This window comes from Ferrovibrio sp. (assembly GCF_041906005.1).
Classification (GTDB): domain Bacteria; phylum Pseudomonadota; class Alphaproteobacteria; order Ferrovibrionales; family Ferrovibrionaceae; genus Ferrovibrio.
The window spans coordinates 3,287,336-3,342,659 of the sequence record NZ_JAYRJY010000001.1; the positions used below are offsets into that span (position 1 = coordinate 3,287,336).

General features: G+C 64.2%; 54 protein-coding genes (2 of these 54 cut by a window edge). 26 read left to right on the forward strand and 28 right to left on the reverse strand.

Annotated elements, in window-relative coordinates:
- Window positions 1–87, forward strand: the 3' portion of a protein-coding gene (locus ACE3OO_RS16160) for a hypothetical protein (protein ID WP_374304466.1). The gene continues 261 nt to the left of window position 1, outside the view; the window shows 87 of its 348 coding nt (coding positions 262–348); its start codon lies beyond the left edge, outside the window; the stop codon is at window positions 85–87.
- A gap of 78 nt (window positions 88–165) precedes the next feature.
- On the opposite strand, the gene ACE3OO_RS16165 is transcribed toward ACE3OO_RS16160, so the two are convergent.
- From ACE3OO_RS16165 to purM, 3 genes are all read right to left on the reverse strand, one after another.
- Window positions 166–531, reverse strand: coding sequence for a hypothetical protein (locus tag ACE3OO_RS16165; RefSeq protein WP_374304467.1), 366 nt, complete (start codon window positions 529–531; stop codon window positions 166–168).
- 203 nt (window positions 532–734) lie between these two features.
- Complete coding sequence (gene purN / locus ACE3OO_RS16170) at window positions 735–1,343, reverse strand: phosphoribosylglycinamide formyltransferase (protein WP_374304468.1); 609 nt, start codon at window positions 1,341–1,343, stop codon at window positions 735–737.
- Between the two features lie 6 nt (window positions 1,344–1,349).
- Window positions 1,350–2,429 (reverse strand): phosphoribosylformylglycinamidine cyclo-ligase, encoded by a 1,080-nt coding sequence (gene purM / locus ACE3OO_RS16175; protein WP_374304469.1) that lies wholly within the window; start codon window positions 2,427–2,429, stop codon window positions 1,350–1,352.
- 168 nt (window positions 2,430–2,597) lie between these two features.
- Between purM and ACE3OO_RS16180 the strand changes: the two genes are divergently transcribed.
- From ACE3OO_RS16180 to ACE3OO_RS16190, 3 genes are read left to right on the forward strand one after another with little or no spacing between them, the layout of a single operon-like run.
- Complete coding sequence (locus ACE3OO_RS16180; protein ID WP_374304470.1) at window positions 2,598–3,620, forward strand: DUF2066 domain-containing protein; 1,023 nt, start codon at window positions 2,598–2,600, stop codon at window positions 3,618–3,620.
- Window positions 3,617–4,693, forward strand: coding sequence for an AI-2E family transporter (locus tag ACE3OO_RS16185; RefSeq protein WP_374304471.1), 1,077 nt, complete (start codon window positions 3,617–3,619; stop codon window positions 4,691–4,693). The genes ACE3OO_RS16180 and ACE3OO_RS16185 overlap by 4 nt, the downstream gene beginning before the upstream one ends.
- Window positions 4,694–4,699: 6 nt before the next feature.
- A complete protein-coding gene (locus ACE3OO_RS16190; protein WP_374304472.1) occupies window positions 4,700–5,368 on the forward strand; it encodes an AAA family ATPase in 669 nt (222 codons plus the stop codon).
- Between the two features lie 604 nt (window positions 5,369–5,972).
- Here ACE3OO_RS16190 and ACE3OO_RS16195 read toward each other — a convergent pair.
- Window positions 5,973–6,146, reverse strand: coding sequence for a DUF4169 family protein (locus ACE3OO_RS16195; protein WP_374304473.1), 174 nt, complete (start codon window positions 6,144–6,146; stop codon window positions 5,973–5,975).
- A gap of 12 nt (window positions 6,147–6,158) precedes the next feature.
- The gene (locus ACE3OO_RS16200; protein WP_374304474.1) at window positions 6,159–6,689 is read right to left on the reverse strand and encodes a histidine phosphatase family protein; all 531 of its coding nucleotides are present in this window, start codon (window positions 6,687–6,689) and stop codon (window positions 6,159–6,161) included.
- 133 nt (window positions 6,690–6,822) lie between these two features.
- On the opposite strand from ACE3OO_RS16200, the gene ACE3OO_RS16205 reads away from it, so the two are divergent.
- Together ACE3OO_RS16205 and ACE3OO_RS16210 are read left to right on the forward strand one after the other, a co-directional pair.
- Window positions 6,823–9,063 carry an RNA degradosome polyphosphate kinase gene (locus ACE3OO_RS16205; RefSeq protein ID WP_374304475.1) on the forward strand — a complete coding sequence of 747 codons (2,241 nt, stop codon included), beginning with the start codon at window positions 6,823–6,825 and terminating at the stop codon, window positions 9,061–9,063.
- Window positions 9,038–10,552, forward strand: coding sequence for a hypothetical protein (locus ACE3OO_RS16210; RefSeq protein ID WP_374304476.1), 1,515 nt, complete (start codon window positions 9,038–9,040; stop codon window positions 10,550–10,552). Before ACE3OO_RS16205 ends, ACE3OO_RS16210 begins: the two co-directional genes overlap by 26 nt.
- A 3-nt stretch (window positions 10,553–10,555) precedes the next feature.
- Here ACE3OO_RS16210 and rnd read toward each other — a convergent pair whose 3' ends face one another.
- Window positions 10,556–11,734, reverse strand: coding sequence for a ribonuclease D (gene rnd / locus ACE3OO_RS16215; protein ID WP_374304477.1), 1,179 nt, complete (start codon window positions 11,732–11,734; stop codon window positions 10,556–10,558).
- A 148-nt stretch (window positions 11,735–11,882) separates the two neighbouring features.
- On the opposite strand from rnd, the gene aspS reads away from it, so the two are divergent.
- The 3 genes from aspS to ACE3OO_RS16230 are packed head-to-tail and all read left to right on the forward strand — an operon-like array spanning window position 11,883 to window position 15,326.
- Window positions 11,883–13,670: an aspartate--tRNA ligase gene (gene aspS, locus ACE3OO_RS16220; RefSeq protein ID WP_374304478.1), complete on the forward strand. Its 1,788-nt coding sequence runs from the start codon at window positions 11,883–11,885 to the stop codon at window positions 13,668–13,670.
- Between the two features lie 21 nt (window positions 13,671–13,691).
- The gene (locus ACE3OO_RS16225; RefSeq protein ID WP_374304479.1) at window positions 13,692–14,324 is read left to right on the forward strand and encodes a MarC family protein; all 633 of its coding nucleotides are present in this window, start codon (window positions 13,692–13,694) and stop codon (window positions 14,322–14,324) included.
- A 39-nt stretch (window positions 14,325–14,363) separates the two neighbouring features.
- Window positions 14,364–15,326, forward strand: a complete 963-nt coding sequence (locus ACE3OO_RS16230) for an alpha/beta hydrolase (RefSeq protein ID WP_374304480.1) — start codon at window positions 14,364–14,366, stop codon at window positions 15,324–15,326.
- A gap of 6 nt (window positions 15,327–15,332) precedes the next feature.
- Here ACE3OO_RS16230 and ACE3OO_RS16235 read toward each other — a convergent pair whose 3' ends face one another.
- The 4 genes from ACE3OO_RS16235 to ACE3OO_RS16250 all read right to left on the reverse strand — a co-directional run bounded on the left by ACE3OO_RS16235 (window position 15,333) and on the right by ACE3OO_RS16250 (window position 22,574).
- Window positions 15,333–16,460 (reverse strand): VIT1/CCC1 transporter family protein, encoded by a 1,128-nt coding sequence (locus ACE3OO_RS16235; protein ID WP_374304481.1) that lies wholly within the window; start codon window positions 16,458–16,460, stop codon window positions 15,333–15,335.
- 21 nt (window positions 16,461–16,481) lie between these two features.
- Window positions 16,482–16,949 (reverse strand): CAP domain-containing protein, encoded by a 468-nt coding sequence (locus ACE3OO_RS16240; protein WP_374304482.1) that lies wholly within the window; start codon window positions 16,947–16,949, stop codon window positions 16,482–16,484.
- Between the two features lie 441 nt (window positions 16,950–17,390).
- Window positions 17,391–18,650: a hypothetical protein gene (locus ACE3OO_RS16245; RefSeq protein WP_374304483.1), complete on the reverse strand. Its 1,260-nt coding sequence runs from the start codon at window positions 18,648–18,650 to the stop codon at window positions 17,391–17,393.
- 267 nt (window positions 18,651–18,917) lie between these two features.
- A complete protein-coding gene (locus ACE3OO_RS16250) occupies window positions 18,918–22,574 on the reverse strand; it encodes a vitamin B12-dependent ribonucleotide reductase (protein ID WP_374304484.1) in 3,657 nt (1,218 codons plus the stop codon).
- 253 nt (window positions 22,575–22,827) lie between these two features.
- On the opposite strand from ACE3OO_RS16250, the gene ACE3OO_RS16255 reads away from it, so the two are divergent.
- From ACE3OO_RS16255 to ACE3OO_RS16270, 4 genes are all read left to right on the forward strand, one after another.
- Complete coding sequence (locus ACE3OO_RS16255) at window positions 22,828–23,382, forward strand: hypothetical protein (RefSeq protein ID WP_374304485.1); 555 nt, start codon at window positions 22,828–22,830, stop codon at window positions 23,380–23,382.
- Between the two features lie 125 nt (window positions 23,383–23,507).
- Complete coding sequence (locus ACE3OO_RS16260) at window positions 23,508–23,852, forward strand: NADH:ubiquinone oxidoreductase subunit NDUFA12 (RefSeq protein ID WP_374304486.1); 345 nt, start codon at window positions 23,508–23,510, stop codon at window positions 23,850–23,852.
- An 18-nt stretch (window positions 23,853–23,870) separates the two neighbouring features.
- On the forward strand, window positions 23,871–24,386 hold the full coding sequence (gene mlaD / locus ACE3OO_RS16265) for an outer membrane lipid asymmetry maintenance protein MlaD (RefSeq protein ID WP_374304487.1): 516 nt from the start codon (window positions 23,871–23,873) through the stop codon (window positions 24,384–24,386).
- 14 nt (window positions 24,387–24,400) lie between these two features.
- Window positions 24,401–24,820: a DUF2155 domain-containing protein gene (locus tag ACE3OO_RS16270; protein ID WP_374304488.1), complete on the forward strand. Its 420-nt coding sequence runs from the start codon at window positions 24,401–24,403 to the stop codon at window positions 24,818–24,820.
- Here the strand turns inward: ACE3OO_RS16270 and aat are convergent.
- The 4 genes from aat to aroQ are packed head-to-tail and all read right to left on the reverse strand — an operon-like array spanning window position 24,757 to window position 27,787.
- Entirely contained in the window at window positions 24,757–25,428 is a 672-nt protein-coding gene (gene aat / locus ACE3OO_RS16275) for a leucyl/phenylalanyl-tRNA--protein transferase (protein ID WP_374304489.1), read from the reverse strand. The genes ACE3OO_RS16270 and aat overlap by 64 nt on opposite strands.
- A gap of 46 nt (window positions 25,429–25,474) precedes the next feature.
- On the reverse strand, window positions 25,475–26,818 hold the full coding sequence (gene accC / locus ACE3OO_RS16280; protein ID WP_374304490.1) for an acetyl-CoA carboxylase biotin carboxylase subunit: 1,344 nt from the start codon (window positions 26,816–26,818) through the stop codon (window positions 25,475–25,477).
- Window positions 26,819–26,833: 15 nt separating this feature from the next.
- The gene (gene accB, locus ACE3OO_RS16285) at window positions 26,834–27,325 is read right to left on the reverse strand and encodes an acetyl-CoA carboxylase biotin carboxyl carrier protein (protein ID WP_374304491.1); all 492 of its coding nucleotides are present in this window, start codon (window positions 27,323–27,325) and stop codon (window positions 26,834–26,836) included.
- Between the two features lie 36 nt (window positions 27,326–27,361).
- The gene (gene aroQ / locus ACE3OO_RS16290) at window positions 27,362–27,787 is read right to left on the reverse strand and encodes a type II 3-dehydroquinate dehydratase (protein WP_374304492.1); all 426 of its coding nucleotides are present in this window, start codon (window positions 27,785–27,787) and stop codon (window positions 27,362–27,364) included.
- 607 nt (window positions 27,788–28,394) lie between these two features.
- Here aroQ and ACE3OO_RS16295 point away from each other — a divergent pair.
- Together ACE3OO_RS16295 and ACE3OO_RS16300 are read left to right on the forward strand one after the other, a co-directional pair.
- On the forward strand, window positions 28,395–29,795 hold the full coding sequence (locus tag ACE3OO_RS16295) for a hypothetical protein (RefSeq protein WP_374304493.1): 1,401 nt from the start codon (window positions 28,395–28,397) through the stop codon (window positions 29,793–29,795).
- A gap of 65 nt (window positions 29,796–29,860) precedes the next feature.
- Entirely contained in the window at window positions 29,861–30,547 is a 687-nt protein-coding gene (locus ACE3OO_RS16300) for an MBL fold metallo-hydrolase (RefSeq protein ID WP_374304494.1), read from the forward strand.
- 9 nt (window positions 30,548–30,556) lie between these two features.
- Here the strand turns inward: ACE3OO_RS16300 and ACE3OO_RS16305 are convergent, their stop codons facing one another.
- The 5 genes from ACE3OO_RS16305 to hppD form a co-directional block, all read right to left on the reverse strand.
- Window positions 30,557–31,198, reverse strand: coding sequence for a glutathione S-transferase family protein (locus tag ACE3OO_RS16305; RefSeq protein ID WP_374304495.1), 642 nt, complete (start codon window positions 31,196–31,198; stop codon window positions 30,557–30,559).
- Window positions 31,199–31,273: 75 nt separating this feature from the next.
- Window positions 31,274–31,714, reverse strand: coding sequence for an SRPBCC family protein (locus ACE3OO_RS16310; RefSeq protein ID WP_374304496.1), 441 nt, complete (start codon window positions 31,712–31,714; stop codon window positions 31,274–31,276).
- 160 nt (window positions 31,715–31,874) lie between these two features.
- Window positions 31,875–32,861 carry a fumarylacetoacetate hydrolase family protein gene (locus tag ACE3OO_RS16315; protein WP_374304497.1) on the reverse strand — a complete coding sequence of 329 codons (987 nt, stop codon included), beginning with the start codon at window positions 32,859–32,861 and terminating at the stop codon, window positions 31,875–31,877.
- A gap of 133 nt (window positions 32,862–32,994) precedes the next feature.
- Window positions 32,995–34,161, reverse strand: coding sequence for a homogentisate 1,2-dioxygenase (locus tag ACE3OO_RS16320; protein ID WP_374304498.1), 1,167 nt, complete (start codon window positions 34,159–34,161; stop codon window positions 32,995–32,997).
- Between the two features lie 24 nt (window positions 34,162–34,185).
- Window positions 34,186–35,253 (reverse strand): 4-hydroxyphenylpyruvate dioxygenase, encoded by a 1,068-nt coding sequence (hppD, locus tag ACE3OO_RS16325; RefSeq protein WP_374304499.1) that lies wholly within the window; start codon window positions 35,251–35,253, stop codon window positions 34,186–34,188.
- Between the two features lie 100 nt (window positions 35,254–35,353).
- Between hppD and ACE3OO_RS16330 the strand changes: the two genes are divergently transcribed.
- On the forward strand, window positions 35,354–35,809 hold the full coding sequence (locus ACE3OO_RS16330) for a MarR family winged helix-turn-helix transcriptional regulator (RefSeq protein WP_374304500.1): 456 nt from the start codon (window positions 35,354–35,356) through the stop codon (window positions 35,807–35,809).
- A 6-nt stretch (window positions 35,810–35,815) separates the two neighbouring features.
- Here ACE3OO_RS16330 and ACE3OO_RS16335 read toward each other — a convergent pair whose 3' ends face one another.
- The gene (locus tag ACE3OO_RS16335; protein ID WP_374304501.1) at window positions 35,816–36,445 is read right to left on the reverse strand and encodes a DedA family protein; all 630 of its coding nucleotides are present in this window, start codon (window positions 36,443–36,445) and stop codon (window positions 35,816–35,818) included.
- Window positions 36,446–36,467: 22 nt separating this feature from the next.
- Window positions 36,468–37,457 carry a sulfur carrier protein ThiS gene (gene thiS, locus ACE3OO_RS16340; protein ID WP_374304502.1) on the reverse strand — a complete coding sequence of 330 codons (990 nt, stop codon included), beginning with the start codon at window positions 37,455–37,457 and terminating at the stop codon, window positions 36,468–36,470.
- Between the two features lie 186 nt (window positions 37,458–37,643).
- On the opposite strand from thiS, the gene maiA reads away from it, so the two are divergent.
- On the forward strand, window positions 37,644–38,282 hold the full coding sequence (gene maiA / locus ACE3OO_RS16345) for a maleylacetoacetate isomerase (RefSeq protein ID WP_374304503.1): 639 nt from the start codon (window positions 37,644–37,646) through the stop codon (window positions 38,280–38,282).
- A gap of 6 nt (window positions 38,283–38,288) precedes the next feature.
- Here the strand turns inward: maiA and gph are convergent, their stop codons facing one another.
- On the reverse strand, window positions 38,289–38,957 hold the full coding sequence (gene gph, locus ACE3OO_RS16350) for a phosphoglycolate phosphatase (RefSeq protein ID WP_374304504.1): 669 nt from the start codon (window positions 38,955–38,957) through the stop codon (window positions 38,289–38,291).
- A gap of 128 nt (window positions 38,958–39,085) precedes the next feature.
- Here gph and glmU point away from each other — a divergent pair, with 128 nt between their 5' ends.
- The 6 genes from glmU to ACE3OO_RS16380 are packed head-to-tail and all read left to right on the forward strand — an operon-like array spanning window position 39,086 to window position 46,278.
- Window positions 39,086–40,480: a bifunctional UDP-N-acetylglucosamine diphosphorylase/glucosamine-1-phosphate N-acetyltransferase GlmU gene (gene glmU, locus ACE3OO_RS16355; RefSeq protein ID WP_374304505.1), complete on the forward strand. Its 1,395-nt coding sequence runs from the start codon at window positions 39,086–39,088 to the stop codon at window positions 40,478–40,480.
- An 11-nt stretch (window positions 40,481–40,491) separates the two neighbouring features.
- Window positions 40,492–42,318 carry a glutamine--fructose-6-phosphate transaminase (isomerizing) gene (gene glmS / locus ACE3OO_RS16360; RefSeq protein WP_374304506.1) on the forward strand — a complete coding sequence of 609 codons (1,827 nt, stop codon included), beginning with the start codon at window positions 40,492–40,494 and terminating at the stop codon, window positions 42,316–42,318.
- Window positions 42,319–42,331: 13 nt separating this feature from the next.
- Window positions 42,332–42,940, forward strand: a complete 609-nt coding sequence (locus tag ACE3OO_RS16365) for a tyrosine phosphatase family protein (RefSeq protein ID WP_374304507.1) — start codon at window positions 42,332–42,334, stop codon at window positions 42,938–42,940.
- Window positions 42,927–44,282, forward strand: coding sequence for a glutathione-disulfide reductase (gene gor, locus ACE3OO_RS16370; RefSeq protein WP_374304508.1), 1,356 nt, complete (start codon window positions 42,927–42,929; stop codon window positions 44,280–44,282). The genes ACE3OO_RS16365 and gor overlap by 14 nt, the downstream gene beginning before the upstream one ends.
- Window positions 44,282–44,824: a bifunctional adenosylcobinamide kinase/adenosylcobinamide-phosphate guanylyltransferase gene (cobU, locus tag ACE3OO_RS16375; protein WP_374304509.1), complete on the forward strand. Its 543-nt coding sequence runs from the start codon at window positions 44,282–44,284 to the stop codon at window positions 44,822–44,824. Before gor ends, cobU begins: the two co-directional genes overlap by 1 nt.
- Window positions 44,821–46,278 (forward strand): cobyric acid synthase, encoded by a 1,458-nt coding sequence (locus tag ACE3OO_RS16380; protein WP_374304510.1) that lies wholly within the window; start codon window positions 44,821–44,823, stop codon window positions 46,276–46,278. Before cobU ends, ACE3OO_RS16380 begins: the two co-directional genes overlap by 4 nt.
- On the opposite strand, the gene cbiB is transcribed toward ACE3OO_RS16380, so the two are convergent.
- On the reverse strand, window positions 46,262–47,272 hold the full coding sequence (gene cbiB / locus ACE3OO_RS16385) for an adenosylcobinamide-phosphate synthase CbiB (protein WP_374304511.1): 1,011 nt from the start codon (window positions 47,270–47,272) through the stop codon (window positions 46,262–46,264). The two genes, ACE3OO_RS16380 and cbiB, sit on opposite strands and share 17 nt — an antisense overlap.
- Between cbiB and cobD the strand changes: the two genes are divergently transcribed.
- The gene (gene cobD, locus ACE3OO_RS16390; RefSeq protein ID WP_374304512.1) at window positions 47,253–48,305 is read left to right on the forward strand and encodes a threonine-phosphate decarboxylase CobD; all 1,053 of its coding nucleotides are present in this window, start codon (window positions 47,253–47,255) and stop codon (window positions 48,303–48,305) included. The genes cbiB and cobD overlap by 20 nt on opposite strands.
- A 13-nt stretch (window positions 48,306–48,318) precedes the next feature.
- Here the strand turns inward: cobD and ACE3OO_RS16395 are convergent, their stop codons facing one another.
- From ACE3OO_RS16395 to ACE3OO_RS16410, 4 genes are read right to left on the reverse strand one after another with little or no spacing between them, the layout of a single operon-like run.
- Entirely contained in the window at window positions 48,319–49,104 is a 786-nt protein-coding gene (locus tag ACE3OO_RS16395; protein ID WP_374304513.1) for an ABC transporter permease, read from the reverse strand.
- On the reverse strand, window positions 49,101–49,964 hold the full coding sequence (locus ACE3OO_RS16400; RefSeq protein WP_374304514.1) for an ABC transporter permease: 864 nt from the start codon (window positions 49,962–49,964) through the stop codon (window positions 49,101–49,103). Before ACE3OO_RS16400 ends, ACE3OO_RS16395 begins: the two co-directional genes overlap by 4 nt.
- A gap of 1 nt (window position 49,965) precedes the next feature.
- Window positions 49,966–51,042: an ABC transporter ATP-binding protein gene (locus tag ACE3OO_RS16405; protein ID WP_374304515.1), complete on the reverse strand. Its 1,077-nt coding sequence runs from the start codon at window positions 51,040–51,042 to the stop codon at window positions 49,966–49,968.
- A 4-nt stretch (window positions 51,043–51,046) separates the two neighbouring features.
- Window positions 51,047–52,153, reverse strand: coding sequence for a polyamine ABC transporter substrate-binding protein (locus ACE3OO_RS16410; protein ID WP_374304516.1), 1,107 nt, complete (start codon window positions 52,151–52,153; stop codon window positions 51,047–51,049).
- 245 nt (window positions 52,154–52,398) lie between these two features.
- Here ACE3OO_RS16410 and ACE3OO_RS16415 point away from each other — a divergent pair, with 245 nt between their 5' ends.
- Window positions 52,399–53,472 (forward strand): glycosyltransferase family 4 protein, encoded by a 1,074-nt coding sequence (locus ACE3OO_RS16415; RefSeq protein WP_374304517.1) that lies wholly within the window; start codon window positions 52,399–52,401, stop codon window positions 53,470–53,472.
- Between the two features lie 350 nt (window positions 53,473–53,822).
- The gene (locus ACE3OO_RS16420) at window positions 53,823–54,695 is read left to right on the forward strand and encodes a hypothetical protein (protein WP_374304518.1); all 873 of its coding nucleotides are present in this window, start codon (window positions 53,823–53,825) and stop codon (window positions 54,693–54,695) included.
- Window positions 54,696–54,773: 78 nt separating this feature from the next.
- On the opposite strand, the gene ACE3OO_RS16425 is transcribed toward ACE3OO_RS16420, so the two are convergent.
- On the reverse strand, window positions 54,774–55,324 hold the 3' portion of the coding sequence (locus ACE3OO_RS16425) for a MarR family winged helix-turn-helix transcriptional regulator (protein ID WP_374304519.1). The gene runs 19 nt beyond the window's last position; 551 of the gene's 570 nt are visible here — the last part of the coding sequence; the start codon falls outside the window, past its right edge; its stop codon occupies window positions 54,774–54,776.

A 55,324-nucleotide genomic window follows, 5' to 3' on the forward strand; every position in this document is an offset into this window, starting at 1 on the left:
GCCGCTATTGGCACGGTATTGGTGCTGGCGATGATGTTGTGGCGCCGGATTATGCCGCAGGCGAAGAGCGGCGGTGCCGAAAATTGAAAACGTGGATGCCCGGGCCAAGCCCGAGCAGGACAATTATATTTTAATGTCATGGCCGGGCTTGATCCGGCTATTCACTTAGCAGCCGTTTACACCACCCATGGTCACTCCGGTGCGGCGCTGCACCGTCACTGGCGGGAAGGTTTCGCTGCGACCATCGATGGTCAGTACAGGCATCGTGACAATGGCTATGTCGCCGGAGAAGTTCGGAACGATGAAGGGACTAAAATCTGGCGTGACTGGAATGTCGAAACGCTGGTTGGGTGGCCAGGTCACCATAACAGTACCGGAGAGTTGTACAGTCTTCTCGCGTACGCTGTTGGCCTTGGCAAAATCGACCCGAGCATGCCAGCGCTGGGTTGAGTCCGGCAAATGCGCTGCCGCACGCTCGCCAGCGCGATGAAGCGCAGAGAGGTCGTCTTCCACACGGAAATGCAGATGCATGCCGCCACTGGACAGCAGCAATGGGTAAAAGGTCAGGAGTGCCCATTCGACATTCGCCTAATTGAACTGCAGCTTGTAGCCGTCTCCACCGCAAACATAGCTCTGCCGGCCACCGGGCGCGCTGGACGAAAAGTAGGTCTCAGTTGCCGGCCAGCACCCGCCAAGCGATAGGGATAAGAGAATGATGGCGACTGTTTTTCGCATCACGTCACTCGCACCCTTTGCCCCTCAATCACCAGCTTACCTTCGGCCAGCAGTTTCAGCGCCTGCGGATAGAGCGCGTGTTCCTGCTCCAGCACCGCCGCCGCCACGCTCTGCGGCGTGGCATCCGGCGGCACCGGCACGGTGGCCTGCAAAATGATCGGGCCTTCGTCCATTTCCGGGCTGACGAAATGTACAGTACAGCCGGTGACGCGCACGCCGCTGGCCACCACACGTTCATGCACCTGCGTGCCCTTGAAGGCCGGCAGCAGCGAGGGATGGATGTTGATCATGCGGCCATACCAGGCCTGCACGAAGTCGGGCGTCAGCAGTCGCATGAAGCCGGCGAGGCAGATCAGCTCGATGCCTTGCGATTGCAGCAGGGCATGCATCTCGGCGTCAAAGGCCGCGCGCTCCTTGCCCCTGCTTTCGATCACCGCCGTTTCGATGCCGGCCGCTTTGGCGATGTCCAGCCCTTCGGCATCGGCCTTGTTGGAAAGTACCAGGGCGATGCGGGCGGGGTAATCAGCGGCCTGCGCAGCTTCGATCAGGGCGCGCAGGTTGCTGCCGCGCCCGGAGATCAGCACGGCGACAGGTTTACGCGCCGGCATCTCAGATCAGTTCCAGGCGGTGTCGCAGTTGCGCATGCTCACCATCGGCTCGGCGCCGCGGTCCTGCTGCGCCTCGATCACGCCGATGCGGTGCACCTGCTCGCCCGCATTCTTCAGCTTCTGCATCACGGTGTCGGCCTTTTCCTTCGCCACCACCACCACCAGGCCGATGCCGCAGTTGAAGGCGCGCGCCATCTCGGCGTCGTCGATCTTCCCGGCCGATTTCAGCCAACGGAACACCGGCGGCAGGGTCCAGCCATTGGCGTCGATGATGGCATCGGTGCCATCGGGCAGTACGCGCGGGATGTTGTCGACCAGGCCGCCGCCGGTGATATGCGCCATGGCCTTGATCAGGCCCTCGCGCACCAGCGGCATGCAACTTTTCACATAGATGCGCGTCGGCACCATCAGGATTTCGGCCAGCGGCTTCGACGCATCGAACGGCGCGGGCGATTCGAAGGTCAGGCCATTATCGGCGATCACCTTGCGCACCAGCGAAAAGCCGTTGGAATGCACACCCGAGGATTCGATCCCCAGCAGCACGTCGCCCGGCTTCACGTCATGGGGCAGCAGCTTGCCGCGTTCGGCGGCGCCCACGGCGAAGCCGGCGAGGTCGTAGTCCTTGGCGGCATACATGCCGGGCATCTCGGCGGTTTCGCCGCCGGTGAGCGCGCAGCCGGCCTGGCGGCAGCCCTCGGCGATGCCGGCCACCACGCGGCGGGCGACATCCACTTCGAGTTTGCCGGTGGCGTAGTAGTCGAGGAAGAACAGCGGCTCGGCGCCCTGCACCAGGATGTCGTTCACCACCATGGCGACGAGATCGATGCCCACGCCGTCATGCCGGCCGGTCTCGATGGCGATTTTCAGCTTGGTGCCGACGCCGTCGGTCGACGAGACGAGGATGGGGTCGGTGAAGCCCGCGGCCTTGAGGTCGAACAGCGCACCGAAGCCGCCGAGGCTGGCATCGGCGCCCTTGCGGCGGGTGGAGGCGGCCAGCGGCTTGATGGCATCGACCAGGGCCTCGCCAGCGTCGATATCGACTCCGGCGGCCTTATAAAGCGGCGACGTGTTGATGGTGGCCTCCACGATGGGCTATGGTGGGCGGTGTGCGCTAATCGTGGCAACATACTCATTCCCCCTGTCTTTGCAATGCTCCTTCGGCGACCGCTAACGGCTTGTTTTGCTTTCATATTTAGCGCCGCGCTGATCCTTGCCGCGTGGCCTGACGCCATGGCCCAGGCCGGGACTCAAGGCATGGCCCAGGCGGCCAGGCCGGCCGACCCCTTCAGCGTGGCCGGCGTGGCCGTGGATGCCAGCGCCGAGAGCGCGGCGGCCGCCCGTCCCGTGGCGCTTGCCGAGGGCCAGCGCCGGGCCTTCGCGCAACTGCTGCGCCGCCTGACCCTGCCCGACGATCATGGCCGCCTGCCGCGCCCCAGCGAGGCGATCCTGAACGACACGGTGGCCGGCTTCGGCATCGACGAGGAGCGCACCTCGGCCACGCGCTACATCGGAAAGATCACCGTGCAGTTCCGCGCCGACGCGATCCGCCGCCTGCTGCAGGAAGCGCGCATTCCGTATTCCGAGACTATGAGCCGGCCGGTGCTGGTCGTGCCGGTGTGGCAGACGGCGGACGGCGTGCATATCTGGGACGCGGCCAATCCCTGGCGCGATGCCTGGCTGCGCCGGCCCGATACCGACAGCCTGGTGCCGCTTTCCGTGGCGCCGGCTTCGCCCGATGGCGCGGGCCCGTCGCTGGACCGGCTGATGAACGCGCCCGACGATCTGCGCGCCATCATGCGCAAGGGCAATTACGACGACGTGCTGATCATGACGGCGACCCTGCAGCAGGCCGATCCCGGCCATGTGCGCATCGACCTCTATGCCCAGCACCAGGGGCCGGCCGTTTTCCTGAACAACCTCGACATGCTGACCGTCACCGGCGGCACGGTGGAGGAGACATTGCTGACCGCTGCGCTGGAGCTGACGCGGCGGATCGAGGCGCGCTGGAAATACGCCACCGTGATCGACCTGGAAAAGCAGGGCCAGCTCAGCGTGATGGCCGGCTTCGGCAGCCTGGCTGAATGGACGAAACTGCGCGCGGCGCTGGCCGCCGTGCCGATTGTGCGCAAGGTGGATGTGCTGCAGCTGTCGCATCGTGATGCGCAGCTTCGCCTGGACTTCTACGGCGAGCCGGCCCAGCTCGGCACCGCGCTGGCGCAGCGCGACATCGTGTTGACCGAGCGCGACGGCTATTGGGAAATGCGGGGCCGCAAGTGACCCAGCGCGAGCAGATGGCCGCCTGGACCGGCATCCTCATCGTCACCGTCGCGCTGCTGATCGTGCTGGGCGATATCCTGCTGCCCTTCGTGGCCGGCATGGCGGTGGCCTATTTCCTCGATCCGGCCGCTGACTGGCTGCAACGGCGCCGCGTGCCGCGCTGGCTCGCCACGCTGCTGATCCTGTCGGTGTTTTTCCTCGCCGTGGCTCTGGTGATCGTGTTGCTGGTGCCGCTGGTGCGCGACCAGTTCGACCGCTTCCTGGTGCATCTGCCCGAATATGCCGCGCTGTTCCAGGATCGCGTGCTGCCCTGGCTGCTGGGCTGGGCGCAGCGGCTGGGCCTCGATCTCAACATGGACCTGAAGGCGGCGCTGAACGGCAACCGCGACGAGATCATGAAGGTGCTGGGCGGCATTGTCACCGGCCTGCTGGGCGGCGGACAGGCGGTGTTCAACCTGCTGTCGCTGATGGTGATCACGCCGGTGGTCAGCTTCTACCTGCTGCGCGACTGGGATGTGCTGGTGGCCAAGATCGATTCCTTCCTGCCGCTGGATCATGCCGAGACGATCCGCGAACAGGCCGGCGAGATCGACAAGGTGCTGGCCGGTTTCGTGCGCGGCCAACTGCTGGTCTGCCTGTGCCTGGCGGCCTTCTACGGCATCGGGCTCACCGCGCTGGGCCTGCAATTCGGCCTGTTCATCGGCATTACCGCCGGGATGATCTCGTTCATTCCCTATGTCGGCACCACGCTGGGCTTCGTGGCCTCCGTGGGCGTGGCGGTGGCGCAGTACTGGGACGACCCGCTATGGATCGGGCTGGTGGCCGGGCTGTTCATCATCGGCCAGCTGATCGAGGGCAATTTCCTGCATCCGGTGCTGATCGGCGACCGCGTCGGCCTGCATCCGGTCTGGATCATGTTTGCCCTGCTGGCGGGCGGCAGCCTGTTCGGCTTCGTCGGCATCCTGCTGGCGGTGCCGATCTTCGCCGTGATCGGCGTGCTGGCGCGTTTCGCGCTGGAACGCTACCGCGAAAGCTGGCTCTACAAGCCCGGCGCGCCGAAGAAACCCGAGTAACATTTCATGGCGCCCAAGCAACTCAGCCTCGGCCTCAGCCTGCCGACGTCATGGGCGCGCGAGGATTTCCTCGTCGCCGACGGCAATGCCGACGCCCTGGGCTGGATCGACCGCTGGCCCGGCTGGCCGAACGGCATCCTCGTGCTCTACGGCCCACCCGGCAGCGGCAAGACCCATCTGGCGCATATCTGGGCGGCGCAGGCCGGCGCGCGGATCGTCGGCGCGGAGGCCGTCACGGCCGGCAATGTCGATGCATTGGCGCAGGGTCCGCTCTGCGTCGACGATGCGGATGGCATTGCCGATCCTGCCGCTTTGTTCCATCTGATCAACCTGATCCGCGAGCGCGGGCATTCCCTGCTGCTGACCGGCAGCGCGCCGCCGGCCCAATGGCCTTATGCACTGCCTGACCTGATGTCGCGCCTGAAGGCCATGCCGGCGCAGGGTATCGCCGAACCCGACGATGCGCTGCTGGGCGCCGTGCTGGTCAAGCTGTTTGCCGACCGCCAGCTCGCTGTTGGCGAAGAGGTGGTGAAATACCTGGTGCCGCGCATCGAACGCTCGTTCCATGCCGCGCGGCACTGGGTGGCGGCGCTGGATGCCGCAGCTTTGGCCGAAAGCCGCGCCGTCACCGTGGCGCTGGCGCGCAAACTGCTGGAGCAGCAGATAAGCGCATAACCAGATATGCAATTGATGCGGGATTTTGAATCCAGATCAGACTGGTATTGTAACTTCATGTGAAACAACTACCGTGAGGCGGTGCTTCATTCGCCACGCTGCTGGAGGGAACATGGCTTCGCGTTCTGTGTGGGTGTGCTTTATCAATTTTACGCCTTATACCCTAAGCTGGGAGCCCGGGAATCCTGATAGCGGTATATGGAATTCCAAGCCGCCTGCTATGGTATTGCCAAATTCGGCAGTCATATTTGAAAATGACTCAGATGGTTTTATGACCGGCGCAGCCGGATGCGCAAACTTCAACGTACTAAGCCCGCCGTCTGATCTCTCGTGCGATATTACTTGGAACAATCCTTTCGTGGGCGCCAATTCTTTTTCGACGAGTTGCACTCAGCCGGGTTTGGCTATTGGGTGGCAAGGTAAACTCACCGGCCGAAATATTTATATGGTTGTCTCATTGGTTTGCTCATCCGATTGATTCTGTCAGGCAGTCCGTCATCAAGCGAAAATTGACGCATATAGGTTGGTGCTGTCGCGTTCCATAGAGGATCACCGCTGGAATGCTGCGCTGGCGCGCAAGGTCCTGGGCAGGGGGCGGCGCCAGCTAGTCCAGCTTCTTGCCGTCGAGGTCTTTCGCGGCGCGCGCGGTTTCTTTTTCCTGCTGTTTCCGCTGGGCCTTGGGCTGGCCGAACCTGACGCGGTTCTCGGCCGCGCGCTCTTTCGCCTCGCCGCGTTCGCGCGCCTTGCGCATCTTGTTCAGGTTCACCACGTCGCCCATGCGGCGATCCTATCAGTCTTTCAGTTGTGCCGGCACCACGAAGCTGGCGAGGAAGCCGGCCTTGGGCGCAACCTGGGCCCAGGCTTTCACCGGGAAAGCGATCTCGGCCAGGCCGCCGGTGGGATATTTTTCGGTCAGGCGATCCAGTGCGTCGCCGGCAGCACTGCCCGACAGGCGCGCGGCGAATTCCTCCAGGCCGGGATTATGGCCGATCAGCATCAATTCGCGGCAATCCGTCGGCGCGGCGCGGGTCAGCGCCAGCAGCGTGGTGGGGTTGGCCAGATAGAGGCTGGGTTCGAAGCGCACGGGAATGGGGTCTGGGGCGCCGCCGGACAGGCGCTTGTCCAGCCGCTCCCAGGTCTGGCGGGTGCGGGTGGCGGGCGAGCAGAGCACCAGGCAGGGCTGCAGGTTGCGCTCGGCCATATGGCGGGCCAGCGCCCGACACGCCTTCTTGCCCCGGGGGCTTAAGGGGCGGGCGAAGTCATCCAGTCCCGGATCGTCCCAGGCGGATTTGGCATGGCGCAAAAGCCATAGACGCAACATGGACTTATCCTATTTCTCAGAGGTGCCGGCGGGTTGTCGCCGCTTTGACATAAACCCCCGTTAGACCTATACCCGAAGGCGTCGACCGGCAGAGGGCTCGGGCGTATGGCCGGTAACGACAGAGGCATCTGATATGCAGCAAGTGGCCGATATTCTCCAGACCCCGGTGACCAGCGGCGCGGCGATTCCGAGCCGACCGCCGATCACGGTCAGTCCGCGCGACCGGTTCATCAACCGCGAATTGTCGTGGCTGGCCTTCAACCTGCGCGTCATGGAAGAGGCCAACAATCGGCGCTACCCGCTGCTGGAACGCCTGCGCTTCCTCTCGATTTCGGCCAACAACCTGGACGAATTCTTCATGGTGCGCGTGGCCGGCCTGCACGGCCAGATCAAGGCCGGCATCGAGGAGCACAGCCAGGACGGCCTGACGCCGGCGCAGCAGCTTGCCCGGATCAACGAGGCGGCCGCCGACCTGATGAACCGCCAGCAGGCCTGCTGGCGTTCGCTGACCCTGGAACTGGCCGAGGCCGGCATCCAGGTGCTGGAACCCGAGCAGCTTACTGCCGACGACCGGCGCTGGCTGGAGGATTATTTCCTCGCCCATGTGTTTCCCGTTCTGACCCCGCTGGCCATCGATCCGGCCCATCCATTCCCGTTTATCCCGAATCTCGGTTTCGCAATGGTGATGCAAATGCGACGGGTTCGTGACGGTCGCAGCCTGAATGCGCTGCTGCCGTTGCCGAGCCAGGTCGATCGCTTCACCCGTCTGCCGGGCGACGGCATCCGCTTCCTGTCGCTGGAGAACCTGGTCGGCCTGTTCCTCAACAAGCTGTTCCCGGGTTACGAAATCCTCGGCTCGGGCCTGTTCCGCATCACGCGCGACAGCGATATCGAAATCGAGGAAGAAGCAGAGGATCTGGTGCGCCTGTTCGAGACGGCGCTGAAGCGCCGCCGGCGCGGCAATGTGATTCGCCTCAAGATCAATGCCGGCATGCCGGAAGACCTGCGGCGTTTCGTGTGCGAGGAACTGGAAGTCAATCCGCAGGCGCTGATCGTTGTGGACGGCATCCTGGGGCTGGCCGATACCAAGAGATTGATCGTTGATGATCTGCCGGACCTGAAATTCCCGCCTTTCAGCCCGCGCTTCCCCGAGCGTATCCGCGATTATGGCGGCGATTGTTTCGCCGCGATCCGCGCCAAGGACCTGGTTGTCCATCATCCCTATGAAAGTTTCGACGTGGTGGTGCAGTTCCTGCGCCAGGCCGCGGCCGATCCGCATGTGGTGGCGATCAAGCAGACACTGTACCGCACCTCGGACGACAGCCCCATCGTGCGCGCGCTGATCGAGGCGGCGGAAGCGGGCAAGTCGGTGACCGCGCTGGTCGAGTTGAAGGCCCGCTTCGACGAGGCCGCCAACATCAAATGGGCGCGCGACATGGAACGTGTCGGCGTGCAGGTGGTCTATGGCTTCATCGAGCTGAAGACCCACGCCAAGATCTCGCTGGTGGTGCGGCGCGAGAGCGGGCACCTGAATACGTATGTGCATTTCGGCACCGGCAACTATCACCCTTACACGGCGCGGGTTTACACTGACCTGAGCTTCTTCACCGACGATAACGACCTGGGCCACGACGCCACCTGCCTGTTCAACTTCCTGACCGGTTATGCCGCGCCGGAAAACCTGAAGAAGGTGGCGATTTCGCCCTACACGCTGCGACCGCGCCTGCTGGAACTGATCAACGAGGAAATCCGCCATGCCGAGGCCGGCCGCCCGGCGGCGATCTGGGCCAAGATGAACAGCTTGGTCGACCCGGTGGTGATCGACGCACTGTATCAGGCCAGCCAGGCCGGCGTGCAGATCGACCTGATCGTGCGCGGCATCTGCTGCCTGCGGCCGGGCGTGGCAGGGCTTTCCGAGAATATCCGGGTAAAGAGCCTGATCGGCCGTTTCCTCGAGCATTCGCGCATCGTCTGCTTTGGCGCCGGCAAGGGCCTGCCTTCGCCAGAGGCGAAAATCTTCATCTCGTCTGCCGACTGGATGCCGCGCAATTTCGACCGCCGCGTCGAGGTTCTGATCCCGATCGAGAATGCGACGGTGCATGAGCAGATCATGGACCAGATCATGGTGGCAAACCTGAAGGATCAGGCGCAGAGCTGGTGGCTGGGCGCCGACGATCAGTATGTACGCGCCTCGGAAGCGCCGGATGCCTTCAGCGCGCATACCTATTTCATGACCAATCCCAGCCTGTCGGGCCGCGGCAAGGCATTGAAGAAACCCGAGGCGATCCCACGCCTCAAACTGAAGGATGGGCTGGGCGAAGTGCCGGCCGAAACCCTGGTAGGCAAGAGTGGCCGTCGCGCAAACAATCAGTAAGGTTGCTCCGTCGCAGGCCGCGTCGCCGCTGCCGTTCGGCGTCATCGATGTCGGTTCCAATTCCGTGCGCCTCGTGGTGTTTGACGAACCACTGCGCCTGCCGACCGCCATGTTCAACGAAAAGGTGCTCTGCGGCATTGGCCGGGGCTTAAGCGAGACCGGTGCGCTGGATGCCGAAGGTGCCCGGCAGGCCCTGGCGGCAATCCGCCGTTTCGTGGTTCTGGCCCGTCACATGGATGTGCGCTCGCTGCAGATCGTGGCGACGGCCGCCGTGCGCGATGCCAGCAACGGCGCCGAATTCGTGGCCCAGATCGAACGTGATACCGGCGAAACCGTGCGTGTGCTGTCGGGCCAGGAAGAGGCGACCTATTCGGCTTACGGCGTGCTGTCCGGCATTCCCGATGCCTGCGGCGTGATGGGCGACCTGGGTGGTGGCAGCCTGGAACTGGTGTCGCTGGACGGAAACAAGCTGGGCGACAGCGTGACCCTGCCGCTGGGGCCGCTACGCATCGCCAACCTGGGCAATTACGGCGTGGTGAAAAGTTTCATCGACGAGAAGATCGCGGGCGTCGACTGGCTGAAGAAATGGAAGGGCCGTTCGCTGTATGCCGTGGGCGGCTCGTGGCGTGCCATCGCCCGTGTGCACATGGCACAGAAGCATAGTCCGCTGCATATCATTCACCAGTATACGCTGGGCCGCGCCGAGGCGAGCGACTTCACCCGCCTGATCGCCAAGCAGAGCAAGGAATCGCTGTTGCGCGTCGAAGGCGTGCCGCGCCGGCGCCAGGATGCGCTGCCATTGGCCGCGCTGGTGATGCGGCGTGTGATCAAGGCGCTGGAGCCCAAGGATATCGTGTTCTCGGCCAACGGCCTGCGCGAGGGTCTGGCCTATGCGCTGCTGACCGAAAAGCAGCGCGCCGAGGATCCCTTGCTGGCCTATTGCCGGCACATGGCCCAGCGTGAAAGCCGCTTCGCCGAACACGGCGCCGAGCTGGATCGCTTCATCGCGCCACTTTTCGAGCGCGATCCCGCCGATCGTGCCCGCATCCGCCTGGCGGCGGCGATCCTGGCCGATACGGCCTGGCGTGTGCATCCCGATTATCGAGGCGAGCAGTCGCTGGGTATCATCCTGCACGCGCCATTCGGCGCCATCACCCAGGATGAGCGCGCCTTGCTGGCGCTGATCGTGTTCACCCGTTATGTGGGCACGGCCAGTGATCCCAGCGCCGCGCCGGCCTGGCAGATGCTGAATGCCGAACAGGTTGAATATGCCCAGCGTATCGGCCTGGCCATGCGGCTGGGCCAGACACTGTCGGGCGGTGTGCCCGGCATCCTGTCGGATTGCAAATTGCGCCCGAATGGCAATGGCATCGTGCTGGAAATTCCGGCCCAGCATGCCACCCTGGACGGCGAAGCCGTGCAGCGCCGCATGGAATCCTTCGCCAAGGCGCTGAACCGCAGTGGCGAAGTGCGCGTCCTGAAACGCTGAATCCTATTTCTTCAGCTCAACCAGCTTGATGCGGTTGCCTTCAGCGGCCAGCGCCAGTTCGCCGTGCTTCAGGCGCAGCGCGTCGTTGCCGAAAATCTCGCGGCGCCAGCCATGCAGGGCGGGTACGTCGGCCTTGTCATCGGCGGCGATCTTGTCCAGGTCGGACGAGGAGGCGAGCAGCTTCTGCGCGACGTCGAAATCGTCGCATTTCATCTTCAGCAGCACCTTCAGCAACTCGACCAGCGGGCCGATGCCGCGCGGCAGCTCGGCTTCCCTTTCCATCACCGGCCAGGTCTCGCGCGGGCTGGCGAGTTTCTCGGCGATAGCGGCCAGCAGGCCGGTGCCCATCTTGCCCTCGGCAAAGCCTTTCGACAGGCCGCGCATGCGCTCCAGGTCGTCGGCCACCTTCGGCGGATGGGCGGCGATTTCCATCAGGGTTTCATCGCGGATGATGCGCTGACGCGGGATGTCGCGGTTGCGCGCCTCGATCTCGCGCCAGGCGGCTGCGGCCTGCAGCACGGCCAGGTATTCCGGCTTGGTGGTGCGCGGCTTCAGCCGCTTCCAGGCATTCTCGGGTGGAATCTCGTAGGTGGCCGGATCGGCCAGCAGGGCCATTTCCTCGTTCAGCCAGTCGGCGCGGCCCGATTTCAGCAGGCGGGCGCGCAGCTTGTCGAAGCATTTGCGCAGATGGGTGACATCCGATAACGCGTAGCGCACCTGCTTGTCGGTCAGCGGGCGGCGGGCCCAATCGGTGAAACGCGAGGATTTGTCGATCTGCGCGCCAGCCAATTTGGAGGCGAGCTGTTCGTAAGACACCTGATCGCCGAAGCCGCAGACCATGGCGGCAACCTGGGTATCGAAGAGCGGGGCAGGGACTTCGCCCATCAGCTTGGTGAAGATTTCCAGATCCTGCCGGGCCGCGTGGAACACTTTCAGCACGGCGCGGTTGCGCAAAAGCTCGAACAGCGGTTCCAGCGACAGGCCTTCGGCCAGCGGGTCGATCACCCGGGCCTCCTCGGGGCCGGCCACCTGGATCAGGCAGACCATGGGCCAGAAGGTGGTTTCCCGCATGAATTCGGTGTCCACGGTCACATAGGGGACCGCGGCCAGCGAGGCGCAGAAACGGCTGAGTTCGTCAGTGGCGGTGATCGGGGCGGTGTTCGGGGTGGGGTCGGTACGCATGTTGGGCCTCATAGCATGCCGGGGCCCGGGGCCCAACCCCGCAGGCTGTTCCGGAAGGCGATTTTCCCCTAGGATCGGTCTTGACTTTCCGCCTCTGGCGGGGCCTGTTCCCGCTTTGATTTCCACTGCTTTTTCAACGGATTCCCCGATGTCCCGTTATCGTACGCATACCTGCGGCCAGCTCCGCCCGACCGAGGTCGGTTCCGAGGTCAAACTGGCCGGCTGGGTTCATCGCAAGCGCGACCACGGCAACCTGCTGTTCATCGATCTGCGTGACCATTACGGCATCACCCAGATCGTGGCCGAAAGCGGCTCGAACGCCTTCAGGCAGATGGAGGCCCTGCGCTCGGAATACGTGATCAGCGCGGTGGGCAAGGTGGTGGCCCGCACGCCCGAGACGGTGAACCCGAACCTGCCCACGGGCAGCGTGGAAGTGGTGGTATCCACCATCGAAGTGCTGGGCGAGGCCCAGGAGCTGCCGATGCCGGTGTTCGGCGAGCAGGAATACCCGGAAGACATCCGCCTGAAATACCGCTTCCTCGACCTGCGGCGCGAACGCCTGCACAACAACATCATCCTGCGTTCGAAGGTGATCTCGTCGATCCGCCGGCGCATGACCGACCAGGGCTTCATGGAATTCCAGACGCCGATCCTGACGGCGTCGTCGCCGGAAGGCGCGCGTGATTTCCTGGTCCCCAGCCGCCTGCATCCGGGCCGCTTCTACGCCCTGCCGCAGGCGCCGCAGCAGTTCAAGCAGCTGATCATGGTCTCGGGCTTCGACCGTTATTTCCAGATCGCGCCCTGCTTCCGCGACGAGGACGCCCGCAAGGACCGCTCGCCGGGCGAGTTCTACCAGCTCGATGTGGAGATGAGCTTCGTCGAGCAGGATGACGTGTTCAACGCCGTGGGTCCGGTGATCCATGGCGTGTTCCAGGAATTCGCCAACGGCCGCGATTGCGGCCCGCTGGACTTCCCGCGCATTCCCTATCGCGAGGCCATGCTGAAATACGGTTCGGACAAGCCGGACCTGCGCAACCCGATCATCCTGGCCGATGTGACCGAGGTGTTCCGCGGTTCGGGTTTTGGCGTGTTCGCCCGCAATATCGAGAACGGCGCGGTTGTGCGTGGCATCCCGGCACCGGGCGCCGCCGGCCGGCCGCGCAGCTTCTTCGACAAGATGAACGACTGGGCCCGCCAGGAAGGCGCCGCCGGCCTGGGCTATATCATCTTCGACAACGGCGAGGCGAAGGGGCCGATCGCCAAGTTCCTGGATGCCGATCGCGTCGCGCTGCTGAAAAAACTGGGCAACGTGAAGGATGGCGATGCCATCTTCTTCGCCTGCGACAAGGAACTGCCGGCGGCCAAGCTGGCCGGCCAGGCGCGTATCCGCATCGGTGACGAGCTGGATATCTGCGAGAAGAACGTCTTCAAGTTCTGCTGGATCGTCGATTTCCCGATGTTCGAGTATAACGAAGACGACAAGAAGATCGATTTCAGCCACAACCCCTTCTCGATGCCGCAGGGCGGGCTGGAAGCGCTCAACACCAAGGACCCGCTGGATATCCTGGCCTACCAGTACGACATCGTCTGCAACGGCGTGGAACTGTCGTCGGGCGCCATCCGTAATCATCGGCCTGAGATCATGTACAAGGCCTTCGAGATCGCGGGTTACGGCCCCGAGGTGGTGGAAGGCAAGTTCGGTGGCATGCTGAATGCGTTCAAGTTCGGCGCCCCGCCGCATGGCGGCATCGCGCCGGGTATCGACCGCATCGTCATGCTGCTGGCCGACGAGCCGAATATCCGCGAGGTCGTGCTGTTCCCGATGAACCAGCAGGCCCAGGACCTGATGATGCAGGCGCCCAGCGAGGTGACGATGAAGCAACTGCGCGAACTGCATATCCGCGTCGTTGCGCCCGACGCTGACAAGAAATCCTGATGATGTGACGGCGAAGCGGCCATGCTCGATGTCCTCGATTATGTCCGCTTCGGCCTCACGCTGTTTTCGATTCTCGATCCCTTCGCGGCGATCCCCTTATTCCTGTTGCTGACCGACAGCCGTTCGGCCCAGCAGCGTTCGGCCACGGCGCGCACCGCCGCGCTGGCCGTGTTCGTCACGCTGGTGGTGGCGGGCTTTTCCGGCGACCTGATCCTGCGCCTGCTGGGCGCCAGCCTGCCGGCCTTCCAGGTTGGCGGCGGCATCGTGCTGTTCCTGATGGCGCTCAGCATGATCAACGCCCAGCTCAGTCCCCAGCAGCAGACGCCGGAAGAAGCCAGCGAGGCGACTGATCGTTCCGCCGTCGGCGTGGTGCCGATTGCCATGCCGCTGCTGGTCGGCCCCGGTTCGATCTCGGCCACCATCATCTACATGGAACGCGGCGCCGGCTGGCCGCATAAGGGCCTGAGCGTGGCGATCCTGGCGCTGATCTGCGTGGGTATCTGGGTCGTGCTCAGGCTTGCGCAGCCGATCGGCGACCGGCTGGGCCGCACCGGCCTAAACATCCTCAACCGCATTTTTGGCTTGCTGCTCGCGGCGGTTGCGGTTCAAATCTTTGCCAACGGACTGCGCGGCCTGTTTCCCGCCCTGGGGTGAACAAAAGACGGGCTGACACAAAAGAAAGATCGCCTCGCCATGCTCGACCCGGAAGCCAAAGCCCTGCTCGATGCCGTAAAAGCGGCGAACCGCCCGGAATATGCCGATCTGGGCGCGGAAGGCGCGCGCAAGCTTTACAAGGATACGCGCGGCGCGGTGACGCCGCCGGCACCCGAGGTGTCGGAAATTGACAATATCGCCGCCCCGGGGCCGCATGGCCCGATCCCGCTGCGCTATTACCGCCCGGCCGGCGTGGACAAGAAGGAGCCGTTGCCAGCGCTGGTTTTTTACCATGGTGGCGGCTGGGTGATCGGCGATCTGGACACCCATGATGTGGCCTGCCGTACGCTGGCCAACGAGGCACGCTGTGCCGTGATCTCGGTCGACTACCGCATGGGGCCGGAACACAAATTTCCCTGCGCGGTGGACGATGCCTATGCCGCCCTGCTGTGGGTGGCGGCAGAGGCCAAGCGCCTGCGCCTCGATGCGGCACGTATTGCGGTCGGGGGGGATTCTGCCGGCGGCAACCTGGCCGCCGTGGTCTGCATCGCCGCGCGCGAGAAGACTAAATCAGGCGAAGAGGGCGTGCCGAAGATCGCCTACCAGTTGCTGATCTACCCTGCCACCGACATGCATATGCAGACGGGCTCGCACAAACGCTTCGCCGATGGGCATCTGCTGACGCGGTCGGCGATGGATTGGTTCCAGGCACAGTATCTGAACGGCGAGGCCGACCGCGACGACTGGCGCGCCTCGCCGCTGCGCGCGAAAAGCCTGGCCGGGTTGCCGCCGGCCTATGTCGTTGTCGCCGGCCACGACCCGCTGCGTGATGAAGGCGAGGCCTATGCCATGGCGCTGAAAGCCGCCGGCGTGCCGGTGGCCTTCCGTGAATTCCCCGGCCAGATCCACGGCTTCGTGGTAATGGGCAAGGCGATCCCGCAGGCCAACCAGGCCCTCGCTGAAATGGGCGTGGCGCTCAAGCTGGCGTTTGGGCAGGCGTAAGGCGGTTCAACCGCCCAGGCTCACGCCCACCAGTCTGCCGATGCCGTAGGTGATCGCCGCCGAGCCCAGGCCGATGGCCAGCTGGCGCAGACCGGAGAAGAGCAGGCCGCGCCCGGTGAACAAACTGGTGCCGGCGCCGATGGCAAACAGCGCCGCCGCGCTGGCGACGATGCCGGCCTGCACCGCCAGGGCGCCCTCGAAGAAAACAAACCCGAGCAGCGGAAACACCGCGCCAATGGCGAAGAGGGCAAACGAGGTCGCCGCTGCCGACCAGGCCGAGCCGCCGAGTTCGTCGGGGTCGATGCCCAGTTCCTCGCGCACCAGGGTATCCAGCGCTGTCGCCCGGTTGGCGATCATCTGGGCCGCCAGCCGTTGGGCCTCGTCCTGCGGCAGGCCCTTGGCCTGATAGATCAGGGCGAGTTCTTCCTGCTCTTCCTCGGGCGCCTGTTCCAGCTCGGCGGCCTCGGTGGCGATCTGGCCCTGATAGAGTTCGCGTGCGCTGTTGACCGACAGCCATTCGCCCATCGCCATCGAACAGGCGCCGGCCACCAGTCCGGCGATGCCGGTGAGCAGCAGGGTCTGGTTTTCGACGGCCGCGCCGGCCACGCCAGCCACCAGCGAGAGGTTGGAGACCAGGCCATCATTGGCGCCCAGCACGGCCGCGCGCAGGGCATTGCCGCCGCTGCGGTGGCGGCCTTCCAGCCGCGCCAGCGTGCTGCCCTGCATGCCATTGGGCAGGCCCTGGCCGATGGCTTGCAGGATGCGGGCATGGGAGCGCTCGGCCTGCGGTAGGCCGCTGGCCACGGCTTCGGCCTGGGTATCGTATTTGCCACTGTCGACGCGTTCGATGCCACCGATCACTGGCAGCACGAAGGCCGGCCCGAAACGACGGGCAAGAAAGCTCAGGGCCCGTGTGCGCCAGCCCGGCGATGGCGTGCGGATGCTCTTGCCCATGGCTTGCAGCTGTTTGCGCCAGACCTCGGCGTGCGCTTCCTCGATGCTGGCCAGACGGGCATAGACTTTGGCGATATCGGGATTGGGCTCGGCCTCGGCGAGGGCCCGGTAGAGACGCGCGCCATCCACTTCGCCCTGCAGGTTCTCGCGGAAGCGGTTTTCATTGGATGCATCAGTCATCATCGCCTCGGGTTCAATGGTTCAGTCAGAGCGCCCCAGCACCAGCACCCACAGCGCGCGGCGCGGATCGCCCGTGTCGATGCGTGTGTCGGCGCCGAGTTCGGTGACGTTCGGATTGAGCAGATTGCGGCGATGGCCCTCGCTGCCCAGCCACAATTGCACCACGCTGGCCGCGTCGCAGGCGCAAAGCGCCAGATTCTCGGCCGCCGCGCGGTATTGATACGGCGCACGGGCCAGACGCCGGGGCAGGTCGCTGCCGTCGCAGCCCTCATGCGCGAGTTTGCCGCAGCGTTGCAGGTCGGCGGCATGCTGCGCGGCTGCGGTGGCGAGCCGCGGATTCCAGGCCAGCGGCGGCAGGCGCGCATCCGCGCGGGCGGCATTCACGGCCTGCAGCAGACTCGCCTGCCAGTCGGCAACACCCTGCGCGGCGGCATTACCGCCCTGTAAGGCGAGCAGCAGTAAAAGGACGAGAGCAAACCGGACGGGCATCGCTTCAGGCTAGCGAAAGACGGTGCAGGTTGAAACCTTTGCGCCAGCCGGCATGGCGGACTGCCCGTCTTTAATCACATTACCGGCTTTTTAGCTGCGTATCGGGCCGGCCGGTTCTAGGGTCCGGATATGGTTACCGCGCCGCTGCAGCGGCAGCAGTTTGAGATTTCAGGAGCCCAGCGTGTCCACGGTGATTGAACCCCTCACATCCAGCGGCAGCCTCGTAATTCACCCCCGTCCGCTGGCCCGGCCGGTAGAGCCCATGGGGCCGGGTGCCGCAGTGCTCAAGACCGACCAGCGCGGGCCGCTCCAGGCCGGTGTCGGCAGCAAGATCGATCTTTCCGCGTAGACGTTTCCTCCCCGCGTAAGTCCCCCCAGACGAGGACCGCCCCTGCCAAAACGATGGCAGGGGCGGTTTGCATTCCAGGCAGGGGCAAAGGCTTAAGCGAAGCGGCTGCCGCCGATATAGCTGCTCAGGCCGCCGCCAAAGGAACCGCCGCCGCCAAACAGGCCAAGCAGGTATTGCGTGTTGTTGGCGCGCATCACCTGCTGCATCAGGCGCGGGCTGTAGGCACCCTGGGTGTTGTAGGGATCGTCGGTCTTGGACTTGTCGGTGCCGGTTTTCGTGCCGGTCTTGGTCTTGTCGGTGCTGGTCTTTTTCGGGTCCTCCGGGATCGCATTGGCCGGCAGATACTGTTTCAGTTCGGCAAAGGCGGCGCGCTGCTCGTTGGTGGTATAGCTCTTGGTTTCGTCGAAGACGATCGCGTTCAGCTCATCGCGCGTCAGGCCGGCGAAGGGATTGGTCTTGTCCCAGCCATTGAGAAAACGGGTGGCGAGCCGGGCGCGTTCGACGCGTTCGGGCGTGCCGGTCACGCTTTCGTTGTTGGCAATCGCCTTTTCGGCATAACTCAATTCCTTGGCCGCTTTGGCCAGCACGGCTTTTTCCAGCTCGTCGCGGCGGGCCAGCGCGGCGCGGCGTTCGTTCACCGTGTAGTCGCCGCCGTCATTGGCGATGATCGCGGTCAGCTGGTCGCGGTTCAGCGCGGCAAAGGGATTGGTCCCCTTGCCGTTCAGGAAGTCGGTCGCCTTCCTGGCCGAGGCCAGGCGCTCAGTTGTGCCCGAGGGCGGCACTTCCGCGTCATTGGCCTTCTTTTCGAATTCGTTTTTCGGCGTCAGCGTGTCCATCGTCAGCACATGGTCCTGACGGGCGAATTCGGCAAAGGCGGCGCGGCGTTCGTTCACCGTGTATTTGCCCTCGGCGTCGACGATCACGGCGGCGAGTTCGGTCGCAGTCTTGCCGCGGAAGGGATTGGCCGCCTTGCCGTCGATGAAGTCGCTGGCCTGCTTGGCGGCGGCCTTGCGGGCCGTATCGGCGGCGGCATTGCCGGTCAGCGGGGGCAGGGCGGTATCGGCCGCTTCGGCCTGTTTGGCACTGGTCAGGAAGATGGCCGAGAGGATGTCCTTCATCTTCTGGGTGATCTGTTCTTCCTCGTCCGGCGTGGCCGCTGCCTTGGCCTGTTCGGCCAGGGCGCGCAAGGCGGCGGGCGACAGCGTGACCTCGACGCCCAGATCCTGGCGCAGGTCGGTGGCGACCATCACCGGCTTTTGCGTGCCGCTGCTGCCGGTCTGCTCGCTGGCGGGTTTCGCAGTACCGGCGAGGATGGTGGCGGTGTAGCCGTAGGCGGAACTGATCGTGGTCATCGGTGGCTCGCTGTTTTAAGTCCGGATACGGACTTGCAAGCGACAGGCCACGGAATATTTCCGTTAAATTCTTGAAATACCTTTGCAAATTATTGCCGACAGCGGGCAGATCCTGCCGTACCGGCAAAAGCTGCCGGCTTCGCAATAAAAAGCCCCGATGGCCGAAAGGCCATCGGGCCAAGGTGCAATAAAAAGCCCCGATGGCCGAAAGGCCATCGGGGCGGGCCGGAGGAGAACGCCGGCGATCGTGTCGTACGGGCCGCCCGCTTACGAGCAGCCGGTGGTGCTGCCGCAGCTATCGCATTTCAGGCAGGTGCCGTTGCGGACCAGGGTGAAGTTGCCGCATTCGGGACAGGCATCGCCCTCGTAGCCCTTCATGCGTGCCTCGGCGATGCGCTCCATCCGGCTGCCGCCGCCCCCCATGGCGGTGGCCGACATCTCGACATGGGTGTGCGTGTCGGCGCTGACATGCATGACCGACATGCTCGGGCCATCGGTGCCGGTGGCCTGCAACTCGGCCGTGGCGGCGCGACCCTGACCGCCCTTGAGCACATAGAGGTTGGAGCGGATATAGCCGGTGGAGGCCACCGTGATGGCTTCCTTCTCCACCTGCAACTTCACGGCAGCCGGGCTTTCCTTGGCGCCGAGCGTGTCGTGGCGCAGGTCGTCGGGCTGCACATGAGCCAGATCCGTGCGGCCCAGATAGCTGACCGCCAGTTCGCGGAACACGTAGTCGAGGATCGAGGTCGACATCTTGATGACGTCGTTGCCCTCCACCATGCCCGAGGGCTCGAACCGGGTGAAGGTGAAGGCATCCACGAATTCCTCCAGCGGCACGCCGTATTGCAGGCCGATCGAGATCGCGATGGCGAAATTGTTCATCAGGCTGCGGAAGGCGGCGCCTTCCTTGTGCATGTCGATGAAGATCTCGCCCAGCTTGCCATGATCGTATTCGCCGGTGCGCAGATACACCTTGTGACCACCCACCACGGCCTTCTGGGTATAACCCTTGCGGCGCAGCGGCAGCTTCTGGCGACCGGCGACATGCTTCTCGACGATGCGCTCGGCGATGATCTGCGCGCGGGCTGCCATCGGGGCCTCCGCCACCTGTTCGGCGACGGTTTCACCGATGGCGTCGTCCGCGTCATCCTCCAGCACCTGCGCCTGCAGCGGCTGGCTGAGCTTGGAGCCATCGCGATACAGCGCCATCGCCTTGCAGCCCAGCTTCCACGACAGCATGTAGGCCAGCTTGCAATCCTCGACGGTGGCGAGGTTGGGCATGTTGATGGTTTTCGAGATCGCGCCGGTGATGAAGGGCTGGGCCGCTGCCATCATGCGGATATGGCTTTCCGCTGACAGGAAACGCACGCCATCCTTGCCGCAGGGATTGGCGCAGTCGAACACTGAAAGATGCAAGTCGCGCAGGCCCGGCGCGCCTTCCACCGTCATCGAGCCGCAGCAGTAGAGATTGGCGGCGGCGATCTCGGCGCTGCTGAAACCCAGCGCGGAGAGCAGGTCAAAGGCGGGATCGTCGAGCTGGGCATCGCTGAAGCCCAGGCTGCGGCAGAAATCGGCGCCCAACGTCCAGCGGTTCAGCACGAACTTGATGTCGAAGGCGCCGCGCAGGCCCTTCTCGGCCTTGGCGATGGCCTCATCGGTGAAGCCCTTGGCCTTCAGCGTCTCGTGGTTCACGCCCGGCGCGCCGTCCAGCGTGCCATGGCCCACGGCGTGGTCGATGATGGCCTTGATCTGGCCGTCATTGTATCCCAGCGTCTTGAGCGCCAGCGGCACGGTGCGGTTGATGATCTTGAAATAGCCGCCGCCGGCCAGCTTCTTGAACTTCACCAGCGCGAAGTCCGGCTCGATGCCCGTGGTGTCGCAATCCATCACCAGGCCGATGGTGCCGGTGGGCGCGATCACGCTGACCTGCGCGTTGCGATAGCCGTGCTGCTCGCCCAGTTCCAGCGCGCGGTCCCAGGCCGCTTCCGCCGCCGTCAGCAGGGCGGCATCGGGGCAACTGGCGTGATCCAGCGGCACCGGCATGGTGGACAGGCCCTCATAGCCGAAATGGTCGCCCCGCGCGGCGCGGCGATGATTGCGGATCACGCGCAGCATGTTGTCGGCATTGGGTGCATAACCGGGGAAGGTGCCCAGCTCGCCGGCCATCTCGGCCGAGGTGGCATAGGACACGCCGGTCATCAGCGCGGTGATGGCGCCGCACAGCGCGCGGCCCTGGTCGCTGTCATACGAGAAACCGCAAGACATCAGCAGGGCGCCAAGGTTGGCATAGCCCAGGCCCAGCGTGCGGAATTTGTAGGACAGCTCGGCGATTTCCTTGCTGGGGAACTGCGCCATCAAGACGCTGATTTCCAGCACCACGGTCCACAGCCGGGTGGCATGCTCGAAGCTTTCGATGTCGAACTTGCCATCCGCGCGGCGGAAGCACATCAGGTTCATCGAGGCGAGGTTGCAGGCCGTGTCGTCGAGGAACATGTATTCCGAGCACGGGTTCGACGCGTTGATGCGGCCATCGGCCGGGCAGGTGTGCCAGTCGTTGATCGTGGTGTCGAACTGGATGCCCGGATCAGCCGAGGCCCAGGCGGCATAGCCGACGCGGTCCCACAGCTGGCGGGCTTTCAGCACCTTGGCCGGCTTGCCGTCATTGCGGCGGATCAGGTTCCAGTCGCCATCCTGCTCCACGGCATGCAGAAAGGCGTCGTTCACGCGCACTGAATTGTTGGAATTCTGGCCCGAGACCGAAAGATAGGCTTCCGAATCCCAATCGGTGTCGTAGGCGGGGAATTCGATTTCGGTATAGCCCTGCTTGGCGAACTGGATCACGCGCTGGATATAGTTTTCCGGGATCATCGCCTTGCGGGCGGCGACGATCTCGCGGCGCAGCTGCGTATTCTTCTTGGCGTCAAAACGGCTCTCGCCGCTGCCGAGCTGGCAGGCGGCCATGATGGCGTTCAGATGCTTCTGCGACAGCTTGGAGCCGGCAACGAGGGCGGCGACCTTCTGCTCCTCGATCACCTTCCAGTCGATGAACTGCTCGATATCGGGATGGTCAATGTCGCAGATCACCATCTTGGCGGCGCGGCGCGTGGTGCCGCCCGACTTGATCGCGCCGGCGGCGCGGTCGCCGATCTTGAGGAAGCTCATCAGGCCCGACGACTTGCCGCCACCCGACAGGCGCTCATTCTCGCCACGCAGGCGGCTGAAATTGCTGCCGGTGCCCGAGCCGTATTTGAACAGGCGCGCCTCGCGCACCCACAGGTCCATGATGCCGCCCTCGTTGACGAGGTCATCCTGCACCGACTGGATGAAGCAGGCATGCGGCTGCGGATGTTCATAGGCCGAAGCCGACTTGGTCAGCTCGCCGGTCTTGAAATCCACGTAGTAATGGCCCTGGGCCGGGCCATCGATGCCATAGGCCCAGTGCAGGCCGGTGTTGAACCATTGCGGCGAATTCGGCGCGGCGATCTGCGCCGCCAGCATGAAGCGCATCTCGTCGAAGAAGGCGCTGGCATCGTCCTCGGAATCGAAATAGCCGCCCTTCCAGCCCCAGTAGGCCCAGGTGCCGGCCAAACGGTCGAAGACCTCGCGGCCGCTGGTTTCCTGGGTGGTGCGGTCTTTCTCGGGCAGGGCGGCGAGTGCCTCCGTGTCGGCCTCGCGGCGCCACAGGAAGTCGGGCACGTCGGCTTCTTCCACCGGCTTCAGGGCGACGGGCACACCGGCGCGGCGGAAATACTTCTGCGCCAGCACGTCGGCCGCCACCTGGCTCCAGCCGGCGGGCACTTCCAGCCGGTCGAGCTTGAACACCACGCTGCCGTCGGGATTGCGGATTTCGCTGGTCGTGGTCTTCCACTCCAGTCCTGCGTAAGCATCCTGCCCCGCAACCGTGAAATGCCGCTGAATCCGCATGGCTGTTCTCCCCGCCCGAACCTTAAGAAAAATCAGGATGTTGTGTTCTGGATGGTACAGTGATTATCGGGCGAAAATCCCAACATCTGGTTACCGCAGACCGCAACGAGGGCTAAATCTAGGGGAGGGAGATTGATTCTATCAAACGAGAAATCTTACTATATTTGGCCTTGTTCGATCTGTGTTCCCTTGACTGGATTTCGCCATATTTTGGCGTATGACTATGACTCGTTGAGTTATTCAGGATTCGCCGATGCGCCGCCTTCACCTTGCCGTTGTGATGATAGTCTCCGCCCTGGTCTGGGGGCTGGGCACGGGCCCGAGTCTGGCTCAGGACAAGGGGGCGCGGGCAGCAGCCGAGAAGCTGATGACGACCATCGGACTGGAGAAGCGGGTCGATATGGTCACCCAGCTCTATCTCAATTTCCTGCCCGCCAGCACGCCGGCGGAGCAGCAGCGCGCCGCCGATCTGCGCCAGCGCGCGCCCACGGCCGGGCCGCGCTTTCGTGGCGCCGTGGTGAACGCGGCGGCGCAGAGCTACAGCCGTTCGGAGCTGGAGGCGCTGGATGCCTATTTCGCCAGCGGCGAGGGCCAGCGCCTGTTGACCACCGCCATCACCCGCGCCGTGCTGGGGCTGGGCCAGAAGGGGCAGGTGAAGGGCAGCGACATCCTCAAGCCGGAGGAACTGCCGCGCGACAATCCGGCCTTGCAGGCGGCCGCCGTCAAATATCCGGCATTCGAGACCAAGGCGCGGGCCGAGTTGCAACGTGAATTCGCTCAGGAAATTGCCCTGATTACCGCACGTTAGACGATTTTACCGCGGCGAGCGGGGCTTGCCCTGCGGGGGCGGCAATGCCATAGTCCGCCCGAATTTCCAGCGGATTCCCGAGGCCATCTCTGGCCGGACGGCGAATTGGGACGGGGTTGCACAGCATGAGTCTGATCGGCACCAAGCTTTTTACCTGGTGGAAGGGCGAGGCCGTTGGCCAGGATACCTTCGGCAATCGGTATTTCCGCGCCAAGGATGGCAGCCGCAAGCGCTGGGTGATCTACAAGGGCAAACCCGAGGCATCGAAAGTGCCGCCGGAATGGCATGCCTGGCTGCATTACACCACCGACGAGGCGCCGATCCACGGCGTGCAGCACAAGCCCTGGGAAAAGGAGCATCTGCCGAACCTGAGCGGCACGCCCTATGCCTATCGCCCGGAAGGCAGCGTGGCCAAGAGCGGCCATCGTCCGGCGGCGACCGGCGACTACCAGGCCTGGCAGCCGGAATAAGCGGGCAACGAGGGCGGCATGAGCGGGAATCTGGTTGAAACCCTGATCGGCGCAGTCGTGCTGCTGGTGGCAGGCTTCTTTCTGGCCTTTGCCTATTCCACCGGCGGGGTCGGCAGTGGTCGTGTGTCCGGCTACGAGCTGCAGGCACGCTTCAATCGCGCCGATGGCCTGGTGATCGGCGGCGACGTGCGCCTCAGTGGCATCAAGATCGGCACGATTTCGGCGCAGAAGCTGGATCCCAAGACCTATGACGCGGTGATCACCTTCACCGTGGACAGCCGCTACGAACTGCCCGAGGACACCGCGCTCAAGATTGCCTCCGAGGGCCTGCTGGGCGGCAATTATCTCTCGGTCGAACCGGGTGGCAGCGACAAGATGCTGAAGCCCGGCAGTTTCGTGCAGTACACCCAGGGTTCGGTCAACCTGATGGACCTGATCGGTCAGGCGATCTTCAGTGCCACCGGTGCCGGCAATGGCAAGGACAAAGAGAAGGGCGACGACGCCACGCTCAGCCCGTTGCCCAAGGCCAACTGACGCCCGTGCATTCCGTGCTGCGCCGTCTTTTGTTTGTTGCCGCGCTGCTGCTCGCGCCGGCCGTCGCGGCGCAGATCCCCGAACCGCAGACGCAATATCCCTCCACCCCTATGCCCGTTGCGGTGCTGCAGGGTTTGGACAAGATCACCGCGCGCATCTACACCTTCGAGGCGCCGGTGGATCAGACCATCGGCTTCGGCACGCTGAAAGTGACCGTGCGGGTCTGCCGCAAGCGACCGCCGGAATATCCGCCCGAGAGCACGGCCTATCTTGAAATCGTCGAGCAACGGCCGGAACAGCAGGCCAATGCCCTGTTCAAGGGCTGGATGTTTGCCTCCAGCCCGGGCCTGAACCCGCTGGAGCACCCGGTCTATGACGTCTGGGTGATCGACTGCAAAACCAGTTCCGGCGGCGCATCCGGCGCCAGGCCGTAGAAATCGGCGCGGCGCGGCAGCGCGTCGAACAGCAACTCCAGATACCGCGCGCGCGGCACCTCGATGGCGCCGAACTGCTTCAGGTGCGGCGTCACGAACTGGGTATCCAGCAGCACGAAGCCGCCCGCGATCAGCCGCCCAACCAGATGCACCAGCGCGATCTTCGAGGCGTCGGTGGCGCGGCTGAACATGCTTTCGCCGAAAAAGGCCGCCCCCAGGCGCACCCCATACAATCCGCCGACCAGCGCGCCCGTGGCGTCATAGCATTCCACGCTGTGGGCAAAGCCCAACCGATGCAGTTCGGTATAGGCATCGCGGATCGTTGCGTTGATCCAGGTGGATTGGCGCTGGGGATGCTGCGTCGGTTCGGCGCAAGCCGTGATCACGGCGGGGAAATCGGTGTCCACCTTCACGGCATAGGGCGCCGCGCGCACTGTGCGGGCCAGCCGGTGCGGCAGGTGAAAGCCATTCAGCGGAATGATCCCGCGCCGCGTGGGGTAAACCCAGAAATAGCCAGGATCGTCGGCGGAATCCGCCATCGGAAAATAGCCGCGGGCATACGCCTGCAGCAGCAATTCCGGCGTGAGCGGTTCGGGATGCATGCTCATGATGACGAGCTAGTGCGCATCCCGGAAATCTCTAACCCCGCCAGCGTCAATTCTGGCGGGCGATGAATTCTTCCAGCCAGTGGATGTCATAGGCGCCGTTGACGAAATCGGGTTCGTTGATCAGCGCCAGATGCAGCGGAATGGTGGTTTCCAGCCCGCCGATCACATACTCCTCCAGCGAGCGGCGCAGGCGCATCAGGCATTCGTTGCGGCTGGTACCGTGCACGATCAGCTTGCCGATCAGCGAATCGTAATGCGGCGGAATCTGGTAACCGGTATAGAGCGCGCTATCGACGCGGACGCCCAGGCCGCCCGGCACGTGATAGTCGGTGACGCGACCGGGCGAGGGCGCGAAGGTGCGCGGGTTCTCGGCGTTGATGCGGCACTCGATGGCGTGGCCATTGAACTTGATGTCGTCCTGCGTGTAGCCCAGCGGCGCGCCGTTGGCGATGCGCAGCTGTTCGCGCACGAGATCCAGGCCCGTGATCATCTCGGTGACGGGATGCTCCACCTGCAGGCGGGTGTTCATCTCGATGAAATAGAACTGGCCGTTCTCGAACAGGAACTCGATCGTGCCGGCGCCGCGATAGCCCAATTTGGCGATGGCGTTCGCCGCGATCTTGCCGATCTGCTCGCGCTGGTCGGCATTCAGGGCCGGCGAACGGGCCTCTTCCAGCACCTTCTGGTGCCGGCGCTGCAGCGAACAGTCGCGCTCGCCCAGATGTACGGCATTGCCATGGCTGTCGCCGAAGATCTGCATCTCGATATGGCGCGGCCGGGCGAGATATTTCTCGACATAGACCGAGTCATTGCCGAAGGCGTTGCGTGCCTCGTTCTTGGCCTGCGCCAGCGCCGAACCGAATTCGGCCGGCGAGCGCACCACCTTCATGCCGCGGCCACCGCCGCCAGCCGTGGCCTTGATCAGCACGGGATAGCCCATGTCATCGGCCAGTTTCAGGCCCTGGGCTTCGCTTTCGATGGCACCGTCGGAACCCGGCACAACCGGCAGGCCAAGATCCTTGGCCACCTGCTTGGCCGTGATCTTGTCGCCCATCATCTTGATATGCTCGGACGTCGGGCCGATGAAGGTGATGCCATGGGCCTCGACGATCTCGGCGAACTTGGCGTTCTCCGACAGGAAGCCGTAGCCGGGATGGATCGCATCCGCGCCGGTGATCTCGGCGGCCGAGATGATCGCCGGGATGTTGAGGTAGCTCTGGTTGGAGGGCGGCGGGCCGATGCAGACGGATTCATCGGCGATGCGCACATGCATGGCATCGGCATCAGCGGTGGAATGCACCGCCACCGTGCGAATGCCCATCTCGCGGCAGGCGCGATGGATGCGCAGCGCAATCTCGCCGCGATTGGCGATCAGCACCTTGTCGAACATGGGAGACGCCCGGCCTTATTCGATGACCAGCAGGACCTGGCCGAATTCGACCGGCTGCTGGTTCTCGATCAGGATGCGGGCCACGCGGCCGCCCTTGGGGGCAGTGATCGGATTCATTGTCTTCATGGCTTCGACGATCAGCACGGTCTGGCCGGCATTGACGCTGTCGCCAACCTTCACAAAGGCTGCGGCACCGGGCTCGGGCGCAACATAGACGGTGCCGACCATCGGCGATTTCACGGCACCGGGATGGTTGGCGTCATCGCTGGCGGCCGCGGACGGCGCTGCGGCGCCGCCAGATACGGCAGGAGCCGGGGCATAGGCCGGCATGGGGGCGGCAGCCATCACGGTGCCACCCTTGGTGACCCGCACTTTCAGCGCCCCTTCATTCCACTCGATTTCCGTCAGGCCGGTTTCATTCAGCAGGTCGGCGAGATCGCGGATCATCTGCTGGTCGATGCGGCTGCCGGCCGGTTTGGCGGCTTTATCCTTAGGCGCGGATGCCATGCGCTACTCCTGTGATGCGTAGACTGTGAATGGGGTTCAGACGATATCGGCCAGCGCTTCCAGCGCCAGCACATATCCTTTCGGCCCGAAACCGCAGATCATCCCCTTCGCGGCAAGCGAGATATAGGAATGATGGCGGAAGTCTTCGCGCCGGTGGATGTTGGACAGATGCACCTCGACGCAGGGCTTCTCGGCGGCATTCAGCGCGTCGAGCAGGGCAACCGAGGTATGGGTATAGGCGCCGGCATTGATCACGATGCCGTCGGCGTGCGAGCGCGCTTCCTGAATCCAGTCGACCAGCTCGCCTTCGTGATTGCTCTGGCGGAACACGATGGCCATGCCCAGGCGCTTGGCGGCGGCCTGGCACAGCTTTTCCACGTCGGCCAGGGTGTCGCGACCGTAAATCTCGGGCTGGCGCAGGCCCAGCATGTTCAGGTTCGGGCCATTCAGCACATAAACCACGGGCGTAGAGGTTTTTGGCGTCGAGGCCCGAGATCCGGAAGCCCGGGATCCGGAAGCTTGGGGCCCGGAAGCCCTGCCACCCGACTTTTTCCGCTGCTGCGCCATGAGATGTGATCGCTCCGAATGACCGGCATTTGCCGTACACCATCGCACCGCCCCGGGCAACCCGTTGATCATGCTGGGGAGGGGAGACCCGGCGTATGGCGGGGAATGGGGCCGGCGCGCCTATCGGCACGCCGGAGTCAGGCAGACAGCTATACCTACGAAAAGGCGAAAATGCATCTGATTGTCACTCATGGATGTGGAAAGCGATATTTATGACCAAAGACGGGATGTGCTCGTTTCAGTAGTAGCCTGCTTTGCGGGTAAGGTTAATGGCAAAATTCCAAGTGCACCGGATTATGGCCGTTTACAGACGATTTTCTCTGTAATTAACCATATAGAGCCTAGGTTGCAGGGGCAGCCGAAACTCCCGGAACTGCGGTATAGGCATAATTTATAGTTGTGCTAAAAACGCTTCATGGTTGATGCCGTGACGGGGCGGGCAGCGCTCGCCCTTCTGTCAGGACCATCCGCGGCGGACCAGCAGGGCAATCGGAAGAATCCGTTGCTGCCGACCCCGTTGAACCAGCCGGAAAAAACCGGCTTTCAGCGGGCGCCGGCGATTCTGCGTTTCGATACCCCCCGCGTCAGCGACAACACCTTTGCCGCTCTGCAAAACGGTGCCGTGCTGAGTGCCGTGCGCGAGGAGGTGACGCTGGAGGAGCGGGTCCGGCTGGAAACCGAACTCCGCCGCCGTATTCAGGTGATCGAGACCGGCGGCAACCCTGGCAGCCCGGGCACGCCTGACAGCACAAGCACCATCACGGTCACCGAGGGCAGGCTGGACCAGAATGCACTCGGCGCCCTGACCGAGCTGATCGAGCAGTTCCGGCGCGGCAGCGGCGAGTTGCCGTCGCGCTTCGTGCCGGCCCTGACGCGTGAGTTGCAGCAGTTCAGCGCCAGGGTTGGCAACGCGGAATCCGGCGATGCCCTGGCCGGCATCATCCGCCGCATCGAGAACAGCGTGATCGGCGAGGATGGCCTGCAGTTTTCCGATCTGTTCCGCGATCCGGGCCTGTTCATCAAGATTGCCGCCGGCCTGGGCGAATTCAGCAGCAGCACCAATCATCGCGCGGCCGATGCGTTGCGCGATGTGATCTTCCGGCTGGGCGATCGCAGGCTTTACGACGGCAATCCGCGCAACGATTCCCTGCGCGCCATCGGTTCGGCCATCGACCGTCTGGGCCGGGCGCTGGACGACGAGCCCAACGCCGTGCCCGCCCTGCAGGATTTCCTGCAACGCATCGGCGGCGAACCGGCCAACGGCAATGGCCGCTATGCGGCGCGCATTGCCGACGTGCTGGACCAGGCATTGAACGATATCCGCGGCGGGGCGCTTGACCTGGAGGCGATCCGTCGACTGGAGGCGGGACTGCAGGATATTTCGGCCCTGCAGGACATTGCCGGCAATGCCGATGACCGCCTGCGCCAGCAGGCTACCGATGGGTTGCAAAGCATTCTGGATCGTTATGCCAGCGTTACGAACACGACCCAGACGATCGTGACGCCCGGCCAGCCGGCGGTGCCGGCGACCCCGGGCGAGAAGACCCTGGTGATTACCGAGGAAACCAGGCTGGTGCCATCGGTGGAGATTGTGGAGCGCGTGGTGGCTGTTTATCAGGCGGCCCAGGAGCAGTTCAGGCCGCTGCAAAAACTGAGCGAACCGCCACCGCCGGTGCCGAACCTGCAGGCGCTGGTGACACCGTCCGACCGGGAGCGGGATGGTGACAAAGACCAGAACCGTTTCCGGATCGATAAAGATGACGATCGGCGCAAGAGCCGTTTTGGCTTCGATCCGATAACGGCCGACAATACCGCCCTGATCCCAAATCTGGGGGGCTATGGGCAAGCGGGTTCCGGTTTGTCCACGCTGGGATCTGGGCTCTATCTCGACAGCACGGCCTGAAAGGATAACGGGCCTTTTACCAGCCAGCGATTGCCAAGCGGCAATTTGCGGGCTAAGCCGGCACCATGACCGCCTCGACATCCTCTCCGCAGCTTCGCCTGCATGCCGAAATCAACCCCGTCACGCCGTTCCAGCAGAACTGCACGCTGATCTGGTGTCCGGAAACCATGCGTGGCGCCTTGGTGGATGCCGGTGGCGAGCCGGAGCAGTTGCTGGCCGCGGCCGAACGGCGCGGCGTGACGCTGGAAAAACTGCTGGTCACGCATGGGCATCTGGATCATGCCGGTGCGGTGAAGGATATCGCCGAACAGCTCAAGCTCCCCATCGAAGGGCCGCACCGCGACGACGCCTTCTGGATCGAGGGCATGCCGCAGGCCGCGCGGCAATACGGCTTTCCGCCCACGCGCAGTTTCACGCCTGACCGCTGGCTGGAAAATGGCGACACGGTGACGGTGGGGAATCTCGTTCTCGACGTCTATCACTGCCCCGGACATACGCCGGGCCATGTGGTGTTCGTGCATGCGCCGTCGCGCGTGGCCCTGGTGGGCGACGTGCTGTTCCAGGGCTCGATCGGCCGCACGGATTTCCCGCGCGGCAACCACGAGGATCTGATCCGCTCGATCCGCGAGCGGCTGTTTCCGCTGGGCGATGACATCACCTTTGTGCCTGGCCATGGCCCGCTCTCCACCTTCGGGCAGGAGCGGGCCAGCAATCCCTATGTTTCGGATCAGGCGCTGGGAATCGGCGCGTAAGGCGTTCGCTCACCGCCAGTGCGGCGGCCAGGTCTTGTCCATGATCGGCAGGGCGCGCATGCGCTGCTGCCAGGCGGCCATCTTTGGCGTGATCAGATCGGCCGGCACGGTGCCGGGCTTGCGGGTTTCGATGCGGCCCAGCATGGCGACGCTGGGATAAAGCGTGAAGTCGGCCGCCGAGGGGGCCCCGCCGCCCAGCCAGTCGCCAGTCAGCAGCTTTTCCCAATAGGCGAATTCCCCACGCAGGGCGGCAAGGCCCTTCGCCATGCGTTCGGCGGCATCGGGCAGGTTTGGTTCCAACAACGGACGGACCATCATCTCGACCGCTTCGACGAAATGGTTGTCGATCTCGCGGATCATGCGGCGCTGGATGGCGCGCTGGCGGATATCGGCGGGGAATAGCGCCGGGCCTTCGGGCCAGCGTTCGGCGATGTATTCGACGATGGCATTGGATTCGAAGATGGCGAAGCCGTCATCCACCAGGACCGGCACCTCGCCGCGCGGATTGATCGCCAGGAATTCCGGCGTCTTGTGCTCGCGCTTGTCGAAAGAGAGGATCTTCAGGTCGTAGCTCAGTCCCTTGTGCTCAAGCGCGAGCCAGACGCGCCAGGCAAAAGGCGAACCCGAACCATAATAGAATGTGAGCGCCATGATCCCCTCCCATGTGATGGCTGCGGCAGCATAGCCCAGCTAGAGGAGGGCGGAAGGATTTCAACGTGATGGCGGTCACATGGCCGTTTCGGCGCGTCGCTTGAGCGCGGCGTTCATCGCCTCGAAGCCGGCACGGGTGGTGGACTGTGCGCGGGCACCGAAGATCACCGGCAGCAGCAGGCCGGAAAACGACTCGCTGTGATGAAGGCGTGTGCGCGTTCCGCCGTCGAGCGCCTCAAGCCTGAAGCGGTGCTCGCCGTCGAACAGGCCTGGCAGCAGCAGGTGGCCGAGCCAGCGCAGCTCTTTTTCAGGTGTTACGGCCAGCAGACGCGGACGGAAGGTCATGCCGCTGCCGCCTGGCGGGCGGATATGCACGCGCAGTCGTTCGCCGGCCGCCAGCGGCCCCTCGATCCGGGGAATGAACGGGTTCCATTCGCCATAGGCGGCAAGGTCGGTCAGAATGGTCCAGACACGGGCCGGCGGCGCATCGACAAGGATTTCGGTGGTTATGTCCATGGCAGGCGATCGAGGTGAGCACTAGGCAATCACCACACCATACACGTCATGCCCGGGCTTGGCCCGGGCATCCACGAGTTTATTTTTTTTTACGAAGAAAGGCGTGGACGGCCGGCCATGAAGCTCTTTCTGGGCCCGGCCATGACGATTTGTGAATTGGTTACGGACCGGCGTATTTCACGACTTTCTGGTCGATCGCGCCGAAGATCGACTTGCCGGCGGTATCGAACATCTCGATGTGGACATGGTCGCCGAATTTCATGAACGGCGTCTTCGGCTTGCCCTCGTTGATCGTCTCGATCATGCGGATCTCGGCCAGGCAGGAGAAACCCTTCGAGGCGTCGCGGTTCGACACCGTGCCCGAGCCGACGATGCAGCCGGCCTTCAGGTTGCGCGTCTTGGCCGCATGGGCCACCAGGTCGGCCAGGCTGAATTGCATGTCGGCGCCGGCATCGGGTTCGCCGAACTTTTTGCCATTGAGATGCGTCACCAGCGGCCGGCAAACCTTCGAATCCTTCCAGGCGTCGCCCAACTCGTCGGGCGTGACGGCGACCGGCGAGAAGGCGGTGGAGGGCTTGCCGTGGAAGAAGCCAAACCCCTTGGCTAGTTCGGCCGGAATCAGATTGCGTAAGCTGACGTCGTTGACCAGCATCAGCAGGCGGATCTGTTTCGCGGCCTGGGCTGACGAGGACCCCATCGCCACGTCGCCAGTAATCGCGGCGACTTCGCCCTCGAAATCAATGCCATAGGCCTCGTCGGCCACCGGGATGTCGGCGGTGGGCGGCAGGAAGTCATCCGAGCCGCCCTGATACATCAGCGGATCGTGCAGGAATTCCGGCGGCATCTGGGCACCGCGCGCCTTGCGCACCAGTTCGACATGGTTGAGATAGGCCGAGCCATCGCACCATTGATAGGCGCGCGGCAGCGGCGAGGCGAGCTTGCTGGCATCGAAAACGATCGCGCCAGTCGCATCGCCCTTGTTCAGTGCGTCATACACGGCTTGCAGCTTGGGCGCCATCACGGCCCAGCAATCCAGCGCCATCTGCAGGGTGGGGCAGAGCTGATCCACCGGCAGCATGCGGCTGAGGTCGCGGCTGACCACGCAAAGGCGTCCGTCGCGGCCATGCCGCAGCGAGGCGAGTTTCATAATGGCGTCTCCCTGGATCGAAAATCTTAAATCGTCATGGCCGGACTTGCTCCGGCCATCCACGCCTTAAAGCAAGACGTGGATCCCCGGCCAAGAAGCATTCCTGGGCCCGGGGATGACGGGATATGTGGTGTTATTCCGCGGCCTGCTTGAAACCCTCGGGGTTCCAGGTGCCGACATAGCCCTTGAATTCGACGCTCTCGGCCGCCGAAGCGATATCGAGCGCGTCGCGGGTATCCAGCATCACCGCCACCTCGTCGGTTTCCTTGCGGGCAGCCTTGGCGCCGGCCGCAAAGGCCTTGGGGTGCGGACCATGGGGGAAGCCGCAGGGATGCACGGTGATCATGCCGGGATGGATGTTGTCGCGGCTGAAGAACTGGCCCTGGTGATAGAAGATCACCTCGTCGTAATCGTCGTTGTTGTGGAAGAACGGCACCTTCAGGGCTTCCGGATCGGATTCGATCGGACGCGGCACGAAAGTACAGACCACGAAGCGCGAGGCCAGGAAGGTGGTATGCGCGCTGGGCGGCAGGTGATAGCGATGGCTCATCAGCGGCCGGATGTCGCGCCAGTTCAGCTTCACCGTCGTCAGGTCGCCCTTCCAGCCCACCACGTCGAGCGGATTGAAGGGATAGGTGACGGTGGAAAGCTGGTCGCGGCGCTTGATCACCACGCGCCAGTTGCTGCCGCCCGAGACCGGGCCTTTCTTCTGCTGGGCGCGGAAGGGGTCGTCGATGCGCGGAATCTGCAGCACGCCGGGATCGAAGATGGCATGCGGCCCCAGCAGCCCCTTGTCGGGCAGGCGATAGCTGTCGTTGGTCGCCTCCATCATCAGGATCTTGCTGGGCGTTGCCGGCTCAAGCCGCCACATGGTGCCGCGCGGCAGCATGATGTAGTCGCCTTCGCCATATTCCATATGGCCGAAGTCGCAGAACAGCGCGCCGCTGCCCTCGTGCACGAACAGCAATTCGTCGCCATCGCCGTTGCGCACCAGATGATCCATCGCCTGCGCGATCAGCAGGTGACGGTATTTCACATGGGCATTGCCCATCAGCAGTTTTGCCTTCCACGGGCAGTCGACCGCGTCGGCGAATTTCGCCGTGTCGAAAGCGCGGGGCTTGAGCGGGCCTTCCCAGTCGATCCAGCCGGTGGGCGGATTCTGGTGATAGAGATGGGCTGCGGGGCCGAAGAAGCCTTCCTTGCCCATCTCGCGCTCAAAGGTGCCCTGGGGCAGGGCGACATGGGCCTGCCGCGCGGACTGGCCCTCGCTGTGGGTCATTGGAATCCATGTCTTGGCCATGGGGCGTTTCCTCCTGGACTTGTTTTAATTGGCTTTCAGCACGCCGCGACGGATCTGGTCGAGTTCAATCGATTCGAACAGGGCCTTGAAGTTGCCTTCACCGAAGCCTTCGTTGCCCTTGCGCTGGATGATCTCGAAGAAGATCGGACCGATCACGGTGTCGGTGAAGATCTGCAGCAGCAGGCCCTGGTTCTGCGTCGGCGCGCCGTCGATCAGGATCTGCAGTTCCTTCAGGCGCGCCAGATTCTCGCCATGACCCGGCACGCGGCCCTCGACCTGGTCATAATAGGTATCCAGCGTCGACTGGAACGGCACGTCGCGGCCACGCATGGTGCTGACCGTGGCATAGATGTCGTCAGTGCCCATCGCCACATGCTGGATGCCTTCGCCATGATAGGCGTGCAGGTATTCCACGATCTGCGATTTGTCGTCCGAGCTTTCATTGATCGGGATGCGAATCTTGCCGCAGGGGCTGGTCATCGCCTTGGATTTCAGGCCGGTGAGCTGGCCCTCGATGTCGAAATACTTGATCTCGCGGAAATTGAAGAGGCGTTCGTAGAATTCCGCCCATTCCGCCATGCGGCCCCGATGCACATTGTGGGTCAGGTGGTCGACATAGGTGAGGCCGACGCCCTTCGGATTGCGTTCCGCACCGGGCAGGGGCACGAAATCGACATCATAGATCGTGCCGCGCTCGCCGTAGCGATCAACGAGATAGATCAGGCTGTCGCCGATGCCCTTGATCGCGGGGATCGCCAGTTCCATGGGGCCGACATGCGGCTCGACACCCCAGGCACCAAGCTCGATGGCGCGCTTGTAGGCCTTGGCGGCATCCTTGACGCGGAAGGCCATGGCGCAGATGGACGGACCATGGATGCGGGCAAAGCTCTGGGCGAAGCTTTCCGGCTCGGCATTCAGGATGAAATTGACGTCGCCCTGGCGATAGAGCGTCACGTTCTTGGAGCGGTGCTTAGCCACCGCCTGGAAGCCCATCCGCTCAAACAGCGCGGCAAGCTTGTCGGGTTCGGGAGCGGCGTATTCGATGAATTCGAAGCCGTCGGTGCCCATCGGGTTGTCGAACAGGTCGGCCATGGAGATTATCCTCCCGGAAATCTGGATTGCGATTGAGTCGCATAATAGTTACATTTGCAACTATATTCAAGGGCCGATCATCGTCATGGGGGAACTGAAAATGGCCAAGGCGCCGCTGGCACTCGAGCGCTTTCTGCCCTACCGGCTGTCGGTATTGACCAATCGCGTCAGTGGCGCGCTGTCGCGCCATTATGCCGACCGTTTCGGCATCGGCATCCCGGAATGGCGGGTGATTGCGATTCTCGGCCGCTATGCGGGCCTGAGCGCCAATCAGGTGGCGGAGCGTTCTGCCATGGACAAGGTGACGGTCAGCCGCGCGGTGGCGGCACTGGAAGCCAAGGGCCTGCTGGATCGCGAGCGCGATGACGGCGACAAGCGCAAGTCGCGGCTCACGCTGTCGGGGCAGGGGCAAAAGGTCTATGCCGAGATCGCGCCGCTGGCGCTGGGTTTCGAGCGCGAGCTGCTGACGGTGCTGAGCGCCGAGGAAGCGGGCCAGCTGGACCGCATCATCGACAAGCTGAATGCGAAGATGGACGAGCTGGCTGCCGAGCGGTAAGCGACGTTACTCCGAAGCGGGCGGCACCACCTGCTTGGCCTGCTGGGCGGCGATCTGGGCTTCGAAGCGGGCCTTGCCACGACGATGCACCAGGAACAGCGTCACACCCACCACGGCGAAGATGGCCAGCATGATCAGGCCGAAATCCTTGGCGATGTCGCCGAGCATGGCTTCGAAGGCCACGCCGAGCAGATAGCCGGCCCAGGAAAAGGCATTCGCCCACAGGCCGGCGGCGATGAAATTCAGCGCGGCGAAGCGGGGCCAGGAAATCATGCTCATGCCCATCGCCAGCGACGAGAAGTTGCGCACGCCGTAGATGAAGCGGAAGCTGAGGATGAAGCCGACATGGTATTTGTGCAGCATGTCGAGGGCGACGTTGACGCCGCCCTGCAGCTTGGGAAAACGCTTGAGCAGGCGATGACCGTATTTGCGGCCGATCCAGAAATAGAGCTGGTCGCCGGCGAAGCTGCCAAGCCAGGCAGCCGCAATCAGCCAGTACATGTGCAGCATGCCCTGGCTGGCTGCCGCACCGGCGAAGATCACAAAGGTTTCACCTTCCAGGAATGTCCAGATGAAGGTGATGATATAGAACCACTCGCGATACTGCTCGATGAGGTGGTAGATATCGATATCCACTGGGCTCCCCCGTATCGCCGGTTCAGATCAGGCCGGCAAGCGGCGAGGAGGGGTCGGCATAGCGCCTTTTGGGCATGCGGCCGGCGAGGTAGGCCAGACGGCCGGCCTCGATAGCCAGTTTCATGGCCTGGGCCATGCGGATCGGATCCTTGGCCTCGGCGATGGCTGTGTTCATCAATACGCCGTCGCAGCCCAGTTCCATGGCGATTGCCGCATCGGATGCGGTGCCCACGCCGGCATCGACCAGCACGGGCACTTTCGCATTCTCGATGATGATGCGGATATTGACCGGGTTCTGGATGCCGAGGCCCGAGCCGATGGGGGCGGCCAGCGGCATGATCGCGCAGGCACCCAGGTCTTCCAGCTTCTTCGCCGCGATCGGATCGTCGGCGCAGTAGACCATCACGTCGAAGCCATCCTTCACCAGCAGCCTGGTGGCTTCCAGCGTGGCTTCCATGTCGGGATACAGCGTCTTCTGGTCGCCCAGCACTTCCAGCTTCACCAACTTCCAGCCGCCGGCCTCGCGGGCCAGCCGCAGGGTGCGCACGGCGTCGTCGGCGGTGAAGCAGCCGGCGGTGTTGGGCAGGTAGGTGTATTTCTTCGGGTCGACGTAATCGACCAGCATCGGCTGGTTCGGGTCGGTGACGTTCACGCGGCGCACGGCGACGGTGACGATCTCGGCGCCCGAGGCCTCGATGGCCAGCCTGGTCTGCTCGAAATCCTTGTACTTGCCGGTGCCGACCAGCAGGCGCGAGCGGAACCGCTTGCCCGCCACTTCGAAATAATCGTCTTCGGCGGGTTTCAGCGGGGCATTGCCGCCGCCGATGAAATGCACGATCTCGATCCTGTCGCCATCGTTCAGCGCGGTCTGGGCATAAGCCGAACGCGGCACGATTTCCCGATTGAGTTCGATGGCAATCTTGCGCGCATCAAGCGACAGGGCGGTCAGAAGCTCCGCCACCGTTGCTGCGCCGCCCATCTCGCGGGCTTCACCATTGATCGTCAACTGCATGCTCTGCGCTACCCTGCCTACGCGCGGTCTTGTTGGCCATATCGGTCAGATGGGGTCCGATGGGCGCGCAGACAATAGAGCGGGGGGCGCCGGCCGGGCAACCCTTCCATTGGTCCTATTTCCCCCGAAGGCTTTGTAACACAACGGTATTGCGCTACGATCCGGCCCTTTCCGGGAGGGTTTTACATGCTGCTGTACGGGTATTTCCGGTCCTCGGCTGCCTATCGGGTGCGGATCGCGCTCAATCTGAAGGGGCTGGCCTACGACAACCATTTCATCCACCTGCAGAAGAATGACCAGCTGTCGGAGGATTATGCCCGGCTGAACCCCCAGAAGCAGGTCCCCGCCCTGGTCGATGACGGCACGATGCTGACCCAGTCGCTGGCCATTATGGAATATCTGGACGAAACCCATCCGGATCCGGCCCTGCTGCCATCCGATCCGGCCGAGCGGGCCCGCGTGCGGGCGCTGGCACTCGCCATCGCCTGCGATATCCACCCGCTCAACAACCTTCGCGTGCTGCGTTACCTGGTCAAGGAAATGGGCCTGCCGGAGGAAAAGAAGAACCAGTGGTACCAGCACTGGATCGAAAACGGCTTTCAGGCGGTGGAGAAGATGCTGGCCGGCAGCCCGGCCACCGGCCGTTTCTGCCACGGCGACAGCCCGACCATGGCCGATATCTGCCTCGTGCCCCAGGTGGCCAATGCCCGCCGCTTCGACTGCGACCTCTCGGCTTTCCCGACGGTGGTGCGGATCGATGCCGAATGCCGCAAGCTGGAGGCCTTTGCGAAGGCAGCCCCGGACAAGCAGCCCGACGCCGAATGAGGCAGGTTATCCGCCCAGGGCGGCGATGGCTTCGGGCAGGTCGGCGAAATGGTCGATCAGGCGGTCGCCCCCCAGCTCGTGGGGCGGAATCCGCGTGTAGCCGAAACTGACCACCACGCAGGGCAGGCCGGCGGCCTTGGCGGCATTCACGTCGTTGGCGGAATCGCCCACCATCGCCGACCAGGAAAAATCGGCCCCCAGCCTGTCCAGCGTGCCATGGATATGACCGGGATCTGGCTTGCGGACCAGCAGGCTGTCGCCGCCGACAATGGCGCCGAAGAAACCGGTCAGGCCGAGCTGGTCGAGCAGGCTGCGGCTCAGGGCTTCCGGCTTGTTGGTGCAGACGGCCAGCGCGTAATCCTGTTCGGCCAGCGCGGCGAGGCAGGTGGCGACGCCGGGAAAGGGCCGGCTGGTATCGGCCAGATGGCGTCCGTAGTAGATCAGGAAATCCTTGAAGGCCGTCTCGAAGATATCCGGCTCCGGCATGCCGCCGCTGGCCCGGAAGCCCTTTTCCAGCAGCGCGCGCGCGCCGTCGCCGACCATGCTGCGCACGGCATCCAGGCCGATGATCGGCCGTCCGGCGCGGGTGAGGGCGTAGTCGGTGGCGGCTGCCAGGTCGGGCGCGGTATCGACCAGCGTACCATCGAGATCGAACAGAATTGCCTTGCGAGTCATGGTGTTACAATTCGAAAGACCCTGAAACAGACGGAAAGAGCATTTGATTTCCGTTGCCCCGGGCGGCTATGACACAGTCCCGCCGCGCCAGATGCGGCGAATCGCGTTTTTGTACACGGAACAGGTTGATGGCGAAACGGCCCCCAGCAAAGTCCAAGGCGGCAACACCCAAGGCGGCAAGGCAGGCGGTGGCCGTAGTGGTGCTGGCCGCCGGCCAGGGCACGCGGATGAAATCGCGCCTGCCCAAGGTGCTACACCCGGTGGCTGGCCGCGCAATGCTGCATCACGTGCTGGAGGCTGCCGCCAGCCTGAAGCCCGACCGCGTCATCGTCGTGACCGGCAAGGATCAGGCCGCCGTGGTGGATGCCGCCAGGCCGGCGCGTACAGTGGTGCAGCATCCGCCGCAGGGCACCGGCCATGCTGTGATGTCGGCGCTGCCGGCGCTGAAAGGTTTCAGGGGCGATGTGCTGGTGGTATTCGGCGATACGCCTCTGCTGACGGCCGACCTGCTCAAGGGCCTGGTGGCGGCCCGCCGGCATAAAAGCAACCCGGCAGCCGTGATCGTGGGTTTCCGGCCCGCCGACCCTGCCGCCTACGGCCGTCTGATCGTCGATGCCAAAGGCCAGTTGCAGAAGATCGTCGAATACAAGAATGCCTCGGCCGAGGAACGCGCGGTGCGGCTGTGCAATGCTGGTTTGATGGCACTGGATGGTGCGCGACTGCCGGCTCTGCTGAAGAAACTCAGCAACAGGAACGCCCAGGGCGAATACCTGCTGACCGACGTGGTCGAGCATGCCAATGCGCGGGGCTGGACCTGCCGCGTGGTGGAGGCCGACCCGGTCGAGGTGATGGGCATCAACACCCGCGCCGAACTGAGCATGGCCGAAGCCGCGATGCAGCAACGCCTGCGCCAGGCCGCGATGGCCAATGGCGTGACCATGATGGCGCCGGAAACGGTGTATCTGCGCAGCGACACAAAACTTGGCCGCGACATCGTGATCGAACCCTTCGTGGTGTTCGGCCCCGGCGTCAACGTTGCCGACGATGTGGTGATCCGCAGCCACAGCCATATCGAAGGCGCCAGCATCGCCTCGGGTGCCACGATCGGGCCGTTCGCCCGCCTGCGGCCCGGCGCCCGCATCGACGAGCAGGCGCATATCGGCAATTTCGTCGAGATCAAGAATGCCCGCGTGGAGAAGGGCGCCAAGGTCAACCACCTGACCTATATCGGCGACGCCCGCGTGGGCGCAAAAGCCAATGTCGGCGCCGGCACCATCACCTGCAATTACGATGGCTTCGACAAGCATTTTACCGATATCGGCGCCGGCGCCTTCATCGGCTCGAACTCGGCGCTGGTGGCGCCGGTGAAGGTCGGCGACGGCGCCATGGTGGCGGCCGGCAGCGTGGTGACGCGCGACGTGCCGGCGGATGCCCTGGCCGTGGCGCGTGGTCGTCAGGATGACAAGCCCGGCTTTGCCGCGAAATTCCGTGCCGCCAAGGCGGCGCGGAAGAAGAAAAAATAGGAGCAGGGCGTATGTGCGGAATTGTCGGCGTCGTCGGCACGCGGAATGTGGTCCCCCTGCTGATCGACGGCCTGAAGCGGTTGGAATATCGCGGCTATGATTCCGCCGGCGTCGCCACGCTGAGCGACAAGGGCATGATCGAGCGGTGTCGTGCCGAAGGCAAGATCGTCAACCTGGAAGGCAGGCTGAGCGAGCGGCCCCTGCAGGGTTTGATCGGCATTGCCCATACCCGCTGGGCCACCCATGGCGCGCCGAACGAGGCGAATGCCCATCCTCATGCCACCGAACGCGTTGCGCTGGTGCATAACGGCATCATCGAGAATTACCGCGAACTGGCCGAAGAGTTGATAGCCAAGGGGCAGACCTTCCAGAGCCAGACCGATACCGAAGTCGCCATGCGGCTGATCGACCAGTATCTGGTCGAGGGTCTGGCCCCCGAAGCGGCCGTGAAGGCTGCGTTGGGGCGCCTGCGCGGTGCCTTCGCATTGGGCATCCTGTTCCATGGCAAGGACGACCTGCTGATCGGTGCCCGTCGTGGCGCGCCGCTGGCTGTGGGTTTCGGCAAGGGCGAGATGTATCTCGGCTCCGATGCCCTGGCGCTGGCACCGCTGACCGACAGGATCGCCTATCTGGAAGAGGGCGACTGGGTGGTTTTAAGTCGTGGGTCGGCGCGCTTTTTCGATGCCGACAACAATCCGGTCGAACGTGCCGTGCGGCCCACCGCGATCAGCGGCGCCATGATCGGCAAGGGCAATTACCGCCACTACATGCAGAAGGAAATCTACGAGCAGCCGGCGGTGATGGGCGATACCATCAACACCGTGGTCAGCCCGACTGACCGCTGGGTGCATCTGCCCGATCTGGGGCTGGATCTGGCGCAGATCAGCCGCATCACCATCGTCGCCTGCGGCACCTCGTATTATTCCGGCCTGGTGGCGAAATACTGGCTGGAGCGCTACGCCCGCATCAATGTCGAGGTGGATGTCGCCTCCGAGTTCCGCTATCGCGAGGCACCGGTCGATCCGAAGGGCCTGTCGATCTTCATCTCGCAATCGGGTGAGACGGCCGACACCCTCGCCGCCTTGCGTTACGTCAAGCAGAATGGCGGGCGGACGCTGGTTATCGTCAACGTGCCGGAAAGCAGCATGGCGCGCGAAGCCGATGGCGTGCTGCCGACCAAGGCCGGCCCAGAGATCGGCGTGGCCTCGACCAAGGCCTTCACCTGCCAGCTCGTCACGCTGGCAGCCTTCAGCCTCGCTGTGGCGCAGGCCCGCAAGGCATTGGGGCAGGATGAAGCCGCTCGTCTGATGGCCGCCTTGATCGAGGTGCCGGCACGGGCCGCCGAGGTGCTGAATCACGACGACGACCTGCAGGCCCTGGCCGAGCAGATCATGGATGCGCGTGACGTGCTGTATATCGGTCGCGGCTCCTGCTTCCCGTTGGCGCTGGAAGGCGCGCTGAAGCTCAAGGAAATTTCCTATATTCATGCCGAAGGCTATGCCGCCGGCGAGTTGAAGCATGGCCCGATCGCCCTGATCGACGAGCAGGTGCCGGTGATCGTGATCGCGCCGAGCGACAGCCTGTTCGAGAAGACCATTTCCAACATGCAGGAGGTGATGGCGCGCGGCGGCAGGGTCATCTTCATGTCGGACAAGAAGGGTTTTGCCCATATCGACGAGCGCACCTTCGCCACGGTGGAACTGCCGGAAGTCGAACCTTTTGTGGCGCCGATTCTGTATGCCATTCCGGTGCAGTTGCTGGCCTATCACGTGGCTGTGCTGAAGGGCACCGACGTCGACCAGCCGCGCAACCTGGCCAAGTCGGTGACGGTGGAATGAAGAGGAATTTGGAATGAGTCCTGTTGTCGCGCGGCGCCTGCTGCCTTTTCGCCTCAGCATCTGCGGCGTGGCGGAACTGCATCACTTCGCCGGCGACGTGACGCATATCCTCGGAATCCTCGATCCCGGCACACCGCCGCCCGAGGGCTATACCCATCATCCGGCGGCCCGGCGCAACGAATTCCGCTTCTATGACATCGTGACACCCAGCGAGGGCCGCGATCTGCCGGGCGAGCGGGATGTGGCCGCCATCCTGGAGGTGGGCGAGCGTCTGGCCGCGGATCGCGTGGATCACCTGCTGGTGCATTGCTTCGCCGGTGTGTCGCGCTCCACGGCGGCGGCTGTCAGCCTGATGGCGCAGCGCAATCCCGGCCGCGAGACGGATATTTTCGCCACCCTGGCCGAAATCCGGCCGCAGGCCTGGCCTAATACGGTCATGATCCGCCATGCCGACCGTCTGCTGGGCCGGGGCGGCGCGCTTGTCGAAGCCCTGCGGCTGCACCACATTGCCACAGCCCATCGGTATCCCGAGGTTCGGACCTTGATCTCCAGCGTCGGTCGTGGGCATGAATTGCCTGCGGAATATGCTGCGGAAGGATCCGGCCCTCATGAGCCAGTATGATTTCGACCTCTTTGTGATCGGTGGCGGGTCCGGCGGCGTGCGCGCCGGGCGCATCGCGGCAGGTTATGGCGCCCGCGTCGCGGTGGCCGAGGAATACCGCTATGGCGGCACCTGCGTGATCCGTGGCTGCGTGCCAAAGAAACTGCTGGTCTATGGCTCGGAATTCTCCCACGCCTTCGAGGATGCCGCCGGTTTCGGCTGGAGCGTCGGCGAGAGCCGCTTCGACTGGCCGGCGATGATCGCCGCCAAGGACAAGGAAATCGGCCGGCTCGAGAAAATCTATCGCGGCCTGTTCGAGAATGCCGGCGCGAAGACCTTTGACGGTCGCGCCACCCTGAAGGATGCCCATACCGTCCTGATCAATGACAGGCCCGTCACGGCGGGCACGATCCTGATCGCCACCGGCGGCCATCCGGTCAAACCGTCCGTTCCCGGCGCCGAGCTGATGATCACCTCCAACGAGGCGTTTCACCTGAAGGAGATGCCGAAGCGGATCATCGTGATCGGCGGCGGTTATATCGCCTGCGAGTTCGCCGGCATCTTCAATGGCTTCGGCGCGAAGGTGACGCAGCTCTATCGCGGCGAGCAGATTCTGCGCGGCTTCGATCACGATATCCGCAGCCATCTGGCTGCCGAGCTGATCAAAAGCGGCATTGACCTGAAGGTCAAAACCGATGTCACGAAGATCGAGAAGGTGGCCGGCGGCCTGCTGGTGCATCTGACCGATGGCAGCACGATGGAAGTCGATGCCGTGATGGCCGCCACCGGCCGCAAGCCCAATACCGATGGCCTTGGGCTGGAAGCCGTCGGCGTGAAGACCGATGGCGATGGCGCGGTGGTGGTGGACGAGTATTCACGCTCCAGCGTTGCCAACATCTATGCCGTGGGCGATGTCACCAACCGCATCAACCTGACTCCGGTGGCGATCCGCGAAGGCCATGCCTTCGCCGATACCGTATTCGGCAACAAGCCGCGCAAGGCCGATCATAACGACGTGCCGGCCGCCGTGTTTAGCCAGCCCGGCGTCGGCACGGTGGGCCTGAGCGAGGAGGATGCACGCAAGACCTACGGCGAGGTGGATGTCTACCGCACCACGTTCCGGCCGATGCGCGCCACTGTGTCTGGTCGCGATGAGCGCATCCTGATGAAGCTGGTGGTGGATGCGAAGTCTGATCGTGTGGTCGGCGCCCATATGGTGGGACCGGAAGCCGGCGAGATCATCCAGGGCATTGCCATCGCCATCAAGGCCAAGGCCACCAAGGCCGATTTCGATGCCACCGTGGGCATTCATCCCACCGCGGCCGAGGAATTCGTCACCCTGCGCGAGAAGGTGAAGGCGTAATGTCTTCTGTGCGCGCCGATGCGAAGATCACCCTGATCCTCGGCGGTGCGCGTTCGGGCAAGTCGCGGCTGGCCGAGGAATTGGCGCAAAAGCGTAGCGGCAGGCTGGTCTATGTCGCCACGGCGGAAGCCTGGGACGAGGAGATGCGCGCCCGCATCGCCGAGCACAAGGCACGGCGCGGCGACCGCTGGCACGATATCGAGGCGCCGATCGCGATTGCCGAGGTGCTGCGGACCTTGCACGCCAATCAAGCCGGGGGGGATACCGGCGCGGTGCTGATCGACTGCATGACGTTGTGGCTGTCCAACCTCATGCATGCCAACCGCGACATCGCAACGGAAACCGCCGGCCTGCTGGCCGCTCTCGATGCCGTGCGGTTTCCCGTGCTGCTGGTCTCCAACGAGGTTGGTCTCGGTATCGTGCCGGACAATAAACTGGCGCGCGATTTCCGCGACCATCAGGGCCGCCTGAACCAGGCGCTTGCGGCGCGGGCCGACCATGCCGTGTTCATGGCTGCGGGCTTACCGCTGGTTCTGAAATGACCGCGCGCTGTCTGATGTTCCAGGGCACCGGCTCGGATGTGGGCAAGTCGGTGCTCTGTGCCGGCGTGATCCGCGCCCTGGTGAAGCGCGGCCACAGCGTACGGCCGTTCAAGCCGCAGAATATGTCGAATAATGCGGCCGTCACGGCCGATGGCGGCGAGATCGGCCGCGCCCAGGCCCTGCAGGCGCGTGCCGCCGGGGTGGCGCCAAGCGTGCATATGAATCCGGTGCTGCTGAAGCCGCAGGGCGACCGCACCAGCCAGATCGTGGTGCAGGGCCGCATCCATGGCAGCACCGATGCGCGCGGCTACCTGGCGAAGAAGGCTGAGCTGTGGCCCTTCGTCGCCGAGAGTTTCGGCAAACTGAAGCAGGGCGCCGATTTCGTCGTGGTGGAAGGCGCCGGCTCGCCGGCCGAGGTGAACCTGCGCGCCAACGACATCGCCAATATGGGCTTCGCCACCCGCGCCGATGTTCCGGTCGTGCTGGTGGGCGATATCGACCGGGGCGGCGTGATCGCCTCGCTGGTCGGCACGGCGGCCCTGCTGGAACCGGAAGAGGCGGCGCAGGTGGCCGGATTCCTGATCAACAAGTTCCGTGGCGATGTCAGCCTGTTTGATGGCGGTCTGCAGATCATCACCCAGCACACCGGCTGGCGCAGCTTCGGCGTGCTGCCGCATCTGCCCGAGGTGGCACGTCTGCCGGCCGAGGACAGCATGGCGCTGGATGATGTCGCAGTCACCGACGGCGGCATCGTCATCGCCGTGCCGCGTCTGGCCCATATCGCCAATTTTGACGATTTCGATCCGCTGCGGCAGCAGCCGGGCGTGAAGCTGGTGTTCGTGCCGGCTGGGCAGCCACTGCCGGCCGATGCCACGCTGGTGATCCTGCCCGGATCGAAGGCCACCATCGCCGACCTGAAATTCCTGCGCGAACAGGGTTGGGACGTGGATCTTGCCGGTCATCTGCGGCGCGGCGGGCGGGTGCTGGGCATCTGCGGCGGCTATCAGATGCTCGGCCGCATGGTGAGCGATCCCGAGGGCATCGAGGGTGCACCGGAAACCGTGACAGGCCTCGGCCTGCTCGATGTCGAAACCGTACTGACCGGCGGCAAGGCCCTGCACGAAACGCAGGGCTTCGAGCGTTTCACCGGCGAGACCGTGCGCGGTTATGAGATGCATGTCGGCCGTACCACCGGCCCCGATGCCGAACGGCCCTTGCTGCGGCTGGACAACCGGCATGATGGCGCCGTCTCCGCCGATGGCAGCATTGCCGGCTGCTATCTGCATGGCCTGTTTGCATCCGATGCCTTCCGCGCCGCGTATCTGACGCTGCTGGGCGGGCGCGATGTGGCGCCGGGCAATTACGAGGCCGGGGTGGACAGCGCGCTGGACGCGCTGGCTGCCGCCATCGAGCGGCATCTGGATGTCGATGCGCTGATCAGCGCAGCGCGATAGCCGCCAGCACGGCGCCACCCAACAGCAGCAGGCAGGCGACGACAAAGAGCCGCAGCGCGCGGCGGATATCGGCCGCCGTGGCATTCTCGCGGCCATGCCCCATCCAGTGATCCTCGACCCAGCGTTCGCCATAGCGGCGCGGTCCGGCCAGCTTCAGGCCCAGCGCGCCGGCCATGGCCGCTTCGGGCCAGCCGGCATTGGGCGATTTGTGCTGGCCGGCATCGCGCTCGACGGCGGCGAAGGCATCGCCCGGCGCAGCTTTCGGCGTGAGCAGCGCGGCAAGGATCAGCAGCAGGGCCGAAAGCCGCGAGGCCGGCAGGTTCAGCAGATCGTCGAACCGTGCCGCCGCCCAGCCAAAGGCACGATACTTGTCGTTCTTGTGGCCGATCATGCTGTCGGCGGTGTTGGTGGCCTTGTACAGCACGATGCCAGGCAGGCCGAGCAGGGCGAGCCAGAAGGCTGGCGCCACCACGCCGTCGGAGAAATTCTCGGCCAGGCTTTCGATGGCGGCGCGGCTCACGCCATGTTCGTCCAGGCTTTCGGGATCGCGGCCGACGATCATCGCCACGGCCTTTCGGCCGCCGGCCAGGCCATCCTGTTCCAGTCCACGCGCCACGGCGGCGACGTGGTCATACAGGCTGCGCTGGGCAATCAGGCTGGCGGCCAGCAGGCCCTCGATCAGCCAGCCCCAGGGCAGGGTGCGCAGGAATGCACTGATCGCGATTGCCACGCCGACGCAGGCGATGAGCAGGAGCAGCAGGGCGACGATGCCGGCCATCTGCCGCTGCCAGATACGCCAGGCCGGACGGTTCAGGCCGCGATCGAGCAGGCCGATCAGCGCACCGATCCACACCACCGGGTGGCGGATGGCGCGGTAGAGCGTATCCGGCCAGCCGAAAGCGGCATCGAGTCCGAGCGCGATGACGAGGAGCCAGAGGTTGATCGCAGCCGGGTACACCGTAAGATCGCCGCCAATGAAAGACGACACCACCATGGGCGAGGCTTCGCCATCCCGTCAACCGGCCTCCGGGGATATGCCGCCGGTTCATGGCGGCGATCTCAGTACGCTGAAAACCGCGCCGGGCGCCTTCGCCGGCGATTGGCTGGACCTCAGCACCGGCATCAATCCGTTTGCCTATCCGTTGCCGCCGCTGTCGCCCGACGATTGGACGCGGCTGCCGGCCGCTGCCGCGCTGGATGATCTGCTGGCGGCGGCAAGCATAGCCTATGGCTGCCCGGCCGGGGTCGGCATCGTCGCGCTGCCCGGCACACAGGCGGCGATCCAGTTGCTGCCGCGCCTGTTCGCGCCCGCGCCCGCGCGGGTGACGGTGCTGGGGCCCACCTATGCCGAGCATGCCTATGCCTGGCGGCTGCTGGGCCATCGCGTGACCGAGCTTGACGGGCTGCCCGGCACGCTGGCCGATACCGATATCCTGGTCGTGGTGAATCCGAACAACCCCGATGGCCGCACGCTGGGGCCCGATCTGCTGCGGCGCTGGCGGCAGGAACTGGCAGGCAGGGGCGGCTGGCTGGTCGTGGACGAGGCATTCGCGGATGTGGTGCCGGAGGCCAGCCTCTCCGGCAATGCCGGCGATGCTGGCCTGATCATCCTACGCTCGTTTGGCAAGTTCTTTGGCCTGGCCGGTTTGCGGCTGGGTTTCGTGCTGGGGCAGCCGGCCCTCACCGAAGCCTTGCGCGCGTCTCTTGGACCATGGGTGGTGAGTGGCCCGGCGCTGACGATTGGCGCCGTGGCGCTGAACGATACGGCATGGCAGGCCGCCATGCGGGATGAGTTGCGCGCCCGGGCGCAGCGCTTCGATCTCGCCATGCGCGAACGCGGCATCCACGTGCTGGGCGGCACCAGCCTGTATCGTCTGGCCAAGGTGCCCGAAGCCGCGAAACTGGCGGCGGCGCTGCGGCAGCAGGGCGTGCATGTGCGCATTTTTGAGCGCCAGCCGCACTGGATACGGTTTGGCCTGCCGGCCGGCGAAACGGAATTCTGGCGCCGCTTCGACGCGGCGCGCTGATCAGCGCCAGGATTCAGTGCCTGGGCAGGTTGCGCTTGTAGAGCAGGCTGGCGGCGATGACGCAGAGGCTGACCAGCGCCAGCATGATGGTCGAGATCGCGTTGATCTCGGGCGAGACGCCCAGCCGCACGGCACTATAGACGCGCACCGGCAATGTCGTGGCGCCGGGGCCGTTGACGAAGGATGCGATCACCACGTCATCCAGCGACAGCGTGAAAGCCAGCAGCCAGCTTGCCACCAGCGCCGGCAGCAGGCTGGGCACCGTCACCAGCAGGAAGGCCGAGACCGGCCCGGCACCGAGGTCGCGCGCGGCGGCTTCCAGGTTGGGATCGAGGCTCACCAGCTTCGACTGGATGATCACCAGCGCAAAGGCGGTGCCAAAGGTGGCATGGGCCAGCGCCACGGTGAGCAGGCCGCGCTCGAGATCGAGGGCGACGAAGAGCATCAGCGCGGAAACGCCGAGGATCACCTCGGGCAGCACCATCGGCGCCAGCATCAGGCCGCCGAATACCTGCCGGCCGGGAAAGCGGCCGAGTCGGGTGAGCGCCAGCGCGCCCAGCGTGCCGAGCAGGGTGGCCAGCGTGGCGGCGGCGACGGCGATCTGCAGGGAATGCAGCGCAGCCTCCAGATAGGCGGGGTTGGAAAACAGCACGCCATACCAGTGCAGCGAAAAGCCGCCCCAGACCGTGACCAGCTTGGAGGCGTTGAAGGAGAAGATCACCACCAGCAGGATCGGCAGGTAGAGGAAGGCCAGGCCGAAGGCCAAAGCCGCGAGGTTGATGCCGCTGAAACGCCTCATCGTGTGCGGCCCCCCAGTTCCAGCCGCTGCAGCCACAAAGCGGGCCCGAGCAGCAGCAGGGTAAGCAGCACCGCCAGCGCGCTCGCCATCGTCCAGTCGCGGTTGGAGAAGAATTCGGTCCACAATGTCTGGCCCAGCATGATGGTGGCCGAGCCGCCGAGCAGGTCAGGGATCACGAATTCGCCGACCATGGGGATGAACACCATCAGTCCGGCCGCGATAAGCCCCGGCCGCGCCAGCGGCAGGGTGACCAGCCAGAAGGCCTGCAGCGGCGAGGCGCCGAGGTCGACCGCGGCCTCGGTGAGTTTCGGCGACTGGCCGACCAGGCTGGCATAGATCGGCAGGATGGCGAACGGCAGATAGGAATAGGTCATGCCCAGGGCCACGCCGAAGCCGGTGTTGATCATCACCAGCGGTTCATCGATCAGGCCGAGCCAGATCAGCGCGGCATTGATCAGGCCCTCGGGCTTGAGCAGCGCGATCCAGGCATAGACCCGGATCAGGAAGGAGGTCCAGAAGGGCAGGATGATCAGCACCAGCAGGAAAGGCTGCCAGCGCGGCGCGGCGCGCTCCACCGCACGGGCGATGGCGAGGCCGAGCGTGAGGCAACAGATGGTGCCGATACCGGCATAAAGCAGGCTGTTGCCCAGCGCGCGCAGATACAGCGCATCGGCCATCAGCAGGGTGTAGTTGCCGAAGTGGATTCTCAGCGCGCCATCGGCAAACAGCGGCGTGTAGGGCGGCTGGGCCATCTGCGGTTCGGCGAAGCTGATCTTCAGCACCATCAGCAGCGGCACGGCGACCAGCAGCGCGGTCCACAGGGCCGGCAGGGCGATCAGGACAAAACCGCGCCGGGTCATCTCAGTCGGCCAGCGGGATCACGGCGGCCGCTTCCCATTGCAGCCAGACGGTCTGGTCCAGTTCCAGCAGCGGCTCGTGGATGGCGTTGAGCTGCGAGGCCTTGAGGATGCGGCCATCGGCCAGCTTGGCCGCAATCGTGGTCATGTCGCCGATATACTCGATATCGGTGATGACGCCCGAGGCGGTGTTGGGCGCGGCGGGCAGGGGCTCGCGCGAGATCTCGATCTGCTCCAGCCGCAGGCCGAGCAGCTGTCGGCCGCCGGCCGTGCGCGGCGTGGCATCGGCGGGGAACCGCAGGTCGAGGCTGCCGGCCTTCGCCAGCACAAGGTCGCCGCTTTCCGCCTGCACCTCGGCGTCGAACAGGTTGATGTCGCACATCAGGCTGGCGACGAAGCGATCCACCGGCCGGTCGTAGATGCGGCGGGGCGCGTCGATCTGGCGGAAGCGGCCGTGCTGCATCACGGCGATGCGGTCGGCCAGCGCCATGGCCTCGTCATTGTCGTGGGTGACGAACACGAAGGCGATGCCGGTCTGGCGGTTCAGCCGGCGCAACTCTGCCTGGGTCTGCTGGCGCAGGCGCTTGTCGAGCGCGCCGAGCGGTTCATCGAGCAGCAGCAGGCGCGGCCGTTTCACCAGCGCACGGGCCAAGGCCACGCGCTGCTGCTGGCCGCCGGACAGCTGGTCGGGCTTGCGGCCGGCGAAGCCGGCAATCTCCAGCATCGCCATGGCCTCGTCCACGCGCGTCGTGATCTCGGCCGCTGGCAGGGCCTCGCGGCGCAGGCCGAAGGCGATGTTGTCGCGCACCGAAAGATGCGGAAACAGCGCATAGGACTGGAACATCATGTTCACCGGCCGGCGATGGGCGGGCAGGGCGGTGATGTCCTGCCCGTCCAGCAGAATCCGGCCGCCATCGGGCAGTTCCAGGCCGGCGATCATGCGCAGCAGGGTGGACTTGCCGCAGCCCGATGGGCCGAGCAGGACCAGGATTTCCCCGGCCTCGACATTCAGGTCGATGGCGTCGACCGCCGTTTCGCCACCATACTGCTTGGTGACGCCGCGCAGCTCCAGCAGCGCCATGATCTCAGTTGCCGCCCTTCACGCGGGTCCAGGCGCGGGTCAGCAGACGCTGTTCGCTCTGGTTGAAGGGCTGCACGGTATACAGCGTCTTGATGATCTCGGCGGTGGGGAACACGTCCTTGTCGGCCATGGCCTCCTTCGAGACCAGCGACAGCGAGGCCGGCACGGCATTGGGGTACTGCACGGCGTTGGTGATTTTCGCGATCACCTTGGGCTGCAGGATGTAGTTGATGAAGGCATGGGCGTTGTCGGGGTTCGGCGCATCGGCGGGGATCGCCATCACATCGAACCACTGCTGCGCGCCTTCCTTCGGCAGCAGGTATTGCACGCGCACGCCCTTCTTGGCCTCTTCGGCGCGGGTGCGGGCCTGCAGGATGTCGCCCGAGAAGCCATAGGCCAGGCAGGCATCGCCATTGGCCAGGTCGTTGATGTACTGCGAGGAATGGAACTTGCGGATATAGGGCCGCACCTTCATCAGGGCCGCCTCGGCCTTGGCGATGCTGTCGGCATCCTTGGCATTGGGATCGAGGCCGAGATATTTCAGCGCCGCGGTCATCAGCTCGTCGGGCGCGTCCAGCACCACCACACCGCAATCGGCGACCTTCGACACGACAGCGGGATCGAACAGCATGCGCAGGCTGTTGGCCGGCGGGTTGGGCAGGCGCTGCTTGATCTTGTCGGGGTTCAGGCCGATGCCGCTGGTGCCCCACAGATAGATGGCGGCATGCTTGTTTTCGGGGTCGAACTTCGCCAGCCGCTGCATCAGCTCGAGGTCGAGGTTCTTCAGGTTGGGGATCTTGGCCTTGTCGAGCGGCTTGAGCAGTTTGGCCTGCACCTGGCGGGCCATGTAGTATTGCGTCGGCACCACGATGTCGTAGCCGGTCTTGCCGGCCAGCAGCTTGGATTCCAGCGTGTCGTTGGAGTCGTAGACGTCGTAGCGCACGCGGATGCCGGTCTCGGCCTCGAAATCCTTCAGCACCTGCGGATCGATGTAATCCGACCAGTTGTAGACATTCACCACCTTGTCCTGGGCCCGGGCAGGCCCGGCGAGGCCGGCCAAAAGGGCAAGAGCGGCGGCGGCAAGGATGGCGAAAGGACGGCTGTGGCGCATGGTCGACTCCCCGTGAATGGCCGAATTATGACAAGAGCCAGGGGCGGCAGCAATGCCGTATGCCGCAATGCAGCAGGGCCCCGGCCTGCCTGTTTCCTGCGGCCCAACCCTGTGGATTGTCACGGCGCTGTCATGACTGTCTCCGACTTATCCCCAGGCTTTCATCGCCCTGTCATCGAATCGTGATCCTGTTGGGAATCGGTGAATCGCCGGCAGCCAGGCCGGATGAAAGGCGAGATCAATCCATGCGCATTCTGATCGTTTCCGATGCATGGCACCCGCAGGTGAACGGCGTGGTGCGGACCCTGACCAAGACCCGCGAGGTGCTGGAGCGCCGCGGCCATGTGGTGGAGGTGATCGGGCCGGAGCAGTTCCGCCGCGTGCCATGCCCCACTTACCCCGAGATCGAGCTTTCGATCCTGCCCTACCGCCGGCTGGTGAAGCTGATCGAGGCTTTCGCGCCGGATGCGATCCACATCGCCACCGAAGGGCCGCTGGGCATGGCGGCGCGCAAATACTGCAAGCGCAACGACCTGATCTTCACCACCGCCTATCACACCAAATTCCCCGAATACATCCACGAGCGCACGAAGCTGCCGCTGAAATGGAGCTATGCCTTCATGCGCTGGTTCCATGGCGGCTCGGCCGGCGTGATGGTGGCGACCGACAGCCTGGCGAAAAGCCTGTCGGACTGGGGTTTCGAGAACCTGAAGACCTGGTCGCGCGGCGTGGACATCGAGCGCTTCAAGCCGCGCCCGAAAGACATCCTCGACCTGCCGCGCCCGATTTATCTCTATGCCGGCCGCGTGGTGGTGGACAAGAACATCGAAGCCTTCCTGCAGCTCAAACTGGACGGCACCAAGCTGGTGGTGGGCATTGGCCCCGACCTGGAAGGCTATCGCGCCAAATACCCGGAAGCCGTGTTCGCCGGCTATCTGGAGAACGGCCACCTCGCCAGCTATTTCGCCGCCGCCGACGTGTTCGTCTTCCCCAGCCTGACCGACACCTTCGGCCTGGTGCTGCTCGAGGCTTTGGCCTCGGGCGTGCCGGTGGCGGCCTATCCGGTGACCGGGCCCATCGACATCGTGGGGCCGCATCCGGAGGTGGGCGCCCTGCACGAGGACCTGGCCGTGGCGATCCGGAACGCCCTGGGCAAATCGCCCGAAGCCTGCCGCGCGCTGGCTTTGCAGTATTCCTGGGATGCCTGCACCGACCAGTTCCTCAACAACCTCGTGCCGCTGGCCAAGGCGAAACCCGAACCGGCGACCCGGGCGGACGCTGGCAAGGCGTCTGGCAAGGCATCGGCGGCGGCGGAATAGCCGGCAAAGCACTGATAAGGCTGGGCTGCTGCGGGCGCGTCGACCGGCGCGGCCCAGAGAGAGCGGTGGTGCGTGCCGCCCGGAACGGTATCCGGGGCCGGCCAAAGCTCGCCAATAATCGACAATTATCGCCAATGATTGCCAATCATCGCCAATTCCGGCCAATCCGACGCCGGAAGCGGCAGCCTGTAGTCGGCCGGTTGGCGACCAGTTCGGGCCAGTTGATGGCCGGTTCGATCCGGTTGGATACCAGTTCGATCCTGTTCAGGGCCAGTTCGATCCCGTTCGCGCCAAGCCCTGAAAATGCAAAATGCCGGCTGGCGGGCCGGCAATGGACATACTGATTCACGATGGGCAAGAACGATGTACTTCTACATGGTACACTTGCATTGATTTTCAAGTATTCGATGAGTTGGAGCGCGAACATCGCTTTCGACATAGGCGATGACGTCGGAGGGGCGCAGATGAATGGAAATTTCATTCCCGATTTGCATGAACTGACGGGCGACGTCATTCGAAGCCGGTATCAGTTGTACGCCGATAATTTGCAACGTTGGTTCTCCCATTTAGAGAGCGACGCGCATGCATTGGCAATTATTTCTTCGCTTGAGCAGAACGTGGATTTTGCGTCTTGGTACTCAGAATGCACGGCGACGATGCGGGGAATGTTAGGTTCTGGAAAGCTTAAATGGCCATCTGATCTAAAAAAGCGACTGGGGTTGCATTTGCAGTTATTCCGTCAGTTTGCGAATGAAGTTTTATCGCCAGATGATTTCTGCTCGCATTTTTTGTATACCGACAACAATTATTCAGCGATGGTTTCCGAAATAAACAACCAGATATTTGATCCGTTTAGTCGAGATTTAATCAAATACCTTGCTAGATACGAGTCTGATAACTCCGACAACATACCTGCTTCGGATCGAGTGGTTCCTCTTGATCATAATAGCCGATCATATGTAAAGGTCAGTGAAGCGCTATCAAACGTTGAGAAGCTGATAAAAGAGTCAAACGAACTCTCAACGGAAGATAAAGACCTGCGTTCAACTGAAATAGCGGCGGGCAAAACGTTGCTAAGCGGTAATGCTGTGCGCATATCCGCTATCGTTCCCGTTTTGCTCAAAGGTCTTCAATGGCTGGCCAAGGTCTTTGTCGAACAGACAATCGGGGTGGCCGCTACCATTGCTATAACGGCATTGATTGCCTTGCTTGGATTCACTTGAGTGGTGAGAATATTTACGGCACCCGCCTCGTAATCCCCGGCACAGTATAATCGAAATCGCCGCCGCTATTCGCCTGGGTCACGCTGTCGAAATAGAGTTTTTCTTACCCCCGCCGGCGCGCGCCGGTTCGAGCCGGACAAGTTCCTCCGCCGACAACACCTCCAGCACGGCCATGAAATCGGCAAAGCGCTTCTCGCCGACCCGCCGTGCCAACTGGGCCTGACTGTCGCGCAATGATGCGAAGATCACCTCGACCACCTGCCAGCCACGCTTGGTGAGATGGATCAACCGGCGACCACCGGTATCGCCCTTTGCCACCCGGCGCTCCAGATAGCCCAGCACCTCCATCTGCTGGATCAGGTAATTCGTTGCCTGTCGCGTCATGCCCAGACGTCGCGCCAGATCGGCCGGCCGCATCGCATCGGGCAGCGGATAATGGAAGACCAGGAACATCGGTTCGGTGACATCGGTGAAGCCGGCGGCGGCGATGTCGTCCTTGATCTTCTGCCGCACGCGCTGCCACGAATAGCGCAGCCGCGCGCCGATGAAGGGTGGCGCGGCCCGATCATTGTCGTTGCCGGTGGCGCCCCGGGGGGCGGTGCGCGTGTCCCTGTCCGGAATGGGCCGGC

Excerpts from the sequence above, each read along its gene's own strand:
- cbiB (WP_374304511.1), bottom strand. The coding sequence starts at position 47,272 with ATGGTGGTGTCGTCTTTCATTGGCGGCGATCTTACGGTGTACCCGGCT.
- ACE3OO_RS16200 (WP_374304474.1), bottom strand. The coding sequence starts at position 6,689 with ATGTTGCGTCTATGGCTTTTGCGCCATGCCAAATCCGCCTGGGACGAT.
- ACE3OO_RS16250 (WP_374304484.1), bottom strand. The coding sequence starts at position 22,574 with ATGCGGATTCAGCGGCATTTCACGGTTGCGGGGCAGGATGCTTACGCA.
- ACE3OO_RS16410 (WP_374304516.1), bottom strand. The coding sequence starts at position 52,153 with ATGCGCCACAGCCGTCCTTTCGCCATCCTTGCCGCCGCCGCTCTTGCC.
- ACE3OO_RS16420 (WP_374304518.1), top strand. The coding sequence starts at position 53,823 with ATGGGCAAGAACGATGTACTTCTACATGGTACACTTGCATTGATTTTC.
- glmU (WP_374304505.1), top strand. The coding sequence starts at position 39,086 with ATGGCGAAACGGCCCCCAGCAAAGTCCAAGGCGGCAACACCCAAGGCG.
- ACE3OO_RS16320 (WP_374304498.1), bottom strand. The coding sequence starts at position 34,161 with ATGGCCAAGACATGGATTCCAATGACCCACAGCGAGGGCCAGTCCGCG.
- ACE3OO_RS16240 (WP_374304482.1), bottom strand. The coding sequence starts at position 16,949 with ATGCCCGTCCGGTTTGCTCTCGTCCTTTTACTGCTGCTCGCCTTACAG.
- accC (WP_374304490.1), bottom strand. The coding sequence starts at position 26,818 with ATGTTCGACAAGGTGCTGATCGCCAATCGCGGCGAGATTGCGCTGCGC.
- ACE3OO_RS16230 (WP_374304480.1), top strand. The coding sequence starts at position 14,364 with ATGCTCGACCCGGAAGCCAAAGCCCTGCTCGATGCCGTAAAAGCGGCG.
- ACE3OO_RS16235 (WP_374304481.1), bottom strand. The coding sequence starts at position 16,460 with ATGACTGATGCATCCAATGAAAACCGCTTCCGCGAGAACCTGCAGGGC.
- ACE3OO_RS16380 (WP_374304510.1), top strand. The coding sequence starts at position 44,821 with ATGACCGCGCGCTGTCTGATGTTCCAGGGCACCGGCTCGGATGTGGGC.
- ACE3OO_RS16330 (WP_374304500.1), top strand. The coding sequence starts at position 35,354 with ATGGCCAAGGCGCCGCTGGCACTCGAGCGCTTTCTGCCCTACCGGCTG.
- ACE3OO_RS16195 (WP_374304473.1), bottom strand. The coding sequence starts at position 6,146 with ATGGGCGACGTGGTGAACCTGAACAAGATGCGCAAGGCGCGCGAACGC.
- ACE3OO_RS16315 (WP_374304497.1), bottom strand. The coding sequence starts at position 32,861 with ATGAAACTCGCCTCGCTGCGGCATGGCCGCGACGGACGCCTTTGCGTG.
- ACE3OO_RS16365 (WP_374304507.1), top strand. The coding sequence starts at position 42,332 with ATGAGTCCTGTTGTCGCGCGGCGCCTGCTGCCTTTTCGCCTCAGCATC.
- ACE3OO_RS16205 (WP_374304475.1), top strand. The coding sequence starts at position 6,823 with ATGCAGCAAGTGGCCGATATTCTCCAGACCCCGGTGACCAGCGGCGCG.
- thiS (WP_374304502.1), bottom strand. The coding sequence starts at position 37,457 with ATGCAGTTGACGATCAATGGTGAAGCCCGCGAGATGGGCGGCGCAGCA.
- ACE3OO_RS16405 (WP_374304515.1), bottom strand. The coding sequence starts at position 51,042 with ATGGCGCTGCTGGAGCTGCGCGGCGTCACCAAGCAGTATGGTGGCGAA.
- cobU (WP_374304509.1), top strand. The coding sequence starts at position 44,282 with ATGTCTTCTGTGCGCGCCGATGCGAAGATCACCCTGATCCTCGGCGGT.
- ACE3OO_RS16190 (WP_374304472.1), top strand. The coding sequence starts at position 4,700 with ATGGCGCCCAAGCAACTCAGCCTCGGCCTCAGCCTGCCGACGTCATGG.
- cobD (WP_374304512.1), top strand. The coding sequence starts at position 47,253 with ATGAAAGACGACACCACCATGGGCGAGGCTTCGCCATCCCGTCAACCG.
- gph (WP_374304504.1), bottom strand. The coding sequence starts at position 38,957 with ATGACTCGCAAGGCAATTCTGTTCGATCTCGATGGTACGCTGGTCGAT.
- aat (WP_374304489.1), bottom strand. The coding sequence starts at position 25,428 with ATGAGCATGCATCCCGAACCGCTCACGCCGGAATTGCTGCTGCAGGCG.
- ACE3OO_RS16255 (WP_374304485.1), top strand. The coding sequence starts at position 22,828 with ATGCGCCGCCTTCACCTTGCCGTTGTGATGATAGTCTCCGCCCTGGTC.
- gor (WP_374304508.1), top strand. The coding sequence starts at position 42,927 with ATGAGCCAGTATGATTTCGACCTCTTTGTGATCGGTGGCGGGTCCGGC.
- ACE3OO_RS16165 (WP_374304467.1), bottom strand. The coding sequence starts at position 531 with ATGCATCTGCATTTCCGTGTGGAAGACGACCTCTCTGCGCTTCATCGC.
- hppD (WP_374304499.1), bottom strand. The coding sequence starts at position 35,253 with ATGGCCGACCTGTTCGACAACCCGATGGGCACCGACGGCTTCGAATTC.
- ACE3OO_RS16260 (WP_374304486.1), top strand. The coding sequence starts at position 23,508 with ATGAGTCTGATCGGCACCAAGCTTTTTACCTGGTGGAAGGGCGAGGCC.
- aspS (WP_374304478.1), top strand. The coding sequence starts at position 11,883 with ATGTCCCGTTATCGTACGCATACCTGCGGCCAGCTCCGCCCGACCGAG.
- glmS (WP_374304506.1), top strand. The coding sequence starts at position 40,492 with ATGTGCGGAATTGTCGGCGTCGTCGGCACGCGGAATGTGGTCCCCCTG.
- ACE3OO_RS16245 (WP_374304483.1), bottom strand. The coding sequence starts at position 18,650 with ATGACCACGATCAGTTCCGCCTACGGCTACACCGCCACCATCCTCGCC.
- rnd (WP_374304477.1), bottom strand. The coding sequence starts at position 11,734 with ATGCGTACCGACCCCACCCCGAACACCGCCCCGATCACCGCCACTGAC.
- ACE3OO_RS16310 (WP_374304496.1), bottom strand. The coding sequence starts at position 31,714 with ATGGACATAACCACCGAAATCCTTGTCGATGCGCCGCCGGCCCGTGTC.
- purN (WP_374304468.1), bottom strand. The coding sequence starts at position 1,343 with ATGCCGGCGCGTAAACCTGTCGCCGTGCTGATCTCCGGGCGCGGCAGC.
- mlaD (WP_374304487.1), top strand. The coding sequence starts at position 23,871 with ATGAGCGGGAATCTGGTTGAAACCCTGATCGGCGCAGTCGTGCTGCTG.
- accB (WP_374304491.1), bottom strand. The coding sequence starts at position 27,325 with ATGGCATCCGCGCCTAAGGATAAAGCCGCCAAACCGGCCGGCAGCCGC.
- ACE3OO_RS16400 (WP_374304514.1), bottom strand. The coding sequence starts at position 49,964 with ATGACCCGGCGCGGTTTTGTCCTGATCGCCCTGCCGGCCCTGTGGACC.
- ACE3OO_RS16415 (WP_374304517.1), top strand. The coding sequence starts at position 52,399 with ATGCGCATTCTGATCGTTTCCGATGCATGGCACCCGCAGGTGAACGGC.
- ACE3OO_RS16300 (WP_374304494.1), top strand. The coding sequence starts at position 29,861 with ATGACCGCCTCGACATCCTCTCCGCAGCTTCGCCTGCATGCCGAAATC.
- ACE3OO_RS16395 (WP_374304513.1), bottom strand. The coding sequence starts at position 49,104 with ATGAGGCGTTTCAGCGGCATCAACCTCGCGGCTTTGGCCTTCGGCCTG.
- ACE3OO_RS16225 (WP_374304479.1), top strand. The coding sequence starts at position 13,692 with ATGCTCGATGTCCTCGATTATGTCCGCTTCGGCCTCACGCTGTTTTCG.
- maiA (WP_374304503.1), top strand. The coding sequence starts at position 37,644 with ATGCTGCTGTACGGGTATTTCCGGTCCTCGGCTGCCTATCGGGTGCGG.
- ACE3OO_RS16305 (WP_374304495.1), bottom strand. The coding sequence starts at position 31,198 with ATGGCGCTCACATTCTATTATGGTTCGGGTTCGCCTTTTGCCTGGCGC.
- ACE3OO_RS16180 (WP_374304470.1), top strand. The coding sequence starts at position 2,598 with ATGGCCCAGGCGGCCAGGCCGGCCGACCCCTTCAGCGTGGCCGGCGTG.